This is a genomic window from Thalassoglobus neptunius (assembly GCF_007859735.1).
Taxonomy (GTDB): domain Bacteria; phylum Planctomycetota; class Planctomycetia; order Planctomycetales; family Planctomycetaceae; genus Thalassoglobus; species Thalassoglobus neptunius.
Window position 1 is genome coordinate 1 of sequence record NZ_SIHI01000023.1, and the last position, 55,946, is coordinate 55,946.

Annotated in this window: 46 protein-coding genes, 1 tRNA gene and 1 pseudogene; 20 read left to right on the forward strand and 28 right to left on the reverse strand. The window is 52.8% G+C overall.

What is annotated here, in order from left to right; genetic code table 11:
- Positions 1–162: an integrase core domain-containing protein gene (locus tag KOR42_RS27905; RefSeq protein WP_390620856.1), complete on the forward strand. Its 162-nt coding sequence runs from the start codon at positions 1–3 to the stop codon at positions 160–162.
- A gap of 145 nt (positions 163–307) precedes the next feature.
- On the opposite strand, the gene KOR42_RS19475 is transcribed toward KOR42_RS27905, so the two are convergent.
- From KOR42_RS19475 to KOR42_RS19485, 3 genes are all read right to left on the reverse strand, one after another.
- Positions 308–637, reverse strand: coding sequence for a hypothetical protein (locus tag KOR42_RS19475; protein ID WP_146511513.1), 330 nt, complete (start codon positions 635–637; stop codon positions 308–310).
- A 51-nt stretch (positions 638–688) separates the two neighbouring features.
- Positions 689–759: transfer RNA gene (locus KOR42_RS19480), tRNA-Gln, on the reverse strand.
- A 279-nt stretch (positions 760–1,038) separates the two neighbouring features.
- On the reverse strand, positions 1,039–3,141 hold the full coding sequence (locus tag KOR42_RS19485) for a sulfatase-like hydrolase/transferase (RefSeq protein ID WP_146511514.1): 2,103 nt from the start codon (positions 3,139–3,141) through the stop codon (positions 1,039–1,041).
- Between the two features lie 837 nt (positions 3,142–3,978).
- Between KOR42_RS19485 and KOR42_RS19490 the strand changes: the two genes are divergently transcribed.
- Together KOR42_RS19490 and KOR42_RS19495 are read left to right on the forward strand one after the other, a co-directional pair.
- The gene (locus tag KOR42_RS19490) at positions 3,979–5,550 is read left to right on the forward strand and encodes a S41 family peptidase (protein WP_197441367.1); all 1,572 of its coding nucleotides are present in this window, start codon (positions 3,979–3,981) and stop codon (positions 5,548–5,550) included.
- A complete protein-coding gene (locus KOR42_RS19495; RefSeq protein WP_146511516.1) occupies positions 5,547–6,476 on the forward strand; it encodes a hypothetical protein in 930 nt (309 codons plus the stop codon). The genes KOR42_RS19490 and KOR42_RS19495 overlap by 4 nt, the downstream gene beginning before the upstream one ends.
- An 89-nt stretch (positions 6,477–6,565) precedes the next feature.
- Here the strand turns inward: KOR42_RS19495 and KOR42_RS19500 are convergent, their stop codons facing one another.
- The 4 genes from KOR42_RS19500 to KOR42_RS19515 all read right to left on the reverse strand — a co-directional run bounded on the left by KOR42_RS19500 (position 6,566) and on the right by KOR42_RS19515 (position 10,786).
- Positions 6,566–6,781, reverse strand: coding sequence for a hypothetical protein (locus tag KOR42_RS19500; protein ID WP_146511517.1), 216 nt, complete (start codon positions 6,779–6,781; stop codon positions 6,566–6,568).
- Between the two features lie 479 nt (positions 6,782–7,260).
- Positions 7,261–9,177 (reverse strand): hypothetical protein, encoded by a 1,917-nt coding sequence (locus tag KOR42_RS19505; protein ID WP_146511518.1) that lies wholly within the window; start codon positions 9,175–9,177, stop codon positions 7,261–7,263.
- 171 nt (positions 9,178–9,348) lie between these two features.
- Complete coding sequence (locus KOR42_RS19510) at positions 9,349–10,362, reverse strand: HD domain-containing phosphohydrolase (RefSeq protein ID WP_146511519.1); 1,014 nt, start codon at positions 10,360–10,362, stop codon at positions 9,349–9,351.
- Positions 10,363–10,366: 4 nt separating this feature from the next.
- On the reverse strand, positions 10,367–10,786 hold the full coding sequence (locus KOR42_RS19515; protein WP_146511520.1) for an Hpt domain-containing protein: 420 nt from the start codon (positions 10,784–10,786) through the stop codon (positions 10,367–10,369).
- A 377-nt stretch (positions 10,787–11,163) separates the two neighbouring features.
- Between KOR42_RS19515 and KOR42_RS19520 the strand changes: the two genes are divergently transcribed.
- Positions 11,164–12,423: an OmpP1/FadL family transporter gene (locus KOR42_RS19520; protein WP_146511521.1), complete on the forward strand. Its 1,260-nt coding sequence runs from the start codon at positions 11,164–11,166 to the stop codon at positions 12,421–12,423.
- On the opposite strand, the gene KOR42_RS27670 is transcribed toward KOR42_RS19520, so the two are convergent.
- Together KOR42_RS27670 and KOR42_RS19525 are read right to left on the reverse strand one after the other, a co-directional pair.
- A complete protein-coding gene (locus KOR42_RS27670) occupies positions 12,420–12,551 on the reverse strand; it encodes a hypothetical protein (RefSeq protein WP_261342060.1) in 132 nt (43 codons plus the stop codon). The two genes, KOR42_RS19520 and KOR42_RS27670, sit on opposite strands and share 4 nt — an antisense overlap.
- A 229-nt stretch (positions 12,552–12,780) precedes the next feature.
- The gene (locus KOR42_RS19525; protein ID WP_146511522.1) at positions 12,781–13,896 is read right to left on the reverse strand and encodes a class I SAM-dependent methyltransferase; all 1,116 of its coding nucleotides are present in this window, start codon (positions 13,894–13,896) and stop codon (positions 12,781–12,783) included.
- Positions 13,897–14,250: 354 nt separating this feature from the next.
- On the opposite strand from KOR42_RS19525, the gene KOR42_RS19530 reads away from it, so the two are divergent.
- Positions 14,251–20,220, forward strand: coding sequence for an ATP-binding hybrid sensor histidine kinase/response regulator (locus tag KOR42_RS19530; protein ID WP_146511523.1), 5,970 nt, complete (start codon positions 14,251–14,253; stop codon positions 20,218–20,220).
- Between the two features lie 264 nt (positions 20,221–20,484).
- On the opposite strand, the gene KOR42_RS19535 is transcribed toward KOR42_RS19530, so the two are convergent.
- The 3 genes from KOR42_RS19535 to KOR42_RS19545 form a co-directional block, all read right to left on the reverse strand.
- Positions 20,485–21,480, reverse strand: coding sequence for a DUF1559 family PulG-like putative transporter (locus KOR42_RS19535; protein ID WP_146511524.1), 996 nt, complete (start codon positions 21,478–21,480; stop codon positions 20,485–20,487).
- 337 nt (positions 21,481–21,817) lie between these two features.
- Entirely contained in the window at positions 21,818–22,804 is a 987-nt protein-coding gene (gene hemB, locus KOR42_RS19540) for a porphobilinogen synthase (RefSeq protein ID WP_146511525.1), read from the reverse strand.
- A 38-nt stretch (positions 22,805–22,842) separates the two neighbouring features.
- Positions 22,843–25,509 (reverse strand): tetratricopeptide repeat protein, encoded by a 2,667-nt coding sequence (locus tag KOR42_RS19545; protein WP_146511526.1) that lies wholly within the window; start codon positions 25,507–25,509, stop codon positions 22,843–22,845.
- Positions 25,510–25,651: 142 nt separating this feature from the next.
- On the opposite strand from KOR42_RS19545, the gene KOR42_RS26860 reads away from it, so the two are divergent.
- Together KOR42_RS26860 and KOR42_RS19550 are read left to right on the forward strand one after the other, a co-directional pair.
- Positions 25,652–25,828: a hypothetical protein gene (locus KOR42_RS26860; protein ID WP_197441368.1), complete on the forward strand. Its 177-nt coding sequence runs from the start codon at positions 25,652–25,654 to the stop codon at positions 25,826–25,828.
- 173 nt (positions 25,829–26,001) lie between these two features.
- Positions 26,002–26,790 carry an SDR family oxidoreductase gene (locus KOR42_RS19550; protein WP_146511527.1) on the forward strand — a complete coding sequence of 263 codons (789 nt, stop codon included), beginning with the start codon at positions 26,002–26,004 and terminating at the stop codon, positions 26,788–26,790.
- 26 nt (positions 26,791–26,816) lie between these two features.
- Here KOR42_RS19550 and KOR42_RS19555 read toward each other — a convergent pair whose 3' ends face one another.
- A complete protein-coding gene (locus tag KOR42_RS19555; protein WP_146511528.1) occupies positions 26,817–27,872 on the reverse strand; it encodes a potassium channel family protein in 1,056 nt (351 codons plus the stop codon).
- A 370-nt stretch (positions 27,873–28,242) separates the two neighbouring features.
- Here KOR42_RS19555 and KOR42_RS19560 point away from each other — a divergent pair, with 370 nt between their 5' ends.
- From KOR42_RS19560 to KOR42_RS19570, 3 genes are all read left to right on the forward strand, one after another.
- Positions 28,243–28,671 carry a GntR family transcriptional regulator gene (locus KOR42_RS19560; RefSeq protein WP_146511529.1) on the forward strand — a complete coding sequence of 143 codons (429 nt, stop codon included), beginning with the start codon at positions 28,243–28,245 and terminating at the stop codon, positions 28,669–28,671.
- Positions 28,668–29,600 (forward strand): ABC transporter ATP-binding protein, encoded by a 933-nt coding sequence (locus KOR42_RS19565; protein WP_146511530.1) that lies wholly within the window; start codon positions 28,668–28,670, stop codon positions 29,598–29,600. Before KOR42_RS19560 ends, KOR42_RS19565 begins: the two co-directional genes overlap by 4 nt.
- A gap of 99 nt (positions 29,601–29,699) precedes the next feature.
- Entirely contained in the window at positions 29,700–31,244 is a 1,545-nt protein-coding gene (locus KOR42_RS19570; RefSeq protein ID WP_146511531.1) for a hypothetical protein, read from the forward strand.
- A 234-nt stretch (positions 31,245–31,478) separates the two neighbouring features.
- Here the strand turns inward: KOR42_RS19570 and KOR42_RS19575 are convergent, their stop codons facing one another.
- The 3 genes from KOR42_RS19575 to KOR42_RS19585 all read right to left on the reverse strand — a co-directional run bounded on the left by KOR42_RS19575 (position 31,479) and on the right by KOR42_RS19585 (position 34,281).
- On the reverse strand, positions 31,479–31,955 hold the full coding sequence (locus KOR42_RS19575) for a hypothetical protein (RefSeq protein WP_146511532.1): 477 nt from the start codon (positions 31,953–31,955) through the stop codon (positions 31,479–31,481).
- Positions 31,956–32,079: 124 nt separating this feature from the next.
- Positions 32,080–32,442: a hypothetical protein gene (locus tag KOR42_RS19580; protein WP_146511533.1), complete on the reverse strand. Its 363-nt coding sequence runs from the start codon at positions 32,440–32,442 to the stop codon at positions 32,080–32,082.
- A gap of 282 nt (positions 32,443–32,724) precedes the next feature.
- Positions 32,725–34,281, reverse strand: coding sequence for a sialate O-acetylesterase (locus KOR42_RS19585; protein ID WP_231741018.1), 1,557 nt, complete (start codon positions 34,279–34,281; stop codon positions 32,725–32,727).
- 234 nt (positions 34,282–34,515) lie between these two features.
- Between KOR42_RS19585 and KOR42_RS19590 the strand changes: the two genes are divergently transcribed.
- The 7 genes from KOR42_RS19590 (at position 34,516) to KOR42_RS19620 (ending at position 41,050) form a co-directional block, all read left to right on the forward strand.
- On the forward strand, positions 34,516–35,814 hold the full coding sequence (locus KOR42_RS19590; protein ID WP_146511534.1) for an NAD(P)/FAD-dependent oxidoreductase: 1,299 nt from the start codon (positions 34,516–34,518) through the stop codon (positions 35,812–35,814).
- Entirely contained in the window at positions 35,811–36,599 is a 789-nt protein-coding gene (locus tag KOR42_RS19595; RefSeq protein ID WP_146511535.1) for a DUF1365 domain-containing protein, read from the forward strand. Before KOR42_RS19590 ends, KOR42_RS19595 begins: the two co-directional genes overlap by 4 nt.
- Positions 36,600–36,673: 74 nt before the next feature.
- Positions 36,674–37,927, forward strand: a complete 1,254-nt coding sequence (locus tag KOR42_RS19600; protein ID WP_146511556.1) for an SAM-dependent methyltransferase — start codon at positions 36,674–36,676, stop codon at positions 37,925–37,927.
- Between the two features lie 46 nt (positions 37,928–37,973).
- Positions 37,974–39,026 carry an SAM-dependent methyltransferase gene (locus KOR42_RS19605; RefSeq protein WP_146511536.1) on the forward strand — a complete coding sequence of 351 codons (1,053 nt, stop codon included), beginning with the start codon at positions 37,974–37,976 and terminating at the stop codon, positions 39,024–39,026.
- A gap of 6 nt (positions 39,027–39,032) precedes the next feature.
- A complete protein-coding gene (locus tag KOR42_RS19610) occupies positions 39,033–39,842 on the forward strand; it encodes a DUF1295 domain-containing protein (protein WP_146511537.1) in 810 nt (269 codons plus the stop codon).
- Between the two features lie 244 nt (positions 39,843–40,086).
- The gene (locus KOR42_RS19615; RefSeq protein WP_146511538.1) at positions 40,087–40,578 is read left to right on the forward strand and encodes a hypothetical protein; all 492 of its coding nucleotides are present in this window, start codon (positions 40,087–40,089) and stop codon (positions 40,576–40,578) included.
- Entirely contained in the window at positions 40,571–41,050 is a 480-nt protein-coding gene (locus tag KOR42_RS19620) for a hypothetical protein (protein WP_146511539.1), read from the forward strand. The genes KOR42_RS19615 and KOR42_RS19620 overlap by 8 nt, the downstream gene beginning before the upstream one ends.
- Before the next feature lie 286 nt (positions 41,051–41,336).
- On the opposite strand, the gene KOR42_RS19625 is transcribed toward KOR42_RS19620, so the two are convergent.
- From KOR42_RS19625 to KOR42_RS19645, 4 genes and pseudogenes are all read right to left on the reverse strand, one after another.
- Complete coding sequence (locus KOR42_RS19625; RefSeq protein ID WP_146511540.1) at positions 41,337–42,332, reverse strand: formylglycine-generating enzyme family protein; 996 nt, start codon at positions 42,330–42,332, stop codon at positions 41,337–41,339.
- A gap of 156 nt (positions 42,333–42,488) precedes the next feature.
- The gene (locus tag KOR42_RS19630) at positions 42,489–43,610 is read right to left on the reverse strand and encodes an ABC transporter substrate-binding protein (protein WP_146511541.1); all 1,122 of its coding nucleotides are present in this window, start codon (positions 43,608–43,610) and stop codon (positions 42,489–42,491) included.
- Positions 43,611–43,787: 177 nt separating this feature from the next.
- Positions 43,788–43,913, reverse strand: a pseudogene (locus KOR42_RS27445) (integron integrase); the annotation flags it as partial.
- Positions 43,914–44,440: 527 nt separating this feature from the next.
- Complete coding sequence (locus KOR42_RS19645) at positions 44,441–44,629, reverse strand: hypothetical protein (RefSeq protein ID WP_146511543.1); 189 nt, start codon at positions 44,627–44,629, stop codon at positions 44,441–44,443.
- Positions 44,630–44,853: 224 nt separating this feature from the next.
- On the opposite strand from KOR42_RS19645, the gene KOR42_RS19650 reads away from it, so the two are divergent.
- From KOR42_RS19650 to KOR42_RS19660, 3 genes are all read left to right on the forward strand, one after another.
- The gene (locus KOR42_RS19650) at positions 44,854–45,087 is read left to right on the forward strand and encodes a hypothetical protein (RefSeq protein ID WP_146511544.1); all 234 of its coding nucleotides are present in this window, start codon (positions 44,854–44,856) and stop codon (positions 45,085–45,087) included.
- Between the two features lie 152 nt (positions 45,088–45,239).
- Entirely contained in the window at positions 45,240–45,470 is a 231-nt protein-coding gene (locus KOR42_RS19655) for a hypothetical protein (RefSeq protein WP_146511545.1), read from the forward strand.
- Between the two features lie 237 nt (positions 45,471–45,707).
- Positions 45,708–49,868: a hypothetical protein gene (locus KOR42_RS19660; protein WP_146511546.1), complete on the forward strand. Its 4,161-nt coding sequence runs from the start codon at positions 45,708–45,710 to the stop codon at positions 49,866–49,868.
- Between the two features lie 140 nt (positions 49,869–50,008).
- Here the strand turns inward: KOR42_RS19660 and KOR42_RS19665 are convergent, their stop codons facing one another.
- The 8 genes from KOR42_RS19665 to KOR42_RS19700 all read right to left on the reverse strand — a co-directional run bounded on the left by KOR42_RS19665 (position 50,009) and on the right by KOR42_RS19700 (position 54,831).
- Positions 50,009–50,602 (reverse strand): hypothetical protein, encoded by a 594-nt coding sequence (locus KOR42_RS19665; RefSeq protein WP_146511547.1) that lies wholly within the window; start codon positions 50,600–50,602, stop codon positions 50,009–50,011.
- A gap of 210 nt (positions 50,603–50,812) precedes the next feature.
- Positions 50,813–51,259: a hypothetical protein gene (locus KOR42_RS19670; protein WP_146511548.1), complete on the reverse strand. Its 447-nt coding sequence runs from the start codon at positions 51,257–51,259 to the stop codon at positions 50,813–50,815.
- A 60-nt stretch (positions 51,260–51,319) separates the two neighbouring features.
- Entirely contained in the window at positions 51,320–51,517 is a 198-nt protein-coding gene (locus tag KOR42_RS19675) for a DUF6011 domain-containing protein (protein ID WP_146511549.1), read from the reverse strand.
- Positions 51,514–52,551 carry a helix-turn-helix domain-containing protein gene (locus tag KOR42_RS19680; protein ID WP_146511550.1) on the reverse strand — a complete coding sequence of 346 codons (1,038 nt, stop codon included), beginning with the start codon at positions 52,549–52,551 and terminating at the stop codon, positions 51,514–51,516. Before KOR42_RS19680 ends, KOR42_RS19675 begins: the two co-directional genes overlap by 4 nt.
- 11 nt (positions 52,552–52,562) lie before the next feature.
- Complete coding sequence (locus tag KOR42_RS19685) at positions 52,563–52,760, reverse strand: carbon storage regulator (RefSeq protein ID WP_146511551.1); 198 nt, start codon at positions 52,758–52,760, stop codon at positions 52,563–52,565.
- Between the two features lie 21 nt (positions 52,761–52,781).
- On the reverse strand, positions 52,782–53,438 hold the full coding sequence (locus KOR42_RS19690; protein ID WP_146511552.1) for a hypothetical protein: 657 nt from the start codon (positions 53,436–53,438) through the stop codon (positions 52,782–52,784).
- Positions 53,435–53,758: a hypothetical protein gene (locus KOR42_RS19695; RefSeq protein WP_146511553.1), complete on the reverse strand. Its 324-nt coding sequence runs from the start codon at positions 53,756–53,758 to the stop codon at positions 53,435–53,437. Before KOR42_RS19695 ends, KOR42_RS19690 begins: the two co-directional genes overlap by 4 nt.
- Before the next feature lie 23 nt (positions 53,759–53,781).
- The gene (locus tag KOR42_RS19700) at positions 53,782–54,831 is read right to left on the reverse strand and encodes a tyrosine-type recombinase/integrase (protein WP_146511554.1); all 1,050 of its coding nucleotides are present in this window, start codon (positions 54,829–54,831) and stop codon (positions 53,782–53,784) included.
- Positions 54,832–55,946 lie beyond the last annotated feature (1,115 nt).

Consider the following 55,946-nt stretch of genomic DNA (forward strand, 5'->3'; position numbering starts at 1 on the left):
ATTCAGGACTGGCGGATGACTTACAACCACCGCCGTCCGCACAGCTCTCTTGGAGGGTTGACGCCTGCCGAATTTTCGACTCAGTGTGCTTCCGTTCCAGAGAAGGTTCCGCCTACGGCTCCACCTTCTCCTCCACTCCAGCACACTGACTTACTTACCTAACCCCAACTCTCATAAGCCTGGTTCAAACTTCGGGGGCATTTCATCCGAACATGCTTCTTCGTCAGTTCGTCTTGAACAGCTTGCATCTTCTTCGGCCCGAAATCCCCGACCTTGGTTGTTCGGAACATACGGATAGAAACACGCATCACCGTTCGAGAGTTGGCGACTTCGCCGGGACTGCAGTAGTGGACAGCGTGCTGGGGCAGGGAGAGACGACTCGCTGCCCGACTATCGTTGTCGCAGCCGGGGTTGCATGGGCTTCCTGCCGGCGTGTGATGAATGCATCGTAGGCGTCCCGGCTTTCAGTCGTTCCGTAGGCGCCGAAGTAGACTACCCGCCCGTTGATTGTTCGCGTTGGCTTGCCCGGTTGCTTTGTGTTTGCAGTATTTTCGTGTTCGCGGCATCGGTTTTCCCCTTGCGAAGCGATCACAGCTACAGAGACAAATTCTGTAGCCAGAAAGCAGAGGGTTGCCACGCTCGTTTTGAGGTGGTCACAAGTTGTGACTGAGTAACGAGTTAAAGAAGATTACCCGGCCAGGATTTGAACCTGGACTAACAGTACCAAAAACTGTGGTGCTACCGTTACACTACCGGGTAAGTTGTGGGCAGGATACTCAGTTGACTGAATATTGCAAGATTGTTTCTCGGTTGGAATTGCGAACTTCACACTCTGGTGGGGGAAGTTCATTTTCGCGATTCCGTATTTGTCGAGGCGTTGGCCCTCGAGGCAGCGGCGAATTCGCGGGCTGGGGAGCGATCACGCATTTTTCATGCGGTCAGAATCGTCCCCAGTTGGTGAAACCGATCATTGGGCTTTTCTGTGCCGTTCCTCGGGAAGGCTGTCAATTGCTGTGATCCGCGGGTGATGAGGATCGGTCAATCGAGGGGGCGAACCCAGATTTCTCGGAAATAGACGGTGCTTTCCGGGTCGTGGGCTTGCAGTGCGAAAGTGCCGTGATCGATGCGTCGCTCTGTGTATCGAGGGTGTTGGTAGTCTTCAGGTTCGGTGTAATCGACGACAATTTCGTCGTCGACCTCAATTTGCACGGTGTCTCTCTGAACCTGAATGTGCAGTGTGAAGAATACGTCGTCGCCAACCGGTGATTCAGGGAGGTTCTCGACAGCGAACAAGCTTCCTGTTCGCGTCGGATTTTTATGGCTGGCATTCATTTGGACTTCATGTCCGGCGTTCGGAAATCCTTCTTCCTGGAACTTCGTGTGGAAGTAAACTCCGCCGTTCGAGCCGGGTGTCGTCATGCCTTCGACGAGAAGTTCAAAGTCTGTGAAGTCAGCGCCCTCAACATCTCCTGTGTAGAACAGATGAGATTGATTTTGCGTTGCGTGGGCGCGAATCATTCCGTTGATGATGGTGAACGAATCTGCTGGGGGGCTCGCTGTCCAGCCTTCGAGATCGCGACCATTGAAGAGTGAAATCCAACCGTCCTGTTCCATTTCTTTTCGATGATGGGCGACGTGTTCTGGAACGGGAAACGAGCGGAGTGAGCTGTAGCGGCGATACGTTTCGAAGACATCGCCTCCGTCGAGAATACGAGGGTCTCCCGTCTCGATGAGGTATTGTTGGAACTGGCTTGCGAGTTGTTCTTCGGTCTCAGCGAAATCGGGGCTGCCAGCGAGATTTTTCAGGCATCCGGGGTCGTTCACGATGTCAAAGATTTCGATCTCGGGACGCATGTCGACTGCGTAGTGAAAATATCCTTCGACGTTCGGATCGTCGCGATGTTCGATGAGGAAGCTCAAGCTGGGACAGGCATCGATATCATGGTAGCCGCCGTGTTCTGGTCCGAGAGTTCCGTCGTTGTTCAGTTTCTGAGGGGCTCCGGCTGGCCACCGTTCAGGTCGGAAATTCTGAATGTACAAGTACTCAGCTGTTCGCATTGCTCGTTGAGGATAGGCCAGCGTCTGATAGCGTGAGGATGAATGTCGTTCTCGTCCGGAGAAGACGAAGGCCCGGTCAGACGCATCGTCTTCGTCGCCTTGCAGAAGGGGAAGCAGGCTGTGACCAGCGAGAGGATACTCTGTTGAGGGATGCGGAATTCCAACGACGTCGTAGATTGTCGCTGTCAGATCGACGAAAGCGACGAGAGCATCGGACTCGTGACTTTCTGAATTGATGCCACCCCATCGAATCGCGAGTGGCATATGAATTCCGTATTCGTAGCAGTTGGCTTTTGCGCGGGGGAACGCCATTCCGTTGTCGGATGTGACGATGATCAACGTGTTGTCGAGTTCGCCTGCTGCTTCGAGTTCGTCGAGAATTTCCCCGAGATGGCGATCGAACCATTCAATTTCGACAGCATAGTCTGCGAGGTCGGATCGGATTTCGGGGTGATCCGGGAGGAACGGAGGGACCTCGACTTTTTCAAGGACTTTGCCTGCTTTCAGTCCCGATCCTTTTTCAAATCCGCGATGCGGTTCGTGTGCTCCATACCAGAAACAGAATGGCTGATCCGGCTCTTTCTGGCTTAGGAAGTTCTTGAAATTCGCTGAGTAGTTCTTGTTGCTGATTCCCTTGTAAGGGCTTTCCAGAACTTCCCCGACATAGGCAGGGCCCGCCGGGTTTTCTTTGCGTCCATCATCTTTGTAATTGCCGGGACCCCAGCCTTTGCCTGTGTACCCGACGTGGTAGCCGTTCTCCGCAAGCACTTCCGGAAACGTTCGGTATCTGGCCGGGAATGAACTGGCGTGGGTTCCTGCGTTTTCAATCTGCCAGATGTGGCGACCCGTCAGCAATGCGGCGCGGCAAGGGCTGCATCCGGGAGAAGCTGCAAATGCGTTGTTGAAGAGAATTCCCTCGCGGGCGACTCGATCGAATGCCGGGGTTTGCACGAACTCACACCCGTAGGCGGACGCGTGCAACCATGACTGGTCATCGCTGATGACAAAGAGAACGTTCGGACGCTCTTCCGCCCTAAGCGAGGGGACAACAAGTAGCAATGCGGCGAGCAAAGAGTATCTCATGAATGGCGACTTTCATTCGTGGGCAAATTCTTCGGGAGTGTTTGTCTCGGAAACTCAGATCATATCGGCGATGCGTGTTGCGAGCCAGTTGATGGCGGTGAAGAGAACGACTTTCTTGTGGTCTCATCGGGATGCGAGGGCATCGGCCGATCGGCTCAGGCGTCGATCGATTGATCGCTTTAGATGGCGTATGAGCAGAAAATCGATGTTCCTCGATCGTCGGATTCAGAGTGCGCAGCGATCGAACTTGGACGAAAGTGCGCGGTGAGCCCCGCTTTGAGTGAAGGTGAAAAAAAGACAACGTGCTCGCAGAACCAAGAGTTTCAGAAGAAGCGGTCGAAAAGTCGGGGCCGGACTGATCAATGAAGGTCGCTTCATCGGGACGACTGATCGTGTCGCCATGACCGGGTGAGTGTAGAGAGAATTGTATCAATTCTGCGGAGTGACCTTCGATCAACAGGAAGGTCGCTCCACCTGTGAGGATCTCAATGTTCGCATGACATGAAATCCTTACACAGGTGTCAGAGTCGCTATTGATCGGAACAACCTGATGGTGTTGAGGAAAATCACCGCCGGAGGAAGGTTTCAGTTAAGTTTCGCGCTTGTAACATTTTGCTCAAAAGTGCATTGTGGACTAAGTTCCATGGGAAGGATCGGCCGCTGACTGCAGTTGTTGGTGGGCGCAATAACATTCAGGGAGGGAGGACGACGCAATAGATCAAGCTGGCTTCGTAAGCGTTGAGAAGCCGGTTGAGAGTGAAAGCGAGGACCACGATGGGAATCTCCATCGTTTCATTACGAAACACGATTGGCATTCCGTCGGCGATTCTATTCCTCATGTTGAGTTCGCAGCTCCTGCGGGCAGCTGAGGATTTCGCGGTTGTTGATGTGCAGTCCGCACTCCGCAACGGCGAAGCTCTTGAGAGCGAAAAGGACTGGTCCGGGGCCATTAAGGTTTATGAGTCCGCACTGGAACAGTTTTCCAACGATGAAACTCTGAAGCTGCGGCTTCGTTATGCGAAGCTGAATTTCTCCATCGAACGTCGTTATCTCGATGACAGCTTTCAGACGACATTAAAGCCAATGTCTCAAGAGGCGGCGTTGAGTCTGTACGATGACGTCTTAACCAACGTCCAGTCATATTTCGTCAGTTCGATCAGTGTCAGCACTCTTGTCTCTCACGGAACTGAAAGTCTGTGGCTGGCATTAGGTCATCAACGATTTATCGATGAGAACCTGTTTGGAGCATCGCCGGAGAGAATCGAGAAGCTTCGTCGGAAGTTGTACGATCTCTACTGGAATAACAAAGTTAAACCGGTCAACCATCGATTTGATGCTCAAAGCGTGGTCCGCGAAGTTTGCAAGTTATGCGACAATGAAATCGGACTGTCATCAGGTCCGGTCATTATGGAGTATTGCTTCGGTGCTTTTAACTGTCTCGACGACTACAGCAGCATTCTGACTCCGGGACGACGAAAAGACTTATACGGCAACATCAAGGGAGAGTTTGTTGGAATCGGAATCGTCATGGAAAGTGAAAGTGGGAAGGGAATGGCTTTGAAGCAAGTCCTCCCGGAAAGTCCCGCCGCAGAGCAGGGGCTCAAGCGCGGAGATATGATCACCGCTGTCGACGGAACGGACTGCCGAAACTTAACGACTCAAGAAACTGCAGATCTGTTGACCGGCAAAGCAGGTTCCAGTGTTCAACTCACGATCAATCGCGATGGATTCCGAACGTTTCAGGTGACGTGTCAACGTCGTCAAGTTCAGATCAAAAGCGTCGCGGTCGCGAAGATCATCGATTCACAAAACGGGATCGCTTATATCCAGATGACCGGATTTCAGCAGAATACTGTTCGGGAAATGGATGAAGCTCTTCAGAAACTGCATCAACAAGGGATGCGGGCACTGATCTGGGATGTCCGCGAAAATCCAGGTGGGCTGTTGACGGCTGCGATTGAAGTTCTTGATCGTTTCATCGACGAAGGTGTCATCGTGTCGACCAAAGGCCGCGTGTCTGATCAGAACGCGACTTACCGGGCACGTCAGAATGGAACATGGGGAATTCCCATCGTCCTGTTGATCGACGAGAACAGTGCCAGTGCGAGCGAAATTGTGGCTGGAGCGATTAAAGACCACCGCCGAGGAACAGTTGTCGGACGCAAGAGCTACGGAAAGTGGAGCGTTCAGACGATCTTTGATGCACGCTTCGGGACGAGTATCCGGCTCACGACAGCTCGATTCTACTCGCCGAACGGGTCGACATGGGGTAGCATTGGACTTGAACCGGATGTCGTTGTTGATCATGGTTCCTTTGAGCGTCCGATTGGGGATGTCGATGTCTATGCTGACCCTGATATCCAGGCAGCGATGAAAATTCTCACTCAACCTGAATTTACTCAGCGATGAACCCAGCCCGAGACCCGGAACTCCAAAACGCTCCGAAATGGCTGAAGGGTCGCGGTCTCGGACCACGGATGAGATGGCACACCACCACGGATGGGCCGCTCGAGGCGATGGCGTATGCTCGCGAGACTGGGGACCTGTTTCTCGCCGATGCGACCGGAACGCTTTCACGCGTTGATCGTCAAGGGAAGATTGCTTCGATTACACATTTGCACAATCCCCCGACTCAGTTGAGTTGGAGCGATGATGGGAATTTCGGAGCAGCGATGTGCGGGGAAGATGTGATTCTCCGATTCGATCGAAACCTGAAGGTTGTCGGTGAATTCACTCCTTCGGAGATTCCTCTCGCGATTGCAATTTCTCCTTTTGGAAATCACCTCGCTGTCTCTTACGTCAACGCTACCACGATCTTCTACAACGAGCGTCGACGAAAGATCGGAAGGTTTGAGACACTTCGCCCGCTTGCATTTCTTCGATTTTGTCCGAACGAGCCAATCCTGTTTGGGGCCGCTGAGCACGGACTGGTTTGTTGCTTCAATCTCGCCGGGGCAGAAATCTGGCGGGAGAAGAACTGGTCGAATGTGGGAGGGCTTTGTCTGACCGGAGATGGCGATCTTGTCTATCTCGCGAGCTTCGCACACGGTGTCGAAGTCTATGACGGCGACGGCGCCAGCGTGGGGTCCTATGTGCTCGACGGGACTGTGCATCGACTGGATGCAAGCTATGAACCCAATCGTCTCATCGTTTCGACGGTCGAAGGAGCGCTCTACTGGCTCGACGCGGATGGGGAACTTCTATGGTCGACGTCTGTTTCGGATGATGTCGTGAATCTGGTGTGTGACCCGTTTGGAGAATGGGCTTGCGTGGGGCTTCGGCAGGAGGGGGTCTACGCTCTCGATTGGCGTTCTCAATCAACTCCGCCAAAATAGTTTCGGATCACTTGAGACTCGTCGGGCGACGGATTGAGTGGGCGACGGGTTGATCAGGCTTCGTTGTGGTCTTGGGCTATCGTGTTCGATCACCCGGCATGTCGGGAGAGTGGTGGCGTCTCGAAACTCTCGACGCTTGAAGTGGGCCAGTTGTCGGTGTCAGCGGTGTTCTGCGTTGACCGTTCCTGATCGGAATTGTTGGATTGGGAAAGGCGTTGCAGGAGGACCGTTCTTCTGAACAGAGAAAAATCTTCATCAACTTTCAAAGCTACTGCTTGCGACTGCTCCTGAGATCGCTTCTGCATTCTGTCTACTCCATTTGAGGGGAATCTCTTCGAGTTCATCGATCGCGGACGTTGCGGCTGACATTGCTGTTCGTCGTGGTGGTGACCAACATCTTTGGCAGGGCTTCTGAAGATCAATGCAGCTCAAAGAGTGATCCTGGTCCCCGGGGCGCGTCGCCCTATGTGGATGGGCGAGTTTGTGTGGGGCAAGGATCGTCTGCTAATTGAATATCGTTGGAGCACCCGAAATGTTGCCGAAATCTCGCAAATTTCTGGAGTGTGCAAGCACGATGAGGGAACGCAGCACTCGTAAGTCGTTCACGATTCAATCGTTACCGACACCAATAAATTTTGGTGAATGTTCGATTGGCTTTTGGAGATCTACGCAGTCCGGGAAGTCTGCGAGGAGGGTCGGTCTTCGAGTGAGCAGCTAGAGACGCCGCGTCTGAGGACGGTTCTTGAGGACAGTTCTCGGGAACGTTCAGAGTTGATCAGAGATGTTACTCGACTTCGAACTTCACGGAGTGCATCTGGACTTGAGAGCCAGTGTCAATTTCCCATGAAGCATTCTGACTTGGGGGAATGACTTTGTGCGCGGTCCGTTGCTTTCCTTCGCCTTCCGCCCAGTGGAAAGTGACGCGACAAGCGTCTGGTTGTTCAATTTCGTAGTTGAGGTGGGCTTCGAATCTGAGAATCGGCTTCCCGTTGGAGTTCGAGCAGCGAATTTGCACCGGGCCCGAATGTGCTGGGGAAAGGCTAATATCTCCGTAGCAAAAGCTTTGCGACCAGAAGTCTTCCGGCTCTTCGGAGGATCGATCGATCTTCCAGTTCTCGACGATGGGCGTCCAGGTTTTTCCGAGATCGATCGAATAGTGCAGTTCATACTCAACGGTGGGATCTGGAGGATTTCCGGAAGCGATGTGAGCAGCTGCATAGAGGTGAGTTGCAGGTTCGTTTCGCGGTGTCGCGAGTTGTAAAATCTGAACTGAGGGAGTTGACCCACTGTCGACGCGATTCTGATTCGCGAGGGCGACCGATGGACCTGCGGAGACGGTTCCGACTTGAGATGCCTGGAACGTCACGGTGGTTCTGTTTTCCATGAGTCTCGGGAAGAGAGCGGGGTTGGCTTGGCACACCGTTCTGACAAGCAGGTTCGAGTCAATCAATTTTGTTGCGGGCTCGTTGATCCGCAGCAGGTATTGCTGGCAGCCTTTCACAATGTCAGTGAGGTCGACGGCTCCGGCGTCGATTGTTGTGGATGTCCATGATCCGCCTCGGTCGACAGAGACGTCAATGTCGAGTTTGGCATCTGCGGTGATGATCAGTCCGTTCGTGCAACCCTCTTCGTAGATCCCCCAGGCAGAGTCGTCAGGAGGAGTTGCGGCGATCACGAATGGAGATTGAAATTCAAAGGTCACGTGCTGGGGACCCGATGAGACAACTCCCTCTCGAAAACTCTCGTCGCTGAAATCGGGACGATATTCAAAGACCGCGTTTCCGTATCGGGCTTGTCCTCGCCGATAGCCTGATCCGTCAGGGTTCTCGAAGAATCGCTCAGGCTGGTTGATCCAGGTGCGGCTGCGTTCCGGACCGGGGATCTCGTCCGCATGGTAGTTGCGCCCCCAGAACACAAAGGTTGATCCGTCTTCGAGACCCGGTTCGAAAAATCGGGTAAGTGTTTCCCCGGAGCGAAGGTGAAGCTTGGGAGTCGGACCCGCATAGCCCGGAAGATGTTCCACGAATCGAGTTTGTTGATAGACGCTTTTCGCATCATCAGGGTGAAGCCCTGCGAGTGGCCAGCCATGTTGACGCGCGATGCGAAAGGTCGGATCGGTCAACTCAAGGTGGGCGCCGATCTCGGAGATGGACAACATTCGTGAACCATCTTCGGCGAAGACAACGGTCGACAGGTCATGATCGAGTAGAATCCACTGACCTGAACCGTATTCGTTTCCTTGGATAAAGACTTCGAACGCATTGTGCCCGTTGACGCCGACAGTGCGGCTTCGGCAGTGTCCGAGTAAAGCGTTCAGTTCGACGGTCCACTGGGCATGTGTCGTTCCGCAGAGACCGAACCCATGGCTGAACAGGCCAGACCAGTACTCTCTCGTCGTCGTGTCACCTGTTGTAAATCCGCGTCCCCACAGATCCTGGCGTCCCTCTTCTCCGTGGGCATAGTGAAGATTTCTCCACATCCACGCAGCCAATACTTTCTCCTCTTCCGATCGAGGAGGAGAGCCTGTGACATGTTCGAAGAGTTGCGCCTGTGTCTCTTGAAGGCGTTCAAAGCTTGAGCAAGACAATTCTCCGGGATACCACGGGTGATCCGTCCGAAGCTGAGGGTCTCCCACGCCCGCGACGACTTGTGAGACAAGAGCGGCAATCGTTCCCAGACCGTACAGCAGTTGTCTCAGCATGAAGCACCTTCACAAAAGACCAATCACGAGAACAGTCGACGTGAGCAGACTTCTGGACAGGTTAGCGTTTCGAACGAGAGATTCGAACTGTTCGAGTGGAATCAGCCGAGTCGCATCACCAGTACCGAGCTGAGATATCGGATCGGTGGCGAGACAGTCTCTAAGTCGGTGTCAGTGGACGAGACAGAAGTCTTCGAAGTGGGACTTCACATCGAGAAAATGTGATTCGCAGCGAAGGAATGCCTGAACGATTTCCGGATCGAAATGCGACCCGCTGTTGCGAAGGGTGATCGCTTTCGCGACGTCGTGCGAATAGGCGTCTTTGTAGACGCGTTTGCTTGTGAGGGCATCGTACACATCAGCGAGAGCGGTGATTCTGCCACAAAGAGGAATTTGATCCCCTCGCAAACCGTTCGGATAGCCTTGCCCGTCAACTCGTTCGTGATGGGTGAGTGCGATGTCCCGCGCCATTTCGAGATAGCTGGCGTTGGGATGATGCGTGGCGACTTCGGTCAATGTTTTCGCACCGAGAGTCGTGTGAGTTTTCATGACCTCGAATTCCTGCCGCGTCAATCGTCCCGGCTTGAGCAGAATGCTGTCGGGAATGGCGACTTTTCCGATGTCGTGAAGCGGTGTTGTGAGATGCAGGAGGTTGATGTAATCCCCATCAACGATCTCTCCGAATTCGTCGGTCTGGGCGAGTTCTTCTGCCAGAATCCGTGCGTATTCGCGCATCCGTTCGAGGTGTGCGCCGGTCTCCTGATCACGAGACTCCGCCAGTTTCGCCAACGCGAAGATCGTTAGTTCCCGGCTTTCGAGACCGAGAATTCGTTCGCCCGCGCGGACTCGCACAAGGAGTTCACTCGGGTTGAACGGTTTGGTGATAAAGTCATCGGCCCCAGCTTCGAGACCTTGAACCACATCCTCCATACTCGAGTAGGAGGTCAACAGGATGAGATAGATGTATCCCCCGATGTGTCGTGAACGGACCTCACGGCACAACTCAAGCCCTGTCATCCCAGGCATTTCCCAGTCTGAGATGAACAATCGAAACTGCCCCGTTCGGAGATACTGATATGCTTCCGTCCCATCTCGGGCGACGGTCACATCGTATCCGAACGCTTCGAGTGCGTTTCGAAGAGTTTCGGTTGTTGAGTAGTCGTCATCAGCGACGAGGATGTCCATCGCTTCAGAATCCTTTGTATCTCAGCCTACGGAAGCGTTCTTCAATATTGGATGTCATTGAGAACGGCCGAACCTCCATCTCGAACTGGTCACTCGCTTCAATGAGTTCATTGAGGCAATCTTGAGAGGCCCGGTCATCTTCTTCACGTGCAGCGGTTTCGAGTTTCAGTGCGAGTTTTGTGATACGAGTGGCATTCAGGTTCGCTGCTTCGCCCCTCAGGCGATGTGCGCCCTGAGCAAGTTCAACGAAATCTCGCAGATCCATCGCTTGCTGTAACTTCTCAGTTGAGTCTTGCAAGCTGCCCTTAAAACGGTTGATCAATTTGTCGACAAGGTCGAGCTTGCCCAGACACCGGTCCACCAGTTTCTGGAGTTCGATCATCGGAACGCTTTCGTCTTTCAGCGTCGGTTCGGAAGATCTCATTGGAATGCTCACGTGTTCGACAAAATGGCAGTTTGGTAAACGCTATTTCACGAAACAGGGTGGCGTATCGGATGACTGAACAGTTCCGTGTCAGGTTTGGGAAATCCCCAATAGAATGGCAAAGATAACGGCGCAAAGTGAGCAAGCTGCATAATCGTTGAATTCGCAACAACCCCTATTGTCGTGCACAGCTTAACATTCGGAGTCGGTCGAGTTTCAGGAATGATCCGGTTGTAGGGAGTGGACCAGTTGAATCGTCAGTCCGTTTGTGGTGGTTGTGTGACTTTCTTGCAGTTTGATGTTATTTCCAGACGAAGCGACAAGAGACTTGTGACTGCGTTGGATGGCATGCTGCAACGCTTGAAGGAAACTCAGGGATGAATCAATTCAAACGAGCGTTTGCGACTCTGTGTTGTGTCATTGGGTTCGCCCAGTCGGGATACGCGGAAGGAACCTATCTCTACGGGATTTCTGCCCGGGCGATTGGTCGCGGTGGAACGAATGTCGCGCACCGGGACAATGGGGCGTTGATCTACGATAACCCCGCCGGAATCGTGGCTGTTCCCGGAAATGGATTAGTGGATATCGGGATCGACACGTTGATCACCGACTTCAGTTATTCTGATCCCGATAATCCGACGACGCACGATTCGACGATCAGCCCGCTGCCGCAACTTTCGATTGTTCGAAGGAGTTCCGATGGTGTCTGGGCTGCGGGCCTTGGGGTGTTTACCCCTGCGGGATTCGGCCAGTCCTACAAGCTCAATGGGCCGTTTCCGTTTCTCGGTCCCCAGGAATACAACTCCTTCGGTTCACTGACCAAAGTTCTTCCCAGTCTTGCGTGGGCGCCGAATGATCGCCTTCGTATTGGTGGAACCGCTGGTGTCGGTGTCACTTACACGTCGATTCGCCTGCCTTACTTCCTTCAGGAACCCGGACCAACTCAGGGGGCTCCGGTTTACCTCGATTTGCGCGGAACGGGAGCGACATTCGTTTGGTCGCTGGGATTGCAATACGATCTCACCGATGTGACAACGTTGGGTGTGACCTATCAGAGCGAAACAGATATGAAACTCGATGGGCCAGCTCGAGTTACGATTCCGCTTGCAGGGACAGCGAGATATGACGCGGATACAGAAATTGTCTGGCCACAGTCAGTCGCGTTCGGTGTGAAGCACGAATTGATGCCGTTTCACACAATCTCTGCCGACATCATCTGGACCGATTGGGCATCGTCATATGACTCATTCAAAGTCACACTGTCCGATCCATCAATCGTGGGCTTTCCCGAAGTCACGGAGAATTTTCCGCTCGACTGGACTGATGGCTTCGTGTTCAAGTTCGGTTACGAAGTGGAATCGGAAGGTCTCGGAACGTTCCGTGTCGGATACGTTCATAACGACAACCCAATTCCGAACAACACGCTGACTCCACTCATTCAGTCTTTTTCACAGAATGGCTTCACAGCGGGATATGGATGCTGCTGGGCCGACTGGGACATCGATCTCTCTTATATGTATGCATTCGGCCAGGACCGCACGGTTGAGAACAGTGATTTCATCGGCGGAGACTTTGACAACGCTCGGCACACGAACCAGTCGCACGCCATCTCAGTCAGTGCGATCAAAAGGTTCTAGAAGCGACCAGCAAACTTGAGAGATGGGTTCTCGACGATTTCGGTCACTGCTGCGTTGAGGGCTGTTGCGACGGCTGATTCGCAATCGAGAATTCCATCGCAGAGAACACTCCCGAGAACAAGAAACATTCCCGAGAACTCTGTGGAGAGCGATTTTGCTTGAGTAAAGAGACTCGAAACTGAGAGAAACTCACATTCGAGTTTGTGATTAGAAAAGCGGGATTGCTCAGAATCGGGGGGGAGTGAACTCTAAGCTGGTCTCATTGTCGAAATGGACCGGACATCCGACTCAGCGGTGAAACATTCTCTCTTAAAGAAAGAATGTTTCACCGTGATTTGCGACGTCGAGGAAGCTGTCTCAGCGAGTCTTGTTGGACTCGTCGAGCGGTGTCACAGCATCCTTCCGATATCGGGAATCGGTGACGTTGGCATCGCCGTGGAAATCGTGAGATTTCGTTGAGAGAGCAGAGCCTTTTGCGACAAAGTTGATGATGATGCCGGTTTCGTCGCGTGAGATCTCAAGCTGCTTCGTGTCGTAACCTGCTTCGGCGAAGAGTCGCACACAATCCTCTTCAGTTCGTTGGTAGAAGTACCAATCGACATGCCACTGATACTCTGCGGCACAATATTTCAAGCAGTCTTTGAAAGCGACATAGACGATTCCGTTCTGACTGACAGATTGTCGCCATCCGTCGAGCATTCGAATCAAAAAGCGATCAGGAATATAATCGCAAAGTCCGACGCTGTAGATGAGGTCCGACTCTCCAAACTGAGCGAGATTGGTCTTCGCCTGGGTCATCTTTAATGCGTTGTATTTGACGCATTGAAGTTCGATGACACCTTCAGCATCCGGGGAGATGTGTCGTTGCAGGTATTCCAGGGCGCCTTCGTCAGAATCAACGCACGTCAGCTGAATCGGCGGTGAATCAGAGAACCCGTCGGCGAATTCACGACCGGGGCCGCTGGCAACATCCAGAATAGCGAACTGTCCTCCGCGACTCTCAGCTTCCTCCAGAAGGAACTGTTTGATCGCTGCCAGGCGGAAACAGACCGCTCGGGCGAGATCGGAGTTGAGAAAGTAGAGATCGAGATAGCCACCGATTCCGGTTGATTTCGGTTCTCCATCATAGATCGCGGTGAGCATTTCGAAGTCACCGGGATAGCCGCGAGGCTTGGCCTTCGCTCGCTGCATGAACCAACTCTGATCGAAGACGGAAGCGATCTCGTCTCGGAAACGATTCTGAGCCTCTCTCAGCAGTTGTGTATCGTCACCAAACAAAGCTTCGATTCGTTCGCACTCTTCTCGCGAACGATGAATGGCTTCCGTCAACTCGTCGAGGAGTTGATCGGGCTGCGGAGAAGCGTCAGGAGAAATACGGCTTTCAAGTGAAGACAAAGCGTCGGAATAACGTTTGACTTCGGTCGAAAAAAACTGTTCGATTTCTTGATGCGGAGGCGTTGGCAGAACTGCCATATTCAGATCCTGTCGTTCAGTGGATTCAAAATACAAACTTGGTCTGCCCGCCATTGGGGCCTAGCATCAGCATGTCTTTGACGATTGTCAACCTTGTAATGAAGAAAACGATCTGAAGACTTCGTTGTTCTCTGTCAACGTAGACAACTCTCTCTAATCGGAACGCCTTGCTTTCTCTACTTTTCGCAATGCGAATTTCTTAACTGTCCGGCATCAATCTCTCCACATCCTCAGATTCTGTGCTAGTTCTTAAGAGGTATCTGTTCAAACCGACTCCTTTGTGGATCCCCAACCGGACGCATCAAGATCGACGTTTCCAAAGGTCCACGCAGCACAGGCTTTAACTGGGACTCAATGTCAGCCACGTCTGCCGATCATCATCCGGACGGCTCCCGCGTCGGGAACATGAGGGAGATGCTCACAGAGTTGCCCGTCGTGAATGGGAACTTCTGTGCACTGGAACTGCTCTACGAAATCGAAGGGAGTTCGGCACTCATCGGGATCGACCGGCGTACGAACACACGTGTGTTCATGCGGGCACTCAACCCGTGCGAAGTGTCGAAAACTGTGCTGCTCCAGATTGAGCAGGAAGCTTCAATCTACGCAGGAATTTCGCATCCGAATCTCATTGCACTTGTGTTCTGCGGATATGAGCACGGACGTTATTGGATCATCGTCGAGTTTGAGAGTTCCCCCACTCTTCAGGAGTTGCTTGAGCAGGAAACCTTTCGCGGAGACGTCTCGCTTCGCGTGGTAAGAGAAGTCTTAAAGGCGATTGAGGTTCTTCACGAATCGAGTTTGCTGCATCGTTCGATTCGTGCCGATCAGGTGTTTCTCAGAGAGATCGGGAAGTCCCCGCGTGTGCTGTTGAGCGGTCTTGGAGCACCCGATCCGGTCAAGTTGCTGAGTCCATCCGGACTGTCAAACAGCGAAAAACTTGCACTTGCTGAGTGTTTGTCTCCCGAACAGAGTGGTGTGATTAACGAGCCGCTCACGGAACTTTCAAATATCTATTCCGCTGGATGTCTTCTTTTTCAGTGCCTGACGGGACGACCACCGTTTCAGGGAAAGAATCTGAACGATCTGTTGCTCCGGCAGGCAACGCATTCCGTACCAAAGGTGCGCGAACTCGGAATCGTCGTTCCTCGCGCGATCGATGAAATTCTGGAGAGAACTCTCTGCCGCGAACCGCACGGTCGTTATCAGTCGGTGAGTGCGCTAATCGCAGATATCGATGACGTGCTCGCTGCAATTGAGCAGGGTGACAGCAATCCGGATGTCGTTGTTGGCGCTCGAGATCGCAGGAAAACGCTTGTTTCTCCGGCGTTTGTCGCACGCCGGGAGGAAATTGAAAAACTCGACAGTGCGATTGAACATTGTCGAGCCGGAGAAGGAAAGCTCGTCTTCATCGAAGGTGAATCGGGATACGGAAAGTCTCGTCTCATCTCGGAGTTTTCATCGCGTGCTTCACAGAATGGTTTGACGATTTTCTCCGGACGCGCAACGTCAGATGGAAGTGCACACTCTTTTCCATTCTTTGATGCGATCGCGGGGCAGATTGAACATATCGGAGAAAGGCGACCCGAGTTCATCGGGGAATTGAAAGAGAGTCTGCAGGATCGTTGTTCCGTCATTGGAACAGCGGTGCCGAAAATGAAATCGCTGCTTGAAGTGGAAAGTACGAGTTCCTTTGACTCGGTCACAATCGAAGAGTCGCAGACGATCAGCGCGTTAGCGGCCTTGATCGGTTCGCTGGGGTCCAAAGAACGCCCGGCGGTTGTCATTCTGGATGACTGCCAATGGGCCACCGATCTCGTGGTCGGATTGATCCGATACTGGAAGCTCGTTGATCCCGTCCAGTCGCCGTCGAGCCGGTACGTTCAACTTGTGATTTCGTTCCGAACGGAAGAAGTCGCGGAAACTCACGCGATGCGCTCGCTGAATCCCGATGTTCACCTCAAGCTCGGGCCGCTGAGTCCTCATGACACTCGACGCCTCGTGGAATCGATGGCGGGACCGCTCCCCAACTCGGCAGTGGAAACACTCGCTCGGTTCTCGGATGGTGTTCCGTTCATGGCGGCCGCTGTCCTTCACGGGCTCGTCGAAACGAATTCACTGATTCCTACAGACGACGGTTGGCAGGTCGACGAAGAAGCTCTCGCCAAGGTTCAATCGTCCTCGCACGCGGGTGAGTTCTTATCGCAGAGACTCAATCTGCTGGACGAGAAAACTCGGCAGCTCTTGTCGGTCGGGGCGGTTCTCGGAAGCCACTTCGAGTTGTCGATGGCAATGGAGATCGCAAGGCTGACGCCAAGACAGGCTTACGAGGCGGTTCACGATGCGCGCAAACGCCATTTGATGTGGTGTCAATTCAGCAGCGGCGAGTGCTCGTTTGTGCATGATCGAGTTCGGGAAACATTGCTGGCCAATCTCCCCAAAGAAGAGAGAAGACGACATCACCAGCAGGCCGCAAGCCATTTGCAATTAGTCGCACCCGATCGAACGGCCGAACTCGCGTATCATTTCGATGCGGCCGGGGACCACAAGTCTGCACTTCGTTTTGCACGAGACTCAGCCAAGTCGGCAAGGAAGTCGCATGCGCTTGAGCTTGCTGAACAGCAGTACTTGATCGCAAAACGAGGAGCGCGGGACGAAAGTGCAGAGGTTCGATTCGAGATTACGAAGGAACTCGGCGAAGTCTTGATGCTTCGTGGAAAGTACGATTCGGCAGACAGAGTTCTGAAGATCGCTTCGAAACTGGCAAATGGAGCGGAGGCAGAGGCAGAGGTTCGTGAGAAACGCGGGGAACTCCGTCGCAAACGCGGAGACATGGAAGGGGCCATCCTCGAATTCGAATCGGCGCTGCGGTTGCTCGGTCGCAGAATTCCCAGCAGCAAACTCTCTTTGTTTATGATGCTGGCGTTCGAAATCGTGATTCAGGTTCTCCACACGGTTTTGCCAGCTTCGCTGTATCGCGGAAGGCGTCCACCCAGCCCAAGAGAGGCTCTCGTTCTCCGGCTATACAGTGGGTTATCACACACTTACTGGTATTGTCGAAGCCTAACGCTGGCGATGTGGACGCATCTTCGAGGAATGAACCTCGGCGAGCGGTATCAACCAAGTCTGGAGTTGGCACAAGCTTACTCCGACCATGCTCCTGCAATGATGCTCACGGGTTATTATCCGCGAAGTATCCGATACGTTGAGAGGTCATTTCAGATTCGAACGAGTCTCGGAGATCTTTGGGGACAAGGACAGTCGCTTCATTATCACGGAGTCGTTCTTTATGCCGCGTCGCGGTATCGCGAGTGCATTGAGAAGTGTCAGAAAGCGATTCAGATTCTCGAACGGACCGGTGATTTCTGGCAGGTGCACATCGCCCGGTATCAAGTGGCTGCTTCTCAACTTCGGTTGGGGGAATACGAAGCTGCGCTCGCAACTGCGAGGTTAAATTATCATTCGGGAATTACACTTGGAGATGAACAGGCTTCCGGAATTATCCTGGACGTCTGGTCGCGAGTTGCATCGCATTTAATTCCGGAACAGACACTCCAGGAAGAAGTCAATCGGCCTCGGTCTGATGTTCAAGGCCGCACGCAAGTTCTGATCGCTCATGCTGTTAAACTATTAAACGATCAACAACCGCAGCAGGCAGAAGAGTTACTTCGATCGGCTGTTCAGATCGTTGAAACGGCAGGTGTTCGGAATCCTTATACTGTTCCGGTTTATGCCTGGTTGGGGACTGCTTGTCGAATCAATGCAGAAATGGAAACTTCTCTGTCTCCGTTTCAGCGTCGCAAGCACCTCAGGGAAGCTCATCGCTGGATTCGCAAAGGCTTGAGGCAGAGGTGGAGGTTTCGAAATGACCTTCCTCATCTATATCGTGAGTTGGGATTGCTCGCGACAATGGAAGGGCGTGCCAAGGTTGCGAAGCGGGCGTTTCAAAAGAGTCTGAAAGTTTCACAGTCGCAGCACGCTCAAACCGAGTACGCGACGACGATGGCGGTCTGGTCCCGAATCGCCGAAGAATGGGGAGTCTCAATTCAGGAGTTCGTGCCGGATCACTCCGTACAAGCCTATTGCGCGCTGCAGGAGAATTCGTTTCATCGAGGAGCGATCCGACAACGGGCATCGACGACGCTGTCGCTCATTGACCGCTTTGAAACCCTGTTGCAGTCAGGGCGTGTGATTATCTCTGCACTGTCGAAAGAAGCGATCATCAGAGAGGCTCGAACAGCATCGTGTCGACTCCTCCGAACCGAGACAGCGCGGCTGGTGATGTTCGATGAAAATCAACAGATATCGATTGATGAAAATGATCTGACGGCGGAGTGTCGGCAACTTATCGAAGTCGCGACACAAAAGAAGGAGGTTGTTTGTCGACAGCCTGACTTTGAACATCGTGTTGCGGAGACCGATTTCTCTGTGTTGTGCGCTCCTATTCAGGTTCGTGGTTTCACCGTGGCTTGTCTCTACGCAACTCACCGGGGAAGTGAAGTCTTCTTCGGAGCTGACGAAGAACGAATTGCGGAGTTTACTGCGACACTTGTCGGTGCTGCATTTGAGAATGCGGAAGGCTTTGAACAGTTGGAACAGTTGAACGCAACGCTGGAACATCGAGTTGCGGAGCGGACACAAGCGGTTCAGGAGCGGGCGCGACAGCTCGCGAAGTCGAACCTCGAACTGGAACGGGTCGCGACGAAGTTGCGGTTAGCACAAGGGGAACTTGTGGCTTCCAAAATGGCTGCCGAAGAGGCCAATAAAGCCAAAAGCCGCTTCCTCGCAGCGATGAGTCACGAGATTCGAACTCCCATGAATGGAATCATCGGAATGAGTGAACTGGCGCTTTCTACAGATCTTGACGGTCGACAGCGGACCTATCTGGGAACCGTTCACAAGTCAGCGAATTCACTGCTTGCGATCCTGAATGACATTCTCGACTTCTCCAAGATCGAATCCGGCAAGATGGATGTCGAATCCATTCCGTTCGACCTGCACGAATCGATTGCGGATGCGGTCCGTCTATTCGCTGGTGCTGCGACTCGGAAAGGACTGGACATTTCCTGTCTGGCTCTCGATGGAGTTCCGATTCGAGTCATGGGTGATGCCAATCGGTTGAATCAGATTCTTGTCAATTTGATTGGGAATGCCCTGAAGTTCACAACTGCCGGCGAGGTGAGAGTCACTGCGAAACGGGTGGACGATGCAGAAGGAATCGCCCGCGTTCGGTTCTGTGTGTCGGATACCGGAATCGGAATTCCTGAAGAGACACGCGATCGAATTTTCTCCGCATTCGATCAGGGACAGGCGTCGGTCACGCGACGGTTCGGGGGAACCGGGCTGGGGCTTGCCATTTCGTCTCAATTGATTGCGCTGATGGGCGGAAGGATCTGGGTTGAGAGTGAAGAGGGAAGCGGAAGCCAGTTCTATTTCGAAATTCCATTTGAGATGACGGGTGCGGAAGTTTCGAACTTTGTTGATGGGGACGAACAGCAACTCTCGGTGTTTTACTTCCACCCTCATCGAGACTTTGTGGAAGAGGTAGCCGCGGCCTTTGAGGCCCGTGCAGTGTCGGTCTCTGTTTCGTCGGATGTTGAAGAAGCACGACTTCTTCTGGCGGGGCCGGAGGCCAACTTTGACCGAATCGTGTTTGATTTAATGTTGGAGTCTGAACGGGAGTTTGCATTGTTGCGGGAAGCAATCCGTTCCAACGTGCTGGACTCTGGTCAACTTCTTGTGCTGGTTCCAGCAGGGGCTGTTGACTCGGCCAATCGTTTAGAAGAGATGGGTGTCACTCAGGTTATCGAGAAACCGGTTACAGAGACCGTGTTGTTAAACATGTTGCGGCAGGCGGATTGCCGGACGAATTCTGAGCATGAAGAAGACTCCGAATCGTCGCAGGTTCTTCCCGAGGAAACAGCACTTCGAATTCTGGTCACCGACGATAGCGATGTGAACCGTGACGTTGCAGAGGGGCTGTTGGAACTCTTCGGCCATGAAGTTGTCACTGCCGCCAGCGGTCACGAAGCACTGGAGAAAATGGGGAGTGGCGTTTTCGATCTCGTGTTGATGGATGTCGAAATGCCCGACATGGACGGGTTGACTGCCACGCGTCTTCAGCGTGAACTCGAACTGAACGGCGGAAAGCGCGTCCCGATTCTCGCCATGACAGCTCATGTGATTGAGTCCGTCAAATCACAGTGTCTGGAAGCAGGGATGGATGGATTTATCTCCAAGCCTTTACAGCCCGATGAGATTCGGCAGGTTCTGTCAACGTTCCTGGAAGCAGGTCATGCGGACGGAAGCAAAGTCTTCCAACAATAGTTCGTTCCTGCTTAGAACCGATTGAGGATCGACTCTCGGTGGCTTTGCGCGACCTTCAGGCTTTCGGCCAGCATGGAAATTAATTCGTTCCGGAGTGGATCGCTCTTCACTGATCAGACTTCTGAACAGGCACTAACATCGCATGGAGCGCGTTCAGACGGGCTGAGTGAAACCTCGAAGATCGCTTCGAGGACGACGGAATTCGATCTTCGACTCAACGGGTGTTTCGACGAAGTGCTTGATTCACGCGATTGAAGATCGATTCTAAAACTCTTCGCCGATCGCTTCGTGTCCGTTGCGGGTGCAGAGTGCGAAGAACGTCAGGTCATCGATGTTCTTGGCAAGTGATCGGGTAGAGCCGTCTGCGAGACCGACCATGACGAGATTGCCATGGAAGCTTCCGAATCCGAAGAAGTGGACATTGCCTGTGAGGCCACAGTTCTGAGCTTCCGGTGGAGTTCCTTCCCAATGGGTGTCGAATCGTCCTCCGGGAATGTCATCGCGTCCGCGAGCACAGCAGGAGTAAGTGTCTCCCCAGAAACCCCCAAAGAGGGACTCTCCGAAGAGAAGGGTATTTGACATTCCGTCGGTGATATCCGTGTCGTCGATTCCGCTGTTCCGGAAGAAAATCCCGTTCTCAACAGGGCCTTCCGGTTCGTGGAGATATCCCATTGATCCTCGATAGCTTGAGTACCCGAGGTTCCCTGGACGCTTGTCCGGATAAGTTGCGCTCGGGCAGACATACGTTGGAATGGCTGCCTGAATGTATTCCCAGTTACTGTTCAGAGGTAAACCGGGGTCATTCGTCGTTTTGTCGAGGCGAAAGTCAATATCGAGGGTCGTCTGTTCGATGAAGTCCAGCAAGAACGCGTGGACTCCCCAATATCGCCCCATCGTCCAGTCCTGGATTGTAATGGGAGTCTGATTTCCTTGAGGAATCACGAGCGGCGAAGTGAAGTAGCTGGAAATGTCGATGTCACAGTATGTCTGGACATCCGGGTCATCTTCATTCGCTTCGGGTTCGACCCATCCTGAAGGAAACGTGCGGTGTGCGTCGAGATAGTTGTGTGACGCCAGGCCGATTTGCTTGAGGTTGTTGAGGCAGGACGTCCGACGTGCTGATTCACGAGCCCGTTGGACGGCTGGCATCAATAGCGAGACCAGAATGCCAATGATCGCGATCACAACCAGGAGTTCCACCAGAGTGAATCCCTGTCGTTCAACTCTGTGAGCAGCTTGGGAACGATGTCGGTGCAGCATCAGTCAACTCCTGACGGCCTGTTTCATGTTGTACAACGAGGCTGGCAACTGGAAAATGACCTCAATCGACGGGGTAAAAAGACGACTTCGTCGATTTACTCCTACAAATGTTTACCATTATGTTAACTGCCAATCCAGACCGAATCAAATTTCTCTTTGGTGTGTGGGAGAAATCTTGAGGGTTTCATGCAGATCATGAGGCTGAAAACGGCCTCAGCCTCGATAATCGTCAACAATTCCCGGGAAAAGCCCGAAACTGTCGCAGATCGTCAAACCGCTTCTTCTTAATGGACGTTCTTGGAATGAAGACGGTGCGAAGGGAAATCGGTTCACGGTCTCAATCGTCGAGCCAGCGAGAAGCGTCCTTCGCGAAATAGGTGATAATCATATCGGCACCCGCTCGTTTGATGCTTGTGAGCACTTCCAATGCAACTTGTCGCTCATCAATCCATCCCTGAGCGGCGGCTGCTTTGACCATGGAAAACTCTCCACTCACATTGTAGGCAGCCAGTGGAAGTTCTGAGTGGGCTTCTTTGACGCGCGTGATAATATCGAGGTAACTCAGGGCTGGTTTGACCATGAGAATGTCGGCGCCCTCTTCCACATCGAGGTCCACTTCACGAATCGCTTCCCGACCGTTTGCGGGGTCCATTTGATAGGTGGCACGGTTTCCGAACTGAGGGGCACTCTCCGCAGCATCTCGAAACGGACCATAGAACGCGGACTGATATTTCGCAGCGTAGCTCATGATGGGAATGTGCTCGAAATGATTGTCGTCGAGTCCCATGCGGATCGTTTCGATCATCCCGTCCATCATTCCGCTCGGTGCGACCAGATCCGCACCTGCTTCGGCATGACTGACAGCTTCCCGAGCGAGCAAACGAAGAGTGGCGTCGTTGTCAACGTCGACCATTCCGGTATTGTCATTCACGATTCCGCAATGCCCATGATCGGTGAATTCACAGAAGCAGACGTCTGTCATTACCAGAAGATTGGACGTTTCAGCTTTGATGGCTCGCACTGCCTGTTGGACAATTCCATCATCCGAAACAGCGTCTGATCCGGTGGCATCTTTGTGTTCGGGGATTCCGAAAAGTATGACGGCCGGGATTCCCAGTTCCTCGATTTCCTTAACTTCCTGTGCCAGCAAATCGACCGACAGCTGAGATTGTCCCGGCATTGAGGCGATCGGAATTCGCTGATTCTCGCCGTGCCTGACAAAGAGCGGGAGGATGAAGTCATTGGCCGTCAGGTGAGTTTCCCGGATGAGATCTCTGAGACGCGGGTGACGGCGTAAGCGGCGCGGACGGACGTTCGGAAACATATTTCAGCGGTATCCAGTGAGAGAATGAATTCAGAAAATTACTCGTCGATTTCGTCTTCAGGGAGATCGTCCATCTCCAGGTCGTTGAGATCGGCTGTCGACCAGCGTGCTCCCTGCCAGACGATTCCGGGATGGTCGAGATATTCCTGTTCATCCGATTCGATATCAACAATCTGAGCGGGAAGATCTGAGCATTTGGACTGGTACGTCAGAATCAGATTCACCGCTTGCTCTTCATTCTCAGCGAGGACTCCCCAGTCCGTTTCGTAGTCGTTCCATTCCTGTTGACCGACGAGACATGCCGGCGAATCGGCCCATGATTCACTCAGTGGTTGATGAACGTGGGCACGGTAAAGTTGAACGTTTGTCCGTTCTCCCGTGTTCATGCGAATGCGATCGAAATAGTCTTCAGGGATCAGCCCCGCGACCAGGAGTCGATCTTCGAGTCGCTGTTGCTGAGGATAGTCGTCAGGAGCGTCGATGACAGTTTTCCAGAGTTGATTCATCAGACGCGACAAGCCGTTCGCGGAGAGGTAATTGACCTCGGAGAGTTTGCGATCGAGGACAGCTTCAAAGAGTGCGTTGACTTCGCCGTGTCTGGCGAGAGCGATGAGATTGCAAAGCCGAATCAAGTCGAGATGAAAGTCGCCGGGCGGATCGTGTTGCAGTTCAAAGTCGAGTTCCTTCAGGCTCTCTTCATGCTTCCCCTGATGCAATAACGCGACAGCCCGATAGTAATGTGTCCAGGTTTGTGCTTCGCCCAGTTCGAGAAATCGATCGAGATAGGTAAGCATGGAATCGAACTGTTCGAGTTGGAGCGATGTCATCGCTGCTTCCCAGGCAATCGACTGATCATCTGCTCCTTCCCGTAAACTCAGGTCCAGCACGGCAAGAGCGTCGCGCGGCCGGTCGGAGTCTCGATATTGATCAGCGAGCGGGATCACAACGGACGCGTCGAGGCGGTTCAGGCGAAACGCACGGGAAAAGCAGCGTTCCGATTCTCCCGCGAATCCTTCTTCTGCGTAAAAGCGGCCAGCTCTGGCGTAGTTTTGAGCATCGTTGAGGTCGAGTTTCGTGGACAGCTCAAACCAGTCCATCAACTGATCAGGGAGAATGTCGTTGAAGTTTGCCGGATCTGCTGTTCGGAAGTAATGTCCGAGAGTTGCGACCACACTAAGTGTTTTGGCGTGATCCGGAAATTCATCCAGAATCCCAAGAGCCCACTGCCAGACTCGACGTGCCTGATCCGGACCCTGCACCAGGAACTGGCTGAGGTGAACGAGATAGGCAGCATCCATCGGAGCGGAAATCTCGTTGGGATCGTGAGCCAGAAAGTCTTCCAGCAGCTGTTCGCGGATCGCTGGATCTTCCGACTCTCGAAGACGCAACATCGCATCCGAAATGAAATCGCTCAGTGGTGTGTCCGTATCATCGGGCGCTGAATCGGACTCCCCTGAAGATTCAGCGGAGGACGCACTCGCTTCGTCTGTTTGGTTTTCTGATTGATCATCTTGTTGAACGGATTGCGACTCGGCCTCCGAAGACGTCACGGAATCGACCGACTGAGATCGTTGATGATCGCTTTCAAGCCACAAGCTGGCTGTCGGGTTTTTGGACTCGGGATGATCAAAGAGTTCTGCCATTCGGCTGACTGTGAGGTAATCCTGCGACTCATGGGCTTTGGCTTCCAGTCCTTTCGCTAATGCGCTGGCCCGTTTCTCATTCTGGGAAATGAGATAAGCGGAAATGAGTCGCAAACGAACTTCGAACCAGTCTTTGAGGCAGTTCTGCTCCGTCAGTTTTCGATCCCAGCCGGTCAGGATTTCAATGGCTTTGGAAACATTTCCTTCCATGAGTGCTTCGAGGGAGTCTGCGACTGCCAACTGCAATTCAAGAAACGGCCACTCTCCCGGAGGGGGAATAAGTTCACTCGACTCTGCTCGAAGTTGTCTTGGTTGCCCAGCGAGGAGGAGTGCTTCATCGCGAGTTGCCTGCACCAGAAGTTTGGAACGGCGTTTAAGGTAAACATCTTCTTCGCCAGCCAGTTCAAGTGCCACCTTCAATTCTTCGAGCGCACGGTCCACTCGGCCTTCGAGCAGAAGGACTTTCGCCAACTTGTGATGCCCGGACCAGCGGCGGTCTTTGTTGTCGTTCGAACCTTTTCGGTATTCGAGAAGAGACTGGCATTGATGCCTGACCATCGCGAAATCTTCAGAAGCCAGATAGACGTCGGAAGCGTACTCGCGAAAGCATTTAACGCATTCCATCTTTCCCGTCTGACGACAGATCTGAATTCCTTCGCTGATGCACTCATGCATTCCGGGTGAGTTGTATCCAGACATCATGCCGGTTGCTTCAGCAAGGTTGTCATAGGCACAACTCGACATCCAGGAGCAAACCCAGTTGTAATGGCCTTGATCGAGAGACGGCTCAATGCGCCGGGCTGCCTCTTCATCTTCAAGCAGAAGGACAAGTTCGACAGACACGTCGCGCGTCGCCTGAGGATCTAAAAGCCCGTGCCCAAATCGCATTTGATCGAACAACCCGCGCATGTAGTGAATGGCCAGTTGATGCGTCTTCGCCAAGCGAGTTGTCTCTTTGGCGGTTCTCATCGCCGTACGGATTTGACAGTTCTGAAAGTGTTCTTCAGACTTTTGGTCCTGTGTTTCGATCTGTTTGACAATATCGTTGATGTCGTCGGTCATCTGGCAGTCTTCGGCAATCTGAGCAGAGTTCTGTGAAGAGTGAAGTCAGGAGAAAGCGCAATCGGACTCATGGTCGTCCATCCCTGTGAGAGAAGCAAACGAGTTTCAAAATCGGGGAGAAAAATGAGACGATCTCGATGAGATGAAGCCGCTCAATATCGAGGACCTGCACGAAGCTGGGATCGACGGAATTGCAACTGAATACCAACCGAACAGAGGACGCGCGCAGGTGTCGAATGATCGATGCTGGCGAGACCTGTTCTTCGAAAGCAAAGAATTCTGGGCAGGTAAGACTGCCATGACAAAGAAAATTCGCTAGCCTTTGATTTTCGGTCATTGAGCCCCCAGGGCGTCTTCATTGTCGGTTTTCCGCGATTTCTTCGAGGATTCGTAGCATTCGTCGAATGAAACGAACTCATACGAGTGCAGAGAAACCGTCAAGAATGTTCTGGTGGCGCGAAGACAATCGACAAGTCATGTTTGGGATAAAAAATGGAAAAGCAGTCGCCGTCGAATTTTCTCACAAAGTTGTTTGGGCTGCACGGAAAAACTGCCGTTGTGATCGGCGGAACTGGAGTGCTGGGCGGGGCAATTTGTGATGCTCTGGCGGCCGCTGGAGCGTATCTCTACGTCGTTGGCCGAAATGCGGAAGCAGGCCAGGCTGTCGTTGATCGATGGCCGGAACAGGCAAAGTTCTTTCAGGCCGATGCAACGAGCGCCGATGATCTCCTCAGCTTGACTGAAGATCTCAAGTCGAACGATAAGTCGTGTGATATCCTCGTAAACGGAGCGGGCACCAATTCCGCGACTCCATTTTTCGAAATCAGCGACGAGGAATGGGACCGCATCTTTCGAGTCAATCTGTCTGGGCTGCGGGTCGCTTGCCAGGTCTTGGGCAAGTTCATGATTGATCAGAAGACTCAAGGAAGCATCATCAATATCGCTTCCATGTCCGCCCTCAAACCGCTTTCCCGAGTGTTCACATATTCGGCCAGCAAAGCAGCGGTATTGAACCTCACCGAAAACCTGGCCAGAGAATTTGCCCCCCTCGGAATTCGAGTGAATGCCATCTCTCCGGGGTTCTTCCCCGCAGAGCAGAATCGCAAGGTGCTCACACCCAGTCGTGTTGAGAGCATTATGGGACACACTCCCATGAACCGGTTCGGAAGCCCGGAAGAGCTTGCAGGAGCAGTGCTTCTTGCTGCGTCCAACCAAGCTGGGAGTTTCGTCACCGGAGCCAATCTCATCGTCGATGGCGGATTCAATGCGATGACGATCTGACCGACGAGCCGCTCTCAAATTTCTTTTCAATCGATTCGTGCGCCGCGATAAATCACGGATTTTGCCTTGTTGAATTGATTCAGGCGTTTCATCGCTGAGACATGTCCAATGAAGACGATCACGTCTCCGGGAGAGATCCGCACGTCCGGCCCGGGGGCGCGGATTTCCTCTTCGTCGGTTTTCCGAATGGAGAGCACGACGATGCCTCGCTCTGAGCGATGTTCGATCTCGCCAATCGTTCTGTCAGCGAGGTCCGCCCCTTCACGGACGACAAATTCTTCGATGCTGACTCCCAACGGTTGAAGTTCATCGTTCATCCGGGTCGTCTGATCGGAGTTGCAAGTCAAAAGTGTTTGATGCGGGAGCTTGATCAACTGTGCAATGCGATGTGCACCGACAGCTGCCGGCATCACAACTTCATTGGCTCCGGAACGAATCAATTTTCGTCGCGTCGATTGCGATTCCCCGCGAGCGATGATGCGAACGTTTTCGTTGAGCTCCCGTGCCGAAAGAGTGATGAAGACGTTTGCCGCATCGTTCGGCAGGACCGTGGCAAGTGTCTCCGCGTGGGCAATTCCCACCGCTTCGAGAGTTGCCTCTTCGGTTGCGTCTCCCAGATAAACGAGATCGCCGAGTTCTTCCGCTTCGATGAGCCGTTCGCGATTGTTGTCGACAATCACAAACGGGACGCTCGCAGCTCGTAGTTCCGTGGTCAAATTCTGACCGACGCGACCGAACCCGCACACAATGACGTGGTTCTTCAGCTTCTTGATGCCTTCGGTCATTCGTCTCGCTCCGAGTGCTTTCCTGATTTCGCCTTCCGCGATCATCTGCACGAATCCGCCCATCACAAAAACGGCAGATGTGCAGCCTGAGACGATAAACAGAATGGTGAAAATCCTCAGTGAAGGAGCTTCAATCGGCCGAACTTCACCGTAGCCGACTCCGTAAATCGTGATCACCACCATGTAGAAAGATTCGAGCAAACTCCATCCGGCGAACCAATACCCGACCACTGCGATCCCCATTGTCATGAGGAAAACGATGGTTCCGAGAATGATCTTTCTGGCCGAAGATTGCATGCGGTGCCTGGCGCGTACCTTTCTCCTGGCCCGTCAAGAGCATCTCTGATACCGACGCGATGAAATTCACATCCTGATTCGGGGAAGTCCCTCAAGAACACGGTTTTCTTGCCGATTCACGGAGCCAGTGATCTCCTCAGGCTTTCGTGACTCATTGCCAAACTCGGTTTCACTGAGCCATTTTTGAGCAGAGTAGGCGATCGACGAGGCAGTCCGACGAGACGAATTTCGGACATCCTTTCCAATTCGTATCGAATCTTGTTGACCTGATGTGATGACTGTTATACAACTGTAGTCACTTGGCTTGGTTCTCATGCAGATGAGAATTCACAAGCTCCATGATTCCTGGCAGTTGATGAGGCTCTGAGCCATGTTTGTTCGCGTTGAAAAGGGATCAGCGGTTCCCATCTCACGGCAAATTTCCGATCAGATCCGGGCCCAATGCCTGTCCGGTCATCTCCCACTGGGAGTTCAAGTGCCATCGGTTCGCCAGCTTGCCCGGGATCTCGCCGTCAATCAAAACACGGTTCTGCGCGTGTACGAAAAACTGACAGCGGAAAATTTTCTGGAAATGAGGCATGGTGAAGGAACCTTCGTCGCGTCCGATCTTCCTTTCGAAGACTTGAACGGACATCGTTCCAGGTTCACTGAAGAGTTTGGCCAGGTCGTCCGGCAGGGGCGCTTGCTCGGTCTGGATGGTTCGACAATGCACACGCTACTCGACGCTGCACTCGCTGCTCCCCTGGAATCAGAGGATGAGGGTGTTTCTGCGATCGAAAACACAGAGGAGCAATCATGACTGAGCCCGTCATTCAGATCCGAAATGTCAGTAAGTCGTTCCGAAACACCAACGTCCTCGACGAACTCGATTTGTCCGTCTCCGCGGGAGAGACGTTCGCCTTTCTTGGACGCAATGGGGCAGGCAAGACGACAACCATCAAGTTGATGATGGGGCTGCTGACTCCTGACAGTGGAGAGCTGTCCCTCCTTGGAGTCAATCCGGTCACCGATGCTGTGAAGCTGCGAAGCATGATCGGTTATCTCGCCGAAGATCAGACTATGTATGACTGGATGCGGGTCGATGAAATTATTCGATTTGTCGCTCCGTTTTATCCAACATGGGATCAAAAGCTCGCCAACGAATATGTAAAACAATTCGCGCTGCCGGTCCGGACACGAATTAAACATCTTTCAAAAGGGCAAACCGTTCGACTGGGGCTTGTGCTGGCACTCTCTCATCGTCCCGAACTGGTGATTCTGGATGATCCCGCCCTCGGCCTGGATCCGATTATGAGGCGCGATTTTAACAGGGATCTGGTGACACACCTCCAAGCTGAAGGACGAACAGTCTTATACAGTTCCCACTTATTATATGAAGTCGAAGCTGTCGCTGATACCGTCGCGATCCTGCACGAAGGAAAGATCGTTCGGACGGCAGCGACTGAAGACTTGAGAAGAGATGTCAAACGTTTCACGCTCAGCCCACAAGACCTTTCCAAGGTTGGGACTCAAATTGAAGTCCTCGATGGTCGTCTGCTGGTCAATGAAGTCAGTCTGATTGTTGATGGTGCTCCGCAGGCAGCTCAACTTCTTGAGCAGGAAGGGATCTCTTGCCGGATCTCCGATCTCAACCTCGATGAAATCTTCGAAGCTTTTGTGATGGGTGATCGGAAGATTCGACTCGAGTGGCCGGAGCGTGAGCCCGTCGCCGCCTCGAGCCTCACGTGATGAATCACGTACGTTTTGTTGAAGAATTCCGCCTGCAACGGATGCGGTTGCTGTTATAAATCGGTGCAGATTGTCGTTCGGTACGAAGGTGAACAAGCCATGTCGATCTGGTCTACGCTCCTCTGGAAAGAGTGGAACGAGCACAAGTGGAAACTCCTGTCGCTCACGGTCATTGCCATCGCTGTCTGCATTGGCGGACTCGTTGACGGAGTCAGCGAAGTCGAGTTTGCAGTCATCGCAACCTATTACGGGTACGTTTTGTTCGCGCCGATCTACATCGTGATGGGAGTGACCGCCGGAGAATGGGCCGGAGGGACCATTGAGTTTTCGAAAAATCTTCCGGTCTCGCTGAGAAAGGTGGCAACTGTCCGCCTGTTCGCAGGGTGGATTGTTTTAATCGTTCCGGTGATCGCTGTCGCTGCTTTTAGTTCCGCGCTGATTGCAACGCTTGAGTGGATGGAAATCGAAGTCGGAATTTTTCATTCCCTCGCTGCAAGTATGGACCTCAAACCGCAACAGGCACATTGGGGCATCGCTGGAATTGCCTGCGGTGTTGTGACAACACTTTATTTCTGGTTGGTCGTGGCTTGTCTCAATCAGGCGACTGAACTGCGGGCAGCAATGATCGGAGTCTTAACGTTCATTGTCAGCTTCTGGTTTGGTTTTCTCTTGTGGGTGATGAACGGGGCTCCGACGACACAAGCTCTTTCTCTCAACTGGACTATTGGAGCAGTGTCTCCAGTCTATTGGATGGTCTTACCGAACTTGCAGGCAGAGCATTTGCGCAGATGGTTGATCGTCGGCCTGCAAGTACAGGGGCTTTTTGTGGTGATTTCCAGCTATTACTTCATCCGGTTTTACGGAACTCATCTTCGACAATGGAACTGGCTTCCTCGCATCAGTTGGCCGTCAATTGAACAAACCGGGCCCACGAATTCTCTCAGTGCCCCGTTCACCTCTCAAATGAAAGCGTTGGTCTGGATGCAACTCCGTCAAACGCTCCCTTTGGCGATAGGCGGACTGGTTATTGTGTTCGTTCTGACATTGATGGCCACACGAGGCACGGCAGGAGCCGTGAGTCAAATGGAGACGAATCCGTTTCAGATCGCCATTGTCAGCGTCGCTGCACTTTTAATTGGTTCGACGACATTCGTGCCTGATTTCTCACCGAAGCTCTATCACTTCTGGAGATCTCGTCCGATCCCCCCCATGAGATGGTTCTGGTTGAAATACCTGTCCGGGCTGTTTGTGATTATCTGTTGCGTCGATCTGCCGATTTTAATCCTCCATGGAACAGGGATCCTCCCCACATCAGCCGGTCTGTATTCGGGAGTCTTTCCGATGCTTTTACACTGGATTATTTACAGCATCGCTGTCCTTGCAGCCTGTTTAGTCAGGCATCCGATTTATTCTCCCGTCCTGGCGTTGTGTGCAATCCTCACCGTTTTACTACTTCCAGTCATTTTTCACTTCCCGGACTTTCTCTCATTCGGCGAGATGTTCAATGCTGTCGGGACGAACCTTCTTCCCAATCGCGTGATCGCCGCATTTTTAGTAGGACTCACCCAGGCCACCGCAATCAGCGTCACCGCGACCATCCTCGCCGCAATTGCCACCAAACGAGACATCAACCTCAGCCCATAAGCCAAGACGCTGCAATCCGCCACCCGGAAGCATATCGCTACAAGGGAAAGTGGGGCCACTTATGTTTTCCTGCGATCGAGCGTCTTAGCACCAGTGCTGAGCCGTACTGTTATGAAAGTATTTCGGTTCGTGTTATCTGTTTGGAGACAAGGAGAGGGCGAAATCGCTCGTCGAAATGACACGTTCGAGACAGATGTGGCGGCATCCCCCTTTAGTTGGGCAACATGAACGACCTCAATGCTGGTGATGACGTGCTGGTGATTTCTCAAAGCCACGGCGACAGGCGAGAAGGAGTACCAAGGTGACAAGACTCACAGTGAGGGCGCCCAATGCCAATCGCAGGTTTTCGTTGGAGAACAACTGCACGTCTGGGATTTGTAGAACCTTCGCAACGTTTTCGATAGTCATCAATAACACATCGGATATGTGCGTCGTAAAGATGATTCCTATCGCGAAACAGGTGCAGGCCAAAACGGGATATCGAGGGCGGGTTGCGACAGTGAACTCAATCACAGTGGATACGACCACGAGTTCATACAGTCCAATTCCAAGACTGCTGATCCTGTCGAGTTGATCGGAATCAGAAGCCGCTGCAGGGGAAAACATAGAGGTTGTCGCCTCTGCCACGACTCCGCGAAATGAAAGCAATGCAAGTACGGAAAGCACTGCGAGACTAATTTTTACAGCGGTCAGCACGATGTGGCGAGTCATTCACTGGCTCCAGGAGAAGCGTCGACCTGTTCGTTCGCATTTCGATGAATTGTAATACTCTTTCACCGCAGAGGACAGGTCGGCGAGTTGGACGATGATTCGATCACAATGTCTGGAGGGAAAACTAAATGTCCGCGTCGCGAGTGTCGTCATCCCATCTGTAATTCGGAACGGGTCCATATTCGGATTTTATGTCGGACGGAATGTCTCCGAATCGTTCCTCATTAGACGAAAGCCAGTCGGTGCAGAGGTTTCGCAGGTCTTCGGGGCACGATAGTTCATAGATGCGATCAGACCATGCTCCGATGTACCAGGTGTCGTTGGCAACTGTAACCCAAAAGCTGATTCCGGAGTAGCCACGACCGGGAATACGGCGGCTTGCAAGAACGGCTCTCTGTGAAGACCCGAGGTGCTTGATCTCAAGGTCTTCAATGTATCCGAAATAGCCAGCTTGCTCGATGTGTTGTAGCAGATCGTTGAGTGTCATAGCGACTCCAGGAGTGTAGGAGATGTGCTTTCGATAATCCGCTTCGTGCAAAGGAGGAGGGTCGAGAGTGTCGCCACTCCATTGTTTAGTCGGTCTTCTGTGGGGCCTTCGAGGCGTCGGCAAGCCGGAATCGCTTCGTCAGGCCCGAAGGATATCTTAATCCTGTAACGTGCTGGTGTCGACGTGATGATGGACTTGCTCCGAGGTGTTCGAGAAAGCCTGGTTCGATTCATTTGGGAGGTTAGGTGCTTTTAACCCGATTCGCTGAGGGAAACGAGCTTGTCAGCGACCACTCTGAGAAGAGGGAGGCAGCTTTGGATCGTAGATCAGTAATTCGGGGCGCGAGCAGAAGGGGGATGCTGGCAACCCGTCGTGGTTATAGAGATTGCAGTTCTCCGGGTTGACGGCGTAGGCGTATCGAACTGCGATCGGTGATGTGACTTCTTCGCTCGTGACGACGACTTTTTTGCCCTCGATTTCGGCCTTTGCTGGGTGCCATTTTCCGGATGCGTCAGTCACCTCGAAATATAGAAGTTCTGCTTCAGGTGTCTCGCGAGGTTCCGCAAGTCCGACTTTGTCAGCGACCATTAGTCCGGTTTCGGCATGGCTGAAGTGCAGGATAATTTTGTCGCCGTGAATCTCCTGTCGTTCAAACATCGGGCCGCTGAATGGGATTGATCGACCGTAGTGCTTTGCCAGAGCCCAGCGAGCCAGTCGTTCGCCGACATCAATTTTGTTCGGCGGATGAACCCCGGCACCATCGAGATCGACAGTCACCACCATACCTGTGTGAGGAAGATCGGTGGCGAGGCGTTGTTGTTCCCGCAGGTAGGGCCAGCCCTCGCCAGCGCCGCTACCAGGAAGTTGTACATAATAAGCGGGCAACTTTGCGTTCCCAAATTCCTGACGCCAACCGTTAATTAAGGCACGCATTTTGTATTGATAATCACGCGGGTCTTCCTGCACGCCACTGTTGGATTCCCCCTGGTACCAGATCGCCCCGTGGATGCCAAACCTGCTGATTGGAGCCAGTCGAGAATTGAAGAGCCGCCCCGGTAGCCAGGTCGTGCTGCGAGCGCGAACGCCGCCCGGCAACTTCCAGATTCCTTCGAGGTCCTCCCGGTCGCCGAGTTCCAATTCCTTCTTAAGAGTCGGATGGGAGTTAAAAGCGGCTCGCGGAATAAATGGTTCGATCGGAGTTCCACCATGCGAGGAATCAATCACGCCGATGGGAATGTTCAGCTCGGCATGAATTCGTCGCGCGAAGTAGAAGGCAGCCCCCGAGAACCGGGAGACTGTTTTCGGGCTGCACACAGTCCATGTTGATTGCTTCCGCAAATCATCGAGCGGCTCCGGACTCTCCGGTTCGTTGATGCGGCAGAATCGCAGTTGAGGCAGGTCGGCAGCGGCAATATCCATCGCGACGGAATCAAGCTGCTTCGCCATCGCCCCAATAGTCATCGCCATGTTCGATTGACCGCTCGCATGCCAGACCTCTCCCACGAGGACATTTTGGGTCACAATGCGCTGATCGCCCGTCTCAACTTGCAGGGACCTTCCGACAGAGGCCGCTTTCAATGGTTTAAGGCTGACGGACCATGCGCCATTTTTACCCGCGATTGCTGTCTCCGTTTGGTCCGCAAATGAGACGGTCACCTTCTCGTCTGCATCCGCCCAGCCCCAGATGTGAATCGGCTGTTCCCGTTGCAGGACCATGTGGTCCGAGAAAATGCCAGCCAAACGCAGCTCGGCTGATGCGTGATGAACGTCGACGCCGAGAAGAATGATCGCAATGGTCAGGTGATAGCAGTGTTTCATTCGGGGGAATCCAATTCTCATCCGGCTGGAGTTCCGTAGCGGAAAAGATCGCTCGATGGTCTGACGCAACTGTGTCGTTGAGGACCTGTTCGAACTCTATCGAACCCGGGCCAATATGAGGAAGTCACTCCGCGTGAAACGTGCGCAGCAAGTGCAACTGGCAGAGCGGTTTCTGTTGAAATTGCATCAGTGGCTGGCCGTGAGAACAGGCGGGTCTACAATCTATGGTGGACGTGTTGGTCAGGATCATCAGTTATGAAGCTCGCAATTATTGGTACAGGCATTTCAGGTCTGACCTGTGCTCATCTTCTGCACCGCGAGCACGACGTGACGCTCTACGAGGCGAACGATTATATCGGAGGGCACACGCACACTGTCGACGCGGAAGTTGCCGGGGAAACCCATTCCATCGACACAGGATTCGTCGTCTTTAATGATTGGACATATCCGAACTTCATTGGGCTGCTTGATGAGTTGGGAGTCTCGTCGCAGCCGACATCGATGGGATTCAGCGTCCGCTGCGAGGTGAGTGGAATTGAATACAGTGGGCGGAATCTATCAACGCTTTTTGCACAGAAGCGAAATCTCTTCAAAGGATCGCACTATCGGATGTTACTCGACATATTGCGATTTAATCACCAGGGGTTAAACCAATGGGAGTCGCTTCCAGATGAGATGACTGTTGGCGAGTTTCTGTCGAGGCATCACTTTTCAAGTGCATTTGCGGACCGCTATCTCCTGCCGATGGGGGCAGCAATTTGGTCCTGTCCAATGTTAACTTTTCGTGAATTTCCGATTGGGTTTATTATCGCGTTCTATAAAAACCACGGGTTGCTCAATATTTCCAATCGCCCGGTGTGGCGCGTCGTACAAGGTGGTTCACGGAGTTACGTCGATAAACTGATCCGGCCGTTTCAGGACCGTATCCGACTGAACAGTCCAGTGAGTCGGGTCATGCGTGAAGGTCCAGGAGTGCGGGTTATTTCTAACGGCAAGGCAGAAGGATTTGATGAAGTCATATTTGCCTGCCATAGTGATCAGTCATTGCTCATGCTCAATGACTCAACAGATACAGAAAGAGAGATTCTTTCAGAGTTTCCATACGGTAAGAACACCGCGGTGCTGCACACCGATGTTCAACTTCTCCCGCAGCGTCGAAGTACGTGGTCCAGTTGGAACTACCGTGTCCGAAGCGAAGAGTTTAGGCCGAGCGTGACCTACAACATGAACATCCTGCAGCAGATCGATGCTGCAGAGACCTTCTGTGTGACGCTGAACGATGAGGATAGAGTCGATCCGTCTCGGAAACTGGGGACCTTTCAATACAGCCATCCGATCTTTACGAATCGCCGCGCCCAGGTGCAGAGTCGACATGCGGAATTGATCCGTCAGAACCGGACGTCGTACTGCGGTGCCTATTGGGGGAACGGATTTCATGAAGATGGTGTGACCAGTGCACTGCGCGTCTGCTCCGCATTTGGTATGCTGCCGAAGTGGTCCAGCGAGGAAGTACGTACGAGAGATTTCGTCGTCACTGATGGAGGTGCCTCATGACAGCTGATTCCAAGCCCGCCGAAGGCGGACACAGCTGCCTGTATGTCGGGGAGGTGCAACACCATCGGCTTGTCCCGTTCGATCACCAGTTTCGCTATCGCGTTTTTCTGGTCTTCCTCGACTTATCGGAATTAGATGAGGTGTTTCGAGGCCGATGGCTTTGGTCGACAAGTCGTCTGGCTGTGGCGAGGTTTCGAAGAGACGACCATCTGGGAGACTCTGCGCGTCCCTTAACAGAATCAGTCGCTGATCTTGTTGAGGAGCGGATTGGTTATCGTCCTGCGGGGCCCATTCGACTGCTGACACACCTGCGATACTTTGGTTATGTGGTTAATCCGGTCAGCTTCTATTACTGCTATAATGATTCGGGAACTCAGGTCGACGCCGTTGTCGCTGAGGTTAACAATACACCGTGGGGTGAGCGACATTGTTACGTACTGGACTGGCGAGGTTCCGCGAATCGTGAGAATCTGCACGCCGAAGTTCAGAAGGAATTTTATGTGTCTCCGTTTCTTCCGATGGAGATGCAATATCGATGGCAGCTCACGTTGCCGAAAGAGTCTCTCGCAGTTTCAATCGAGAATCGACACAGCAATGAGCGTCAGTTTTCCGCCCAGCTGACGCTCGCTCGTCGACAAATCACGACGATGAATCTCTTCGGGACCTTGCTCCGTCATCCTTTTATGACTGGGAAAGTGGTCGCCGCGATTTACTGGCAAGCACTCAAACTCTGGTGGCGTGGTGTTCAGTATTTCCCACATCCTAAAAAGAGTAGCACTCTTTAGATAAATACAAACGCTCGACTCCTGTTTCTCGAGCGCAGAGCGATTAACAACCCGGAAGATCGATTGTGACAGGTATGACCGACTCCTCGAATCCGACAGCCACAATCCAGCAGACTCCGCCACTTGCTCTTTCGAAAGAGAAAGAGACAGCCACTCGTGGAATGCTGCTGCGTTTTCTTTCACAACTAAAGCACGGGCGCATCGAGCTCATTCTGCCCGATGGCTCGCGGCAGAGCTTTGGTGAGTCGGGTGACAGCGAATTGCAGGTCCGGGTCGAATTGCTGAGCGAAGCGTGCTACCGAAAAATTTTATTGGGAGGGAGCTTAGGAGCCGCCGAAGCGTATCTGCAAGGGTTGTGGACAACGGACGATCTCACATCACTGCTGAGGCTAATGTGTCGCAATTTACCGCGAACTGAAGTGCTCGATAACGGCTGGGCTCGGATTGGACGATTTGCTGCGAAGATCGGCCACTGGCTTTCCCGAAATTCGTTTCGTGGGAGTCAACGGAATGTTGCTGCTCATTACGATCTGAGCAATGATTTCTTTCAGTTGTTTCTCGACCCGACGATGATGTATTCCTCAGGAATCTTTCCTTCGCCCGAGGCGACAATGGAGCAGGCATCCGTCGAAAAGATGGAGCGTGTCTGTCGGTTGCTTGAGTTACAACCGGGCGATCACGTCATCGAAATTGGTTCCGGTTGGGGTGGCTTCTCGCTGTATGCTGCCCGCCAATATGGCTGCCGCATCACCACGACGACGATCTCTCAGCAACAATATGATATGGCGGGAGATCGAATTCGCTCGGCCGGATTAAGTGACCGTGTCACGTTGCTACAGGACGACTACCGTACCCTTGTCGGACAGTATGACAAGCTCGTGTCTATTGAAATGATCGAGGCTGTGGGACATCAGTACCTTCCCTCGTTCTTTCAAACATGCAACCAGCTCCTGGTTCCTGACGGAAAGATGGTCGTGCAGGCTATCACTATTCCTGATAACCGGTACGACGAGTACTTCCACAGCGTAGATTTTATTAGGAATTACATTTTCCCGGGAGGGCATCTGCCGTCGATTGGTGCGATGCAGCGAGCCACTGAGCGAACGGGGTTGCTCCTCCAGGAGATGCAGCAGTTCCCAGACAGCTATGCCCGAACGCTCCAGTGTTGGCGTCAGGAATTTGAGGAAAAGCGGGAACAAGTCCTGTCGCTTGGATTTGATGAAAGATTCATTCGAATGTGGAACTACTACTTCTGCTATTGCGAGGCGGCGTTTCTCGAACGGGCAGTGAATGTCGGGCTTTTTGTCTGGGATAAACAGTGCTATTAATGACTCTGTGAGATAAGCCGTTTCCCATCTGTGATATGTGTGATTTATGTCATTTGTTCTACTTCCTCGAATTGCACTCTCCGCTGCAGAGCAGCGTCTCATTCCAGATTCTCTGGTTCGGATGGGGATCCGCCGTTTGTTAATACAACGGCTGCGTGAAATGCGTTTCGACACCCCGAAAGATGCTGAGGATAATCTCCGGAAGTTCCTTGATCAGTGTGCGCTTTCTCGAATCGCTGAGATGCCTCAAAAAGCGAATGAGCAGCATTACGAAGTCTCGGCCAGGTTCTTTCAACAAGTGCTTGGCCCCCACTTGAAGTACAGTTGTTGCCATTGGGGAGATAGTGTCTCGACATTGCAGCAGGCTGAGGAGGAAGCATTGTCGATCACGTGTGAGCGAGCCGCACTTGAAGATGGGATGTCGATTCTTGAACTCGGTTGTGGCTGGGGATCACTCTCGCTCTGGATGGCAGACAACTTTCCTAACTCTCAAATTGTTGCTGTCTCGAATTCGCATCCGCAACGCAATTTCATTGAATCAGAAGCGGAGAAGCGGGGCATCGAGAACCTCACTGTCAGGACAGCGGATATCAGTGAGTTCTCGACATCTCAAGTCTTCGATCGTGTTGTCTCAGTCGAAATGTTTGAGCATGTCCGGAATCATGCAGAATTAATGCGGCGGATTGCGACCTGGTTAAAACGGGACGGAAAACTGTTCGTGCATATTTTTGCTCACAGGAGTCAGCCGTATTTCTTCGAAGACAAAGGGGAGCAGGACTGGATGACGCGCCACTTTTTTACGGGAGGGATGATGCCGAGTGAGGATTTGCTGTTGAACTATCAGGAGTCACTTCGGCTAACAGACCGATGGAGGTGGGTCGGAAAACATTATCAGCGAACATGTAATGCCTGGTTGCAACTCGCCGGTGAACGTCGAGCGGATATCCTACCGTGTCTACAAGAAACATACGGAGAGAAGAATGCGTCAATTTGGTTGCAGCGATGGAGAATGTTTTTCATGGCATGTGCGGAACTGTTCGGGTACCACGACGGCGACGAATGGGGAGTGTGCCATTACCTCTTCGAAAAGTTGGAGTGACCAGCGATGTGGGTGAACGTCTTGGGAGGCAGTGCCGTCGGGATACTGATACTGATGCTCTCGACCTGGGGAGTCAGTGTCGTGCTCCGGAATACCAGCATCGTCGATGTGATCTGGGGAATCGGGTTTGCTATCGTCGCTTTTATCTCGTTGATAATAACGGTCCCGTCAGATCGGACTTCGGTAGGAGACTTCTTCGAATGGGAATCGCCTTCCCGCTGGTTGCTGGTGATGTTAACAACCATTTGGGGGTCACGGTTGAGTCTGCATCTGGCAGTGAGGAATTACGGTCAGCCGGAAGATAAACGGTATGCTGCCATGCGGGCAAACTGGGGTGAGGGTTACTGGTGGAAGAGCCTGTTTATAGTGTTCTTACTGCAAGGGGTTGTGATGTGGGTTGTCTCACTTCCGTTACAGGCAGGTATTGCCCACGCTCAAAACGGCTGGAAGCTGTTTCACTGGCTGGGTCTCGTATCGTGGGTCATCGGCTTTTACTTTGAAGCAGTTGGGGACTGGCAACTGACACGATTTCGTGCTGATCCGGCAAACAAAGGAAAAGTGCTCCAGCATGGGCTTTGGCGATATACCCGTCACCCAAACTACTTCGGCGACTTCTGTATCTGGTGGGGGCTGTTTCTCATTGCCGTTGCGCACGGTGAACATCTCTGGACGATCATCAGCCCTGTTGTTATGTCGTACTTTCTGCTGAAAATCTCCGGGGTAACTTTGCTGGAGAAGTCGCTGGTCAGGGAAAAATCAGAGTACGCCGATTACGTCCAGCACACCAATGTCTTCTTTCCCGGCCCGAGGCGATAGATGAGATTGCGGCAACGCCCTCGCTTAAGAAGATAACGCCCACACAAACAGAAATGTAAAAGACGTTAATCGACAAGCAGCTATTTATGGGCGACCAAAATTTATCGTCGGGCAGGGCGGAGGGCATGCAACGCCGTTAACCTTTTTAGTGTTGTATCAAAAGACGTCTTGATGGAAATGTTGTGATGACGTAAGGCATTGTTGTCACACAAGTTCCTTTGTCATCTCGGAACGGAGTCCGGGCATGTCGCATCAAGACGTCGAAGTCGTCTCTGGCTGGGTCGCGCAGATTATTCCACAAAGCATCTGTTCTGCGCTCTCGTTTCGCAAGGACGTGCGTTGGTCAGCCAGACAGTTTGTCACGGTGATTTGGTTGTGGTCGCTGGCACCGCAAAACACGCTGACGGATCGTTTTGAATGGGCGCGTTCCAAGGCGCTGCGACTGTTTCCGGAGTCAGGTCATGGAGGAGCCAGCTTTCAAGCCTTCATGAAGATGATGCGACGGTGGGGTGACGTGCTGATTGTGTTGCTGCTGGAAGTCATGCAAAGCACCATGCAGAAGAAACTGAGGAATTTTCGTGGTGATCACGGTTTTGCCATGTTCGGGATTGATGGCTCTCGGATTGCACTCCCTCGAACGAAGGCCAACCAACAGCGGTTGACCAAAGGTCTCAATCCGAATTGCTGTAGACACCCGTCAGCTGGCGCTGATCGACTGGTTCGAGACTTTGGCTGAACGACTGCACAACGTCCGGATCCTGCACGGGGACTGGCATCGTCTGGTCTCTTCACCCTCATCGCTGGGACTGTACGGGAAGACCGGAATCGCTGGAGTCTTTCTGGATCCACCGTACGCCCACAGTCTGGCCCGTGTGCAGCAGCTGCTCGGTCTCGCGAATGAAGTCTCAGATCCCGATCGCGGCCGCACAGACTGCTACCTGTGCGACGACGACAAGAGCCAGGTCGACCAGCTCGTCGCGGATGTGAATCGCTGGTGTCAGCAGTCCGGAAGCAATCCGCGACTCAGAATCGCCCTCTGCGGTTATTCGGGCGAACATGACAACCTCGTGAGCGATCACAGCTGGACCAAGCACTCCTGGACAACCCACGGAGGCTGGGCCAACACCAGCAAGAAGAAAGGCACCCGCGGGAAAGAGAATCGATCACGCGAAACGATCTGGTTCTCACCGGGGTGCCTTGGTGAATAGTTTGGAAGTGTTCCAAAAGCCCCGCCGCTGAACTGTGCCTCGAATGCATCTGAGGTGTTTCACAAGTGATAGTGAGAACAGAAACTGACCAATTCCAGACCATGCAATCGAGGAATGACGTCGACGAAAAACTAACAGCGGCGTGCAGGATCGGAGCAGGAAAGTGCATTGACCTGATTGTCGACAATCGTGTCGAACGACGAGATGGTCCAACGGCGGACATCACGGGGCACGGAGTGTTGACTATCCATTGCGAGAAACGCCGCAAGCCGTGCTCCCGTGCATGTCATTGTTCTGCTTTTGGCGGCGAGGTCAACTCCACATCAGCGTCGTCAACCATCCACGCACGATCGTTTTGCTTGAAGATCCGTGGGCGTTTAGTGAGGGTATCATTCTTAGACGTGTCAATCACAAGCCTAAAGCCAAGATCGTCTTCGCGCGGCGTTGCGTGATGACTGTAACCCCAGTAGTCCGTCCGGGGCGCGAGTCGATCATTGTCATCATCTAGGAAAGCGCGGCCATCAGTGAACCCGCCGCCCATGGATCGTGACCCCAGATTGAAGTACGCCCTATTAATTGGACCATCGTTGAGTATGTATTCCGACACATTGCCGATAAGCCCAAAAACGCCTTCCGGTGAGCGCCCGTCTGGACGGGACTTAACGGGTTCTGTCCGTTTTGGTCGCTTGTCAGGATCGTTCCGCATGCGAGCAGCAAAACCGTATTTTATGCCATGCGACGTGTGTGCACGGTCCGGATCCCACTCGTCGCCCCATGGATAATGGCGTGCCTTTCCGTACGCAGCAATCATCCATTCGTTCCAAGTTGGCAGTCGGATCAGGCCAACATTGGGATTTGATTTGCTGGTCCGTTCGGCGAACGCAAAGGCGTCTGGCAGTGTGACAAGTGCAACTGGATGCTCCTCCAGCCCAGGTGGGAATTTTCCGTCTCGCCAAATCGTTGAAGCATCTTCGATCGAGTATGGTATGTCCCCGGTCGAGAACACGCGTCGTTCCTTTCGTTCCCTGATGATTCGGAGTACGTCGGTGTCGTCTTTCGTCTTGTTCGTCGCATCCAAATACGCCCTAAACTGTGCATTCGTCACTTCGGTTTCAAGAACGTAGAAATCGGGATAGTCGATTTTGTGTGATTGAGGTGAGACACGCCGGAAAACAAGGGTTTGATCCGCACCAAGTTCAAGCTCGATAGTGGCGTTGGTTGGCTCCGCAGCGTGACAGGTCAGCACAAGCAGTGCAAAACACAGTGTAAGTATCCGAGTCATCGTTGCCTCAGAGTTTTCTTCATAGCAGAACGTCTGGCATCAGCCGCGCTTCGCCCGAAAGGCGCGCTCCGACTCACTGAGAAACTAACTGATTACAATTCAACTTTCCACGCAAAGCGCAGGTGAAGCGTCGGTCTGCATGCACTTGTTCTGCAGTCACCCACTCTCAGCGAACTCAAGAGTGGCGGGGTGGAAAAGGTCTTCGATCCGTAATCTCCTTCCGGCGAGCCCCTGCTCGTGGGAGTATTTGAACAGGGCGTTAAGGGTTTTCTCGTTACCCTTGATCCCGTAAGGCCAGAAGTTGTCCCCCATCATCTTGCGGGTGTCCTCGATCTCCTTAGCGACCCATGGAAGTGAGATATTGGCCCAACCGAGCTTGTGGAGTTCAGCCAAAGCCAGCCGCTTGGCCTCTGAGTAGGCCCTGCAAACGGCGAGCGGTAGTTCCGGGTGCTTCTCCGCGAAATCATTGCGGATCGCCACCGCGTGCATGATGGGGAAGATCCCGGTTTTGGTGTAATAGGCCTGCTCCGTTCGGCGGAAATCTGGGAACAATCTGCCCACGATCGGATTGCCCTCGACGAAGGCCTTTGGCTCGAGCGCATGGAACAGGGCGTCGACTTCGCCGTTGACCAGTAGTTCGGACTCGTCCTTGCCGGGTGACCCGGTGCTGATGGACAGCCCTTCAGGAATCACATTTTCCAACTTGGAGACCACGCCGGCGGTGTCGGAGCCTGAGTCCTTGGCCGAGACAACCCACTCGACGTCGGTCGGTTTGAGTCCATATTCGTGCTCCAGGATTCCGCGTAGCCAAGTGAGCGAAGTGGAAGAGAAACCCGGGGTTCCAACCTTGCGGCCCTTCAGGTCTTCGGGCTTCTCGATTCCGCGGTCGGTGCGAATGAAGATGCTCTTGTGACGAAAGGTGCGGAGCGGAAAGATGGGGAGCAGGCTGTAGTTCCGGAAGGCCTCGTTGGCATACGCCAACATGAAAGGGTGTAGACCGACTTCGGTGACCTCACGCGTGCGGGGTCCGACGAAGATGTGGGTGTTCAGGTTGCCGATCTTGTCGGGCTCATAGTTGACCTCGAAGCCCTCTATTCCAACTTTGCCATCGGCAATCGGGAGGACGCGGTCGTATTTGTATCCGGCAGCCGTGATGGCATGTTTCCCGGCCTTTGCCTCATTGGCCTGCGAGGATTGAGCGAGTCCGAGGGCACCGGCTCCGGCGGCAAGGCCGGTGGTTTTGAGTAGATCGCGGCGGTTGATGTCCGGTAGGTTCATGGGTTGCTTCGTGGTTGGGTTTCTTGCAGAACTTGTCTATAGATTGATCAACGTATCACCTATCGGCGTCATCTTTGTCAGCCTAACGCGCAGGACGCCAATTGTCGTAAGCCAAATGCTACTCTTTGGTTGCTTCTTTTTCAAGACTTTTGCTGCGTGATAGGATGTTTCATCATATCACTCAACTGGATCACGAGTCAGACCGTCAGCCGGGCTGCGGACACCGCGACCGCCTCGGTTCAAGACGTGCGTGTAGATCATCGTCGTGCGGACATCCTTGTGACTCAGGAGTTCTTGGAAGGTAGGCTTCTTCAGTGCGATGGCTGTCATATTGGACTCCTCGAACTCTGTTCCCTGTATTGAGGACAACTTGGCAATAAAGTCGAGTATGTACAGTACATCCAATGCAAGTCGATTCTCAATCGGACCCATTGTCGCTTGCAAGATCTTCGGCATTTTCATTCGCGATCGAAGCACACCTGGTCACATCGACCGAAGATTGAATTCGAATGGATAGAAGCAGTGACGTCGAAAATACTTCAACGATAAGTTCGAGAGTTCAAATTGCCTTGGATCGCATTTTGCTTTGATGATCTGAAGTTGTTGGTCGTCGATCTCGAAACTCCGCCATACCCGCTTTGTCCAATTCGGTTCGATCCCATTCGGCCACCACGGCATAGAGCTCTCCGACGACTTGCTTCAGCAGATAGGGGTTACACTGCTCGGAGTCTTCATTCGTGGCTGCTAGCGCCACTCAACGAGCACCCAGAGGATGTACCAGTTTCGGAGCTTCCCGTTGGCAGTCCGAACGTCCGCAGGAGCCATTCGGATCACTCATCCTCGTCGAGACGATCGGCCACGGCCAGGAGAGTTTCGATCAGATCGTCAGCGTCGATCCTTCGGGAACGATGCCCCGTCTCAATCGCCTTCTCAAGGGAACTTGCCAAGTCACGAAAAATGTCGGCGATGCGGTGCGATTCAGACTGCTGCCTGGGCTCTGGATTGGTGGTGTTGCTCATCGAGATCTTTCCTTTGTGAAACAGGATCGGAGGGGCAGCACCTCTACCTCTGAAACGAATCGGCAGCAAGTCGATGAGATGACTTTCGCAAGGAAAAAACCTTGCGAAAGTGTCTGAAATGCTTCGCCCATCGCCTTGCTGTTGCTCGGAAGATCGAGGTAGATGTCTCCCACGCAAAGCGCACGAAACCAGATCACACCACCTCAGAATGGGAGCTTGAACCGATGCTCATCAACGCCAACCAGGAGTTCTACGAGACCGACTCCTTCGAACTGATTCGTTTCGCGAAGGCATACCGAGATCTCGGCGATGCTGTGACTGAACAACTGGACGATCTGTTTGACAATCGATTCGATGAAGTCAATCCGAATGCGATCGCACTGATTCGAGAACACCTCGGTGGGAAGAACGAAGAGATCGACGCTGTCCTCGAAGACTACGAAGAACACCGCTCCTGATCACACGGCTCGCGACCGCAGGCACGGAGGCCTGCGCATTCTTTCAAACGCTGTTCGATTCTGAAGAACAGCTCGCGGATTCAAGTTGCTGCCGGGTTGGGATCGAGGTAGGTGTGTGTCCATCACAACGTACCAACCAAGAGAGGATTCCCATGACCACGTTTCTTGTCGCCACGCTTTCCCGCTACGTTCTGGTTGAAGCAGCTGATGAAGTGCAGGCCCGCCAACTGGCTCAACCCGGCCTGGAAGAGCTCTACGACAAAGAACGCGAGCGATTCGGAAACGACTTCCTGATCGAGATCCTGACCGTGAGGCCTGCGACTCAAGAAGAAATCGACCTCTGGAACTGGCACCACGAAATGATCGCCAGCCACGCCTCCTAAAGATCAAGGTCACCAAGAACTCGGAGTTCTCTTGATGATGGGCAAGCGCTGCTTTGAAACAATCTGTTCAATTTCATCGGTCAGGTGAGTTGGCCACGGACTCGGATAACGAGTTCTGAGGCGCCTTCCAGTTAAATGATCTCATCCGTCTCGTCACTGGCGTCAACACTCGGCATTGGGTAGAGCCGCCAAATGAGAACTCTCTGACAATGTCTCGATGAACGGCTGGCTCGATGGTTGCCCCAGCAATCTCAAATTGCAACCAAAGTAGATAAATACTTCTTTTTGGACTATGCGCAATCTAAACTGCACGCAATAATTATTGCGTGCAGTGTGAAGTGTCTTTTTCTTGGGGGGGGTGTTGTGAAAAAAGTGAACCAGTGGACGATGGATCCTGACAATGTCGAATTTGCCGAATTGGTAAACCGGCTTGCGAGCCTCGGAAGTACTCAAGTGGATACGGCGAGCGTTCTTGAGATTTCTCCTGGTCAAGTAAGCAGAATTAAGAGCGGAGAGCGGCACGCGTCACCAAAGCATCTCCGAAAGCTTCGAAAGCGAGTTAATGAACTAACAGAGGAGCGGTCAAGGATGCCAGTTCTTTCTCTCTCCAGCGTAGGGGGAGGGGTGTTCGAGTTGAACCAATCGATTTTGGTAAATCTGGACGCTAGTCAAGCTGTATCCGCGTTTCGAGATCTCCTGTGGTCTCGGGCCGCCGAGCTGAAGATCCCATCGACTCGGATTAGCATCTCGTCGAACGTCACCACTCCAGATGGCGGCATAGATGCGTCAGTAATCGGGGAGGTTGATCCACAGTTTGACGACGAATTACTGGCAGGCAATCCTCGTTATCAAATCAAGACAGGGAACTTTAAGCCTTGGCAGAAGAGTCAAGTTGATCTGGAACTCTTTGGTGCGGAAAAGAAAAAAGCCTTCGCGAATTTGGGATCAGAGATCCAGAGGATGTTGGAAGACAGTGCACGATTCATTGTCGTTGCATTTGGAGTTGACCCCACTGATCGTGAGCTTCGAAAGGCTGAAGAGAACTTTTTACATGCCTTTCGGAACTGTGGGTACCCTCATGCTTCAGTCCAGGTGTGGGGCCAAACGCAACTATTAAGTCTCTTTCGTAGGTATCCGTCGCTGTGTCTTAGCCTTCGAGGTCACGACCACCATGGATTTCGTAGTCATGATTCATGGTCATCCGACGAAGATATGCAACTACTCGAGCACTACAGCTCTGATCAACAACAGCTAATTGACGAACTTCGTCACGCGTTGGAATCCGGTGAAGTGCCACATGTGAGGCTAATAGGTGAACCCGGAATCGGCAAAACTCGTTTCGCAAAGGAAATTACTTGCACGAAATCTCTGTCGCCGATTTCGTTATACGTCAAAGATGGAAGAACACTTCTGCAAAGCTCCTTCCTGAATGAATTGCTCCAAACTGAGGACAAACGAGTTGTCTGTTTTGTCATTGACGAGTGTTCGCAGAAAGACATTGCTGAAATATGGAACATGATGAAACCTCGTTCTAATCGACTGCGAGTCATTTCAATTGATCACGGTCCAGATCATACTTTTGACGACAAAACTAAGGTGATCACAGTCGAACCAGCCAATGAAGAGCAAATCGTTGACATTCTGAAAGATCACGACGTTGGGGAAAATGATGCAAAGCGATGGGCTGACTTTTGCGAAGGAAGTCCTCGTGTTGCTCATGTTCTAGGGGAAAACCTGCGATCCCATCGCTCTGACCTTCTAGTTGCACCAACAACGTCAGAAGTCTGGAGGCGGTTCATCGACGGCTACGACTCGCCAGACTCAGATGCGGTGCAGTTAAGACAAGTTGTCCTTCTTTTTTGTTCACTATTCGAACGATTTGGGTTCTCGCACCCCGTTGGTGACGAAGCCGAGTATATCCAGAAGCTAGCTTACAAATACGATCCCCGAATTTCCCCTTCGGTATTCAAGAGGATCGTTAACGAACTGCGAGGACGAAAGATCATTCAGGGAGAAAAGACGCTCTACATCACTCCGCGGTTGCTTCACGTTCATTTATATCGCGAATTCTGGAATCTTTACGGTGATGAATTTGACATTTCCGGCGCACTCAATGATATGCCTCGTCAGATGTCTCGATGGTTCGTTCATATGCTGAGATATCGGCACGAATGCACGGCTGCGGAAAACGCGATCACTCGGCTCTTTGGACCTGATGGGATGTTCCCGAGCGGAGAATTCGAAGACAGCCAAGACAGTGGTCGGATGATCTCAATTCTTGCGGAAACGTGCCCAAAGCCATCACTCGCGTGCTTGAGGCGAACCATTGGTAGAATGGAAACTGCGGAACTCCGAAAGGTAACACGGGCCCGGCAACAGTTGATTTGGGCGCTCGAAAAACTCGCTGTATGGGAAGAGTGTTTTGCGGATGCTGCAGAGTTGCTGCTGGCGCTAGCTGAAGCAGATCCAGATAATTGTTCAGCCGATGCTAGCAGGAGTTTTGAGGGACTTTTCAGTCTAGTTCCAGGGTTCGGTCCGACTCAGGCAGGTCCGAGCGTTCGAGTGGAGGTTCTTGAATCTGCTCTAAATTCAGAGTCAGCTGTTCGTAGGGAAATTTGCCTTAGAGCTTGCGCCAAAGCTCTCTACAGAGGACCACTCACTAGGATGGTTGGTCCTGAATATCAAGGCGTCAGGCCGAGAATCCAATTTTGGATTCCCGAAACTTATGGGGACCTTTGGAACGCTTACCTTGCTGTATGGGAGCTTCTTGTGGATCGACTTCTCGAATGGAGAGGCGAAGAACGCCGTCTTCTGATTTCTACAATCATCGATGTGGTTTGGTCTGTGATAGACATTCCGCTGCTAACGGATTCTGTTGTTCAAACACTTCAAAGATTAGCTAAAGACGAGGATACGAATATAAAAAGATTGCTTGAGTCGATCCAACAACAGCTTCGATACGAATACCGAAGTCTTTCAGCGGAAACGAAGAAGTCACTCACGACGGTTGTCGAGCAGTTGGAAGGTTATGACTTCTCATCGACGCTCAAACGCTATGTGAAGCATTGGACTCGGGAGGACTTTTACAAAGACAACCTTGAGCCCTCGAATACCTTTAGTCGTAAGATTGCTGAGTTGGCTAAATTGACCCAGAATGATGCAGAACTCTTGAGAGTCGAATTGCCTTGGTTGGTATGTGAAGAGTCGAGTCCGTTGTATTCGTTTGCGTTTAAGATTGGCGAATTCGATCTTGAAAACTCATGGTTTGACGAGATTGTAGAGCAATATGAACATCGGCAAGAAAACGCGACTACGTCCTTTCTAAGTGGATATTTGGCGGGAGTTTACGATCGCGACGTTGACGATTGGGAAACTTTGATTCTCCGTCTTGCCGACAATCCAGCGACCGCCGATCGGTTTTCAGATTTTGTTATTTGTTCGGGGATGACCAATAGGATTGCCCTGCGTGTTGTCTCTCAGTGTCGGAGCGGATTGCAAAGTAAGGAGCGATTGCAGCGTTGGTGGTTCGACCGTCAAATCCAGACACTTGAAGAAGAGGTAGTTCAGGAGCTGATCCGCCTTCAGTTGGAAGATCGCACTGGGCTGTTGTGGGGAAATGCTGTGCAAATGTGCCATCAATTCTATTTCGAGAAGGACAACGCGAAAGTTCTCCCTGAGGATTTGGTTTTCGAGCTATTGTCGTCAGAAGCAATGCTGGATGGTCGAGTTGCGAGCTCATCGAGCTACTACTGGTCGCGATTAGCTAATGCGTTTCTTTCGCAGTTTCCACAACGGAAATGGGAGCTTTTTGAAAGAGTGGTGCGAATCTCGATGGGTGAACAATCAGTTCTTGAAGAATTAGACCTGCGCGAAGCAGCTGTGATTTCAACTATCCTTCGAGAGAATCCCACACGTGCGTGGGGGTGCATTGCTAGAATCTATGATGAAATATCTGGAGTCGAGGAATATCGACTCCAACATTGGTTGGGGGGGGGGTACCGGATTTATGGAGAGGCGAGCGATGGTCCTATTCAGTTCATTGGGGAAGATGAACTGTTTGCGTGGGTTGATGAGGACCTAGAGGAACGAGCAAACTTCTTGACACGCGTCCTACCAAAAACTTTCAATGAATCTAAAGCAGGCCGACTCACAAGAAATTTCGTTGCTAGATACGGAAAAAATGAGAGAATTCGGAATGGACTACACGCCCACTTCCATTCATGTGGATGGAGCGGAAACGCAAGCAACTATTTTCGAGAACTCCGCGAAGATGCGAGAGAGTGGTTGGCCGGAGAAAAAGACAAAAATGTTAGGAGATGGTTAGAAGACTACATCGAGAATTTGAGCAATGACATTGAACGAGCAGAAATTGAAGAGGAACGAGTGGGACTAGACTGACTCGACGAATTCTGCACCGGCCGCATCGATCGAAGCCAGTGATTGATGATAACTCACGCAGAATCTCACCAATCGTTCTCTAAATTACGTTGAATGCGAATCATCCCACATGTCAGATTGAATGCCTCTGTCGAACTCAATCATCGGTTCCTAAACTCCGCCATGACAGCTTTCTCCAACTCCGTCAGATCCCACTCGGCCAGGACGGCGTAGAACTCACCGACAACGTGCTTGAGCAGGAATGGGTCAGTTGGAGGAGCCATCTCTCTCGGCCACTCGTACCACTCGTCGACTTCCCACAGAATGAACCAATCTCGGAGCTGTCCTTTCGTGGGTCGGACATCCGCAGGGACCATCGGAACCATTGCATAGGAGCGGAACCATCCAATGTGGAACTCCGGTCGCACTTCGATTCTCCGAACGAGTCCGGAATTGAATCGCTTGCTCTTCCTGCAATCAAAAAGAAGCGTGTGCCCCGGTCCCGGACGGCATTCGACCTCTTTCCGATCTGCCCGAGCGATCGCGAGTCGTGGTCGACCTTCCTGATCAAACCCGCCCTCATTGATCACATCAGACAGGTGGATCAGCGGATAGCCGTCCGCTGCAGCGTTGTAGATGTAGACCTCGACGAGGCGTTGATACTCCTCCTCGGCATCTTTGTGCATCCGCGATCGGTAAGCCTTCAGCTTCCGTTTCGCTTCGTCCTGATCAAGTGTGATGAGAGTGGTGTTCATCGCGTTTCCTTTCTGAGTAGTTCCCAGGTCGATGGCCAATGTGCCAGGCATCGCAATGGGGACAGGGGTAAATGTTGAGTCCGAAGTCACCGAGCTGCAGCAAGGCCTGCAGCGTCTGCTCGGCAGAATGTTTGGTGTGGCGAATCTTCCGAGTGCTGGGGCTGAACACCGGTCGCCGGGGAGTTCGCTTTTTCGTGAGTGGCGTTCTCTTCATCGATTCCCTTTCGCATGAAACTTCGAAACCTGCATCACGAGAGCCTTGGACGCATCGAACGCTGAGTCTCGGGCCCGCTTGTTGTTCAGAATCGAACTGCACAGGTCGACAACCGATCGTTCCCACATCGAAACCAGAACTGTTTCATCCGCAGAGTGCCCCTGAATGGCTTGATGGATCTGCGGAATCGCCGGACCTGCCCGATGCGGTTGAGCTGACTCCAACAGCGCCGACCACTGAGTTGTGGTGAGCAACAAAGTCATCCACGTCCCGAGCCCATCACTTTCAGTCCCTTCGATGGGCTTGGATTTCTTGCGTTTCCGTTTTGAACGTTTCGGTTTGAGTTTGATCGCCCGAGATGATTCACGCTTTGCCCCCGGTGACTCACCGGGGGTTAAATCCAAACTGGTTTCCGCCTCGATCGCTTCGAGGATCAGTGTCACGCGCTGACGATTCTTGAATCGTCAACAGATCATCGATCACCGGCGGAAACAACGTGCTCATCACTCCTCCTCTGATCGGCAGCCATGTTCTTTCGATTTCCGTAGGCAGGTCGGTCCCATCTGATGCTCGATCGACTGCGGTGTCTTTAGCCGTCGGCCGCACACCAGGCAGTAAGTCACCGGAGGTTCCTCCGGATCGATCAGTGACCTTTGACCGGCGATCAGTTTGCGACGGGGACGTTCCAGAATGGTTTTCATTGGAGGGTTTCCTGTCTGCGACTCAGCTCCTGAATCACGATCTTCTGGGCCGTCGCGTCTCGACGCAGATCGGCGAGGCTGTGGTACATCCTCGCCATCGATTGCAGTGTCTCGTTGCAGCGGACGATCTCGCGGAACTCCGAATCACTCAGTGACTCGACGCGTTCGAGTTGCTGGCGTTGAGTCGCAACTCGCTGCTCTCGATCGAAGTCGAGTTGCTGTTGCTCGCTATTGACCCAGCCATCGGTCGGTTCCAGCCAGGTGCGGGCTTTCTGCACCCGGACGAACAACGCCCCCGGCTTCCAGGAAGGCGTTCGAAGCTGGTCGAAGGCGGCGATGATCGCCATCACGTGGTCAGCGTCGACAAACCGCGATGCGGATCGAATGGCAGCATCGTAGGCCTGGACTCCTCGTCGAAATAACTCCTCCTCCACCTCTTCCCAGCTCGCCGCAGACGCTGACGGAACTTTAGGGGGAGAGGGGGAAGACGCTTCTCTTGTGCGGTTCTCTGGGCGGTTCTTATATGGTGCGAGGGACACAGTGTCCTCTGGGTCGGTCTCAATGTCCTCTGGCTGAGCCACAGTGTCCTCTGGGTTTTTGGTCGATCGTGCACCCGGACGGTGTGTCGCCGATCGATTTTTCTTGCGTGCACCCGGACGGCGTGCTCGCTTTGGTTTTGGCTCCGGACGGCAGCCAAACACCACATCCCAGTTGATTGCGACTTTTAGCAGAGGATGACCTCCTTTCGTCGTCTCGTTCCAGACGGTGACCAGGCCAATCGATCGCAGTGCATCAATGGCCCTCTGAACGGTCTTCGTGCTGAGACGAACGCACGCAGCCATCGTTTCGAGCGATGGCCAGGCTTCCTCCTTTTCTCTTTGGTGATCATCAATCATGCGCAGCACTGAGGCCGCTGTCGCTCGTGAGACGGGACGTCCATAACCGCGGAGGCGCTTCGGGAATGGGTATTCGTTCAACGCCCTCAGTTGTGCCCCACGGTTCCAGTCGAGTCCCTGCTGTTTCCGTTTGGACATTCCCTGTCCTTTCAAGCAGACTCTGCAGCTGAGACCTTCGTGTTCATGCGATCCCAGATCTCCCGACGATGAACGCCGATCGACCTGGGAGCCTCGATTCCCATGCGAACTTTGTCACCGCGAATCGAGACCGCTTTGATCTCGATTCGACGGCCATCCTCCAACACAAGGATGATGTCCTCATCGACGTGTCGTGATAACACAAGCATCGTGCTTCTCCTGATCCAACGTTAAAACAGGCTGGTTTGCCGATGGGCTCCCTGCACGACGACCGGCCTGCGATCGATCGTCATGGGTTGTGGTTTGGGAATCGACGGTTCAGTGATTTCGTTGTTGAGCGTTTCCGAAACCAGCTGGTCGAGTGTCACAATCCTCTGTGGCCGAGCGGAGCAGTCGGTCAGCTTCTTCGACCAGGTGTGAATCAGATAACGACGCTTCGCCCGTGTCGCGAAGACGTTGCCGAACTGATTCAATGGGCCGGACCACTCCAACCCGAAGTCACGGCAGCGATCGAGAAATGTCTCTTGTTCTGGTGTCAATTCCCCCACGACCTCGTTGGTCTGATCGTGTACCAGTAATCTCTTTTGAGTCGGCGCCCTGTGTTGTTCCGTGGGAGCGGGTTCTGCAGTTTCGTCAGATGAGCCATCCCACCACGGTCCGTCTTCAAACTCTTGATCGCCCACAGTGCCCCAGAAGTTCCAGCGGCCTGTCTCCAGGTCGATCGAGAACTGACGCCCGGCCAATTCGGCGAGCTTGGTTCCTCCCCGCGTCCCATCGGGCAGCAACTGCAGCCCGTACCAGCGAAGTCCATGCAGCGACCGAAACGGTTTCATCGCGATCGCGAAACCGGCGTTCTCAAGATGTGACCGTCGATCATCCGGGCTCATGACTCAACATCCTCCCGATGGATCTTGGAAACGCCTCGGCAAGGAAGTCGGCAACTCACTGATGATTCAAAAGAGAAGCTGCCCTGGAGCAACCCCGCTTCGACGGGCCGTTCGAAGCAGGGGTATTTGCTTTGCTCGACAGGGCAGCGATCAAGACAGGAGGGCTGACCTGCCTTGATGATTTCGGCCGCCCGACACAGGCAGCCGCCGACGCCACGCAGCGACGGGTTGAGTAAGAAAGGTCGGTCCGGTTCCGGATCTGGAGTAACGTCCGGACCGACCAAGGCCAGCAACACACCGACCATTGATGAGTTCAACAAGTCCGCGTTTCTTGTCTTCCCGGTTAACCCACAACGCGAAGGACAGGCGGCCCGTCGTTCTTCGGTGGTGGCGGTGTCGACTCCTCTTCTCGGATGAATGCACCTGGCTGCGGAATCTCGATTTTGGAGGCAATCGATGAACCGTTCAGATAGTGCTTGCGAGTCGTGTTGATGGACTTGTGTCCGAGCATGTGCTGCGCAGCCTTCTCGGAGAAGTCGGCCCAGGTGGTGCCGCAGGTCTTGCGAATCTCGTGAAAGCCATAGAACGGCACTCGACGTGATCCCTTTTCCCGATCGACCTGGATTCCAGCCTCGGCCTGAATCGCATACCAGACCTCGTACAACTTCTTCGAGTTCTTCGGACACGCAAACACGTATTCTCTCGGAGCCTGAAGCAACCGTTCGAGATGATCGGCAAGTGCCGCATTGATGGGTTTGTAGTTTCTCGCGCCGTTCTTCTCTGGATCGATCTTCAATCGACCTCTTTGGAGGTCGACCCATTCTGTTTTTAGCGTGAGAAACTCGTTGAGCCTCGATCCGATGTTGTAGAGATACACCAATAGAGTTCTCCACCAATGAGCGGAGTCGATGCGAATCACTCGCAACGTGGTGTCGTCGATTTCTTCGGTCACCTTTCGCGGCCATTGAGCGACCTGGCAGGCTTCGTAAATCGCTTCGATCTCTTCGATGGTTGCCGTAATGACATCGGTGTCCCCAACCAAGGGTTTCTTGCAGTAAGGGACTTGTTGGATAATGCCGAGTGAGTCCGGGCAACGCGGCCCAGGTGGGCCGAGAGTGACAAAGATTGCTTGGATCTCCCGCAGGTATTTCGCGACAGTCGTTGGCTTGAGCGGGTTGATTCCTCCATCCGGAACATGATCGAGGAGCGCCTCGCGAAACCGTCTCAGATCGAGATTCGTCAGTTGTGAGACATCGGGGTTGACGGTTTCTCGCTCCCAGTGATTGAGCGCGGTGTAATAGTCCTCGATTGTGCGTGCTTTGTGCTGACGACAGCGGTGATAACTCTCGAATGCCTCCCGTAGAGTTAACGACGTTGAGGATTTGATAATCATTGAGCGTCCCCTGAATCAAAGAGTCAAGTTGAAATAAGCAATGAGGGGAAGACACGACAAACTCCTTTAGCACCATCTTCATAATGGCGCGGTACAACCCGTGCGATCCAATCAGGGATTCCCCGAATTAGAACAGCGCACACTCCAGTCAATCCGCTCTGACGCATTGATCCAGCGCGTTGAACCAATGCAACGTCAGCAAGGTTGCCTTAAGAGAATGTTGTTGTGATCTCGCAGCATGCGAGTGCAAGAAAGCCCCTGAGCGATGATCGACCTCTTGGCAGAATCGATCACCGCGCAGGGAAAATATGCGATGCCAGGGCTAGGGAACTCCGCACAGCGCATAAAAAATCTCGCCATCAAATTCCGGCCTAACCCGATATACAGGGCTGGACGAACAGAACAAACAATCGTGTACCGTCGTCCCGGAATTCAACGCGAGTAAAGCCGCATTAAATTAAGAGCTGTCAAAAACGCTTTGACTGACGGTATATCAATAAGGCACCGATCAGACTAGCGAGTCGGCGAAACGTGTCAAGCACAACACGTCAGAAAATTCGAATTGCATCGTGGCGCTCGCATTCAGCGCAAAGAAAAAGCTCCGATGCTGCGGGAACAGCACCGGAGCGAATTGTCACATCCCTCTAGCAATGGAGTTGACACGAAGAGTTTAGAGACAAAGTCACGTTTGTCAAAAAATGCCGCTCCGGATTGTGTGAGACTTCCTGGAACGGCGGCACCCCGAAAGTGAGATTTACCATGCTGGAGTGCTCCTTACTTCTATCACCTACCTGATTCGAAGTAAACAGCCCTCACGCTGCGAGGGCATGAGGGCTCTATGGATGCGCAACTGGGCACAAATTGTAGTTGCGTGTAGCAAGAAAGTGCCTCGATGCCGCGCTATCGGCATCGAGGCGATGTTGCCCCATCCCTCTTACAAAGGAGTTGACATGGAAATCTTAGCATCAATGTGGGAGTGGTTCACGACCAATTTGCCAGTCTTTTGTTTCGTGATGAATACCTACTTTCAGTTTCTAGGTGCGTATCACCGACGGCGCGCAACCGACGAGGCGTCAGTGAGCACACTCAACAGTCATCCAACCGAGGCTAGAATG

What these genes read in the sequence shown, in the direction of transcription:
- KOR42_RS19665 (WP_146511547.1), bottom strand. Translation starts at nt 50,602, where the DNA reads ATGAACACCACTCTCATCACACTTGATCAGGACGAAGCGAAACGGAAG.
- KOR42_RS19565 (WP_146511530.1), top strand. Translation starts at nt 28,668, where the DNA reads ATGACTGAGCCCGTCATTCAGATCCGAAATGTCAGTAAGTCGTTCCGA.
- KOR42_RS19680 (WP_146511550.1), bottom strand. Translation starts at nt 52,551, where the DNA reads ATGTCCAAACGGAAACAGCAGGGACTCGACTGGAACCGTGGGGCACAA.
- KOR42_RS19690 (WP_146511552.1), bottom strand. Translation starts at nt 53,438, where the DNA reads ATGAGCCCGGATGATCGACGGTCACATCTTGAGAACGCCGGTTTCGCG.
- KOR42_RS19575 (WP_146511532.1), bottom strand. Translation starts at nt 31,955, where the DNA reads ATGACTCGCCACATCGTGCTGACCGCTGTAAAAATTAGTCTCGCAGTG.
- KOR42_RS19615 (WP_146511538.1), top strand. Translation starts at nt 40,087, where the DNA reads ATGTCGCATCAAGACGTCGAAGTCGTCTCTGGCTGGGTCGCGCAGATT.
- KOR42_RS19585 (WP_231741018.1), bottom strand. Translation starts at nt 34,281, where the DNA reads ATGAGAATTGGATTCCCCCGAATGAAACACTGCTATCACCTGACCATT.
- KOR42_RS19555 (WP_146511528.1), bottom strand. Translation starts at nt 27,872, where the DNA reads ATGCAATCTTCGGCCAGAAAGATCATTCTCGGAACCATCGTTTTCCTC.
- KOR42_RS19655 (WP_146511545.1), top strand. Translation starts at nt 45,240, where the DNA reads ATGACCACGTTTCTTGTCGCCACGCTTTCCCGCTACGTTCTGGTTGAA.
- KOR42_RS19495 (WP_146511516.1), top strand. Translation starts at nt 5,547, where the DNA reads ATGAACCCAGCCCGAGACCCGGAACTCCAAAACGCTCCGAAATGGCTG.
- KOR42_RS19560 (WP_146511529.1), top strand. Translation starts at nt 28,243, where the DNA reads ATGTTTGTTCGCGTTGAAAAGGGATCAGCGGTTCCCATCTCACGGCAA.
- KOR42_RS19520 (WP_146511521.1), top strand. Translation starts at nt 11,164, where the DNA reads ATGAATCAATTCAAACGAGCGTTTGCGACTCTGTGTTGTGTCATTGGG.
- KOR42_RS19545 (WP_146511526.1), bottom strand. Translation starts at nt 25,509, where the DNA reads ATGACCGACGACATCAACGATATTGTCAAACAGATCGAAACACAGGAC.
- hemB (WP_146511525.1), bottom strand. Translation starts at nt 22,804, where the DNA reads ATGTTTCCGAACGTCCGTCCGCGCCGCTTACGCCGTCACCCGCGTCTC.
- KOR42_RS19675 (WP_146511549.1), bottom strand. Translation starts at nt 51,517, where the DNA reads ATGAAAACCATTCTGGAACGTCCCCGTCGCAAACTGATCGCCGGTCAA.
- KOR42_RS19610 (WP_146511537.1), top strand. Translation starts at nt 39,033, where the DNA reads ATGTGGGTGAACGTCTTGGGAGGCAGTGCCGTCGGGATACTGATACTG.
- KOR42_RS19685 (WP_146511551.1), bottom strand. Translation starts at nt 52,760, where the DNA reads ATGCTTGTGTTATCACGACACGTCGATGAGGACATCATCCTTGTGTTG.
- KOR42_RS19630 (WP_146511541.1), bottom strand. Translation starts at nt 43,610, where the DNA reads ATGAACCTACCGGACATCAACCGCCGCGATCTACTCAAAACCACCGGC.
- KOR42_RS19510 (WP_146511519.1), bottom strand. Translation starts at nt 10,362, where the DNA reads ATGGACATCCTCGTCGCTGATGACGACTACTCAACAACCGAAACTCTT.
- KOR42_RS19580 (WP_146511533.1), bottom strand. Translation starts at nt 32,442, where the DNA reads ATGACACTCAACGATCTGCTACAACACATCGAGCAAGCTGGCTATTTC.
- KOR42_RS19605 (WP_146511536.1), top strand. Translation starts at nt 37,974, where the DNA reads ATGTCATTTGTTCTACTTCCTCGAATTGCACTCTCCGCTGCAGAGCAG.
- KOR42_RS19590 (WP_146511534.1), top strand. Translation starts at nt 34,516, where the DNA reads ATGAAGCTCGCAATTATTGGTACAGGCATTTCAGGTCTGACCTGTGCT.
- KOR42_RS19535 (WP_146511524.1), bottom strand. Translation starts at nt 21,480, where the DNA reads ATGCTGCACCGACATCGTTCCCAAGCTGCTCACAGAGTTGAACGACAG.
- KOR42_RS19700 (WP_146511554.1), bottom strand. Translation starts at nt 54,831, where the DNA reads ATGATTATCAAATCCTCAACGTCGTTAACTCTACGGGAGGCATTCGAG.
- KOR42_RS19530 (WP_146511523.1), top strand. Translation starts at nt 14,251, where the DNA reads ATGTCAGCCACGTCTGCCGATCATCATCCGGACGGCTCCCGCGTCGGG.
- KOR42_RS19645 (WP_146511543.1), bottom strand. Translation starts at nt 44,629, where the DNA reads ATGAGCAACACCACCAATCCAGAGCCCAGGCAGCAGTCTGAATCGCAC.
- KOR42_RS19505 (WP_146511518.1), bottom strand. Translation starts at nt 9,177, where the DNA reads ATGCTGAGACAACTGCTGTACGGTCTGGGAACGATTGCCGCTCTTGTC.
- KOR42_RS27670 (WP_261342060.1), bottom strand. Translation starts at nt 12,551, where the DNA reads ATGTTTCTTGTTCTCGGGAGTGTTCTCTGCGATGGAATTCTCGATTGC.
- KOR42_RS19515 (WP_146511520.1), bottom strand. Translation starts at nt 10,786, where the DNA reads ATGAGATCTTCCGAACCGACGCTGAAAGACGAAAGCGTTCCGATGATC.
- KOR42_RS19490 (WP_197441367.1), top strand. Translation starts at nt 3,979, where the DNA reads ATGTTGAGTTCGCAGCTCCTGCGGGCAGCTGAGGATTTCGCGGTTGTT.
- KOR42_RS19570 (WP_146511531.1), top strand. Translation starts at nt 29,700, where the DNA reads ATGTCGATCTGGTCTACGCTCCTCTGGAAAGAGTGGAACGAGCACAAG.
- KOR42_RS26860 (WP_197441368.1), top strand. Translation starts at nt 25,652, where the DNA reads ATGAAGCCGCTCAATATCGAGGACCTGCACGAAGCTGGGATCGACGGA.
- KOR42_RS19595 (WP_146511535.1), top strand. Translation starts at nt 35,811, where the DNA reads ATGACAGCTGATTCCAAGCCCGCCGAAGGCGGACACAGCTGCCTGTAT.
- KOR42_RS19500 (WP_146511517.1), bottom strand. Translation starts at nt 6,781, where the DNA reads ATGCAGAAGCGATCTCAGGAGCAGTCGCAAGCAGTAGCTTTGAAAGTT.
- KOR42_RS19525 (WP_146511522.1), bottom strand. Translation starts at nt 13,896, where the DNA reads ATGGCAGTTCTGCCAACGCCTCCGCATCAAGAAATCGAACAGTTTTTT.
- KOR42_RS19650 (WP_146511544.1), top strand. Translation starts at nt 44,854, where the DNA reads ATGCTCATCAACGCCAACCAGGAGTTCTACGAGACCGACTCCTTCGAA.
- KOR42_RS19485 (WP_146511514.1), bottom strand. Translation starts at nt 3,141, where the DNA reads ATGAGATACTCTTTGCTCGCCGCATTGCTACTTGTTGTCCCCTCGCTT.
- KOR42_RS19550 (WP_146511527.1), top strand. Translation starts at nt 26,002, where the DNA reads ATGGAAAAGCAGTCGCCGTCGAATTTTCTCACAAAGTTGTTTGGGCTG.
- KOR42_RS19600 (WP_146511556.1), top strand. Translation starts at nt 36,674, where the DNA reads ATGACCGACTCCTCGAATCCGACAGCCACAATCCAGCAGACTCCGCCA.
- KOR42_RS19625 (WP_146511540.1), bottom strand. Translation starts at nt 42,332, where the DNA reads ATGACTCGGATACTTACACTGTGTTTTGCACTGCTTGTGCTGACCTGT.